This is a genomic window from Corynebacterium sp. (assembly GCF_030538285.1).
In the GTDB taxonomy this organism is placed as follows: Bacteria; Actinomycetota; Actinomycetes; order Mycobacteriales; family Mycobacteriaceae; genus Corynebacterium.
In genome coordinates this window covers 1-55277 of sequence record NZ_JAUNUG010000016.1, presented here as the reverse complement: position 1 = coordinate 55277, position 55277 = coordinate 1, and the positions used below count along the sequence as shown (strand labels likewise).

The 55277-nt window shown below is 65.9% G+C and carries 57 protein-coding genes and 1 pseudogene (1 of these 58 running past the window's edge); 27 read left to right on the top strand and 31 right to left on the bottom strand.

Annotated features, from left to right (window positions below):
* Positions 1-302: the 5' portion of a GntR family transcriptional regulator gene (locus Q4G50_RS07270; RefSeq protein ID WP_303376986.1), read on the bottom strand. Its footprint begins 73 nt before the window's first position; the window shows 302 of its 375 coding nt (coding positions 1-302); the start codon lies at positions 300-302; the stop codon falls past the left edge of the window.
* Positions 303-492: 190 nt separating this feature from the next.
* On the opposite strand from Q4G50_RS07270, the gene Q4G50_RS07265 reads away from it, so the two are divergent.
* Positions 493-1734 (top strand): NYN domain-containing protein, encoded by a 1242-nt coding sequence (locus Q4G50_RS07265; RefSeq protein ID WP_303376985.1) that lies wholly within the window; start codon positions 493-495, stop codon positions 1732-1734.
* A gap of 13 nt (positions 1735-1747) precedes the next feature.
* On the opposite strand, the gene Q4G50_RS07260 is transcribed toward Q4G50_RS07265, so the two are convergent.
* Positions 1748-2689, bottom strand: a complete 942-nt coding sequence (locus Q4G50_RS07260) for a PspA/IM30 family protein (protein WP_303376984.1) — start codon at positions 2687-2689, stop codon at positions 1748-1750.
* A gap of 130 nt (positions 2690-2819) precedes the next feature.
* On the bottom strand, positions 2820-3203 hold the full coding sequence (gene trxA, locus Q4G50_RS07255) for a thioredoxin (RefSeq protein WP_303376983.1): 384 nt from the start codon (positions 3201-3203) through the stop codon (positions 2820-2822).
* A 129-nt stretch (positions 3204-3332) separates the two neighbouring features.
* Here trxA and Q4G50_RS07250 point away from each other — a divergent pair, with 129 nt between their 5' ends.
* From Q4G50_RS07250 to Q4G50_RS07235, 4 genes are all read left to right on the top strand, one after another.
* The gene (locus Q4G50_RS07250) at positions 3333-3539 is read left to right on the top strand and encodes a heavy-metal-associated domain-containing protein (RefSeq protein WP_303376982.1); all 207 of its coding nucleotides are present in this window, start codon (positions 3333-3335) and stop codon (positions 3537-3539) included.
* Positions 3540-3604: 65 nt separating this feature from the next.
* Positions 3605-3805: a heavy-metal-associated domain-containing protein gene (locus Q4G50_RS07245; protein ID WP_303376981.1), complete on the top strand. Its 201-nt coding sequence runs from the start codon at positions 3605-3607 to the stop codon at positions 3803-3805.
* Positions 3806-3845: 40 nt separating this feature from the next.
* Complete coding sequence (locus tag Q4G50_RS07240; protein WP_303376980.1) at positions 3846-6071, top strand: cation-translocating P-type ATPase; 2226 nt, start codon at positions 3846-3848, stop codon at positions 6069-6071.
* Entirely contained in the window at positions 6068-7408 is a 1341-nt protein-coding gene (locus tag Q4G50_RS07235; protein ID WP_303376979.1) for an MFS transporter, read from the top strand. The genes Q4G50_RS07240 and Q4G50_RS07235 overlap by 4 nt, the downstream gene beginning before the upstream one ends.
* A gap of 58 nt (positions 7409-7466) precedes the next feature.
* Here Q4G50_RS07235 and Q4G50_RS07230 read toward each other — a convergent pair whose 3' ends face one another.
* Positions 7467-7637 carry a hypothetical protein gene (locus tag Q4G50_RS07230; protein ID WP_303376978.1) on the bottom strand — a complete coding sequence of 57 codons (171 nt, stop codon included), beginning with the start codon at positions 7635-7637 and terminating at the stop codon, positions 7467-7469.
* Positions 7638-8007: 370 nt separating this feature from the next.
* Between Q4G50_RS07230 and Q4G50_RS07225 the strand changes: the two genes are divergently transcribed.
* A complete protein-coding gene (locus Q4G50_RS07225; RefSeq protein ID WP_303376977.1) occupies positions 8008-9192 on the top strand; it encodes an MFS transporter in 1185 nt (394 codons plus the stop codon).
* Here Q4G50_RS07225 and Q4G50_RS07220 read toward each other — a convergent pair.
* From Q4G50_RS07220 to Q4G50_RS07180, 9 genes are all read right to left on the bottom strand, one after another.
* Positions 9158-9658 carry a PadR family transcriptional regulator gene (locus Q4G50_RS07220; protein ID WP_303376976.1) on the bottom strand — a complete coding sequence of 167 codons (501 nt, stop codon included), beginning with the start codon at positions 9656-9658 and terminating at the stop codon, positions 9158-9160. The genes Q4G50_RS07225 and Q4G50_RS07220 overlap by 35 nt on opposite strands.
* A gap of 155 nt (positions 9659-9813) precedes the next feature.
* Positions 9814-11271, bottom strand: a complete 1458-nt coding sequence (gene dnaB, locus Q4G50_RS07215) for a replicative DNA helicase (protein ID WP_303376975.1) — start codon at positions 11269-11271, stop codon at positions 9814-9816.
* Positions 11272-11786: 515 nt separating this feature from the next.
* Positions 11787-12239, bottom strand: coding sequence for a 50S ribosomal protein L9 (rplI, locus tag Q4G50_RS07210; protein WP_303376974.1), 453 nt, complete (start codon positions 12237-12239; stop codon positions 11787-11789).
* Between the two features lie 66 nt (positions 12240-12305).
* The gene (locus Q4G50_RS07205) at positions 12306-12905 is read right to left on the bottom strand and encodes a single-stranded DNA-binding protein (RefSeq protein ID WP_303376973.1); all 600 of its coding nucleotides are present in this window, start codon (positions 12903-12905) and stop codon (positions 12306-12308) included.
* Between the two features lie 66 nt (positions 12906-12971).
* A complete protein-coding gene (rpsF, locus tag Q4G50_RS07200) occupies positions 12972-13259 on the bottom strand; it encodes a 30S ribosomal protein S6 (protein WP_303376972.1) in 288 nt (95 codons plus the stop codon).
* A gap of 126 nt (positions 13260-13385) precedes the next feature.
* A complete protein-coding gene (locus Q4G50_RS07195; protein ID WP_303376971.1) occupies positions 13386-13586 on the bottom strand; it encodes a hypothetical protein in 201 nt (66 codons plus the stop codon).
* Positions 13583-14953, bottom strand: coding sequence for a glycosyltransferase family 87 protein (locus tag Q4G50_RS07190; RefSeq protein WP_303376970.1), 1371 nt, complete (start codon positions 14951-14953; stop codon positions 13583-13585). Before Q4G50_RS07190 ends, Q4G50_RS07195 begins: the two co-directional genes overlap by 4 nt.
* Positions 14954-17047, bottom strand: coding sequence for a transglycosylase domain-containing protein (locus tag Q4G50_RS07185; RefSeq protein WP_303376991.1), 2094 nt, complete (start codon positions 17045-17047; stop codon positions 14954-14956).
* Between the two features lie 176 nt (positions 17048-17223).
* The gene (locus Q4G50_RS07180) at positions 17224-17607 is read right to left on the bottom strand and encodes a DUF5318 family protein (protein ID WP_303376969.1); all 384 of its coding nucleotides are present in this window, start codon (positions 17605-17607) and stop codon (positions 17224-17226) included.
* Positions 17608-17723: 116 nt separating this feature from the next.
* Between Q4G50_RS07180 and Q4G50_RS07175 the strand changes: the two genes are divergently transcribed.
* Genes Q4G50_RS07175 through Q4G50_RS07160 form a run of 4 tightly spaced genes read left to right on the top strand, consistent with a single transcriptional unit; the run spans position 17724 to position 20864 of the window.
* Entirely contained in the window at positions 17724-18815 is a 1092-nt protein-coding gene (locus Q4G50_RS07175; RefSeq protein WP_303376968.1) for an inositol-3-phosphate synthase, read from the top strand.
* Between the two features lie 37 nt (positions 18816-18852).
* Positions 18853-19314: a MarR family winged helix-turn-helix transcriptional regulator gene (locus tag Q4G50_RS07170; protein WP_303376967.1), complete on the top strand. Its 462-nt coding sequence runs from the start codon at positions 18853-18855 to the stop codon at positions 19312-19314.
* Positions 19315-19360: 46 nt separating this feature from the next.
* On the top strand, positions 19361-20311 hold the full coding sequence (locus tag Q4G50_RS07165) for a universal stress protein (RefSeq protein ID WP_303376966.1): 951 nt from the start codon (positions 19361-19363) through the stop codon (positions 20309-20311).
* 22 nt (positions 20312-20333) lie between these two features.
* Positions 20334-20864 carry a hypothetical protein gene (locus Q4G50_RS07160; RefSeq protein WP_303376965.1) on the top strand — a complete coding sequence of 177 codons (531 nt, stop codon included), beginning with the start codon at positions 20334-20336 and terminating at the stop codon, positions 20862-20864.
* On the opposite strand, the gene Q4G50_RS07155 is transcribed toward Q4G50_RS07160, so the two are convergent.
* The 3 genes from Q4G50_RS07155 to Q4G50_RS07145 form a co-directional block, all read right to left on the bottom strand.
* Positions 20861-21766, bottom strand: coding sequence for a rhodanese-related sulfurtransferase (locus Q4G50_RS07155; RefSeq protein WP_303376964.1), 906 nt, complete (start codon positions 21764-21766; stop codon positions 20861-20863). The two genes, Q4G50_RS07160 and Q4G50_RS07155, sit on opposite strands and share 4 nt — an antisense overlap.
* 29 nt (positions 21767-21795) lie before the next feature.
* On the bottom strand, positions 21796-23289 hold the full coding sequence (locus Q4G50_RS07150; RefSeq protein WP_303376963.1) for a DUF1846 domain-containing protein: 1494 nt from the start codon (positions 23287-23289) through the stop codon (positions 21796-21798).
* 129 nt (positions 23290-23418) lie between these two features.
* Positions 23419-24858 (bottom strand): ATP-binding protein, encoded by a 1440-nt coding sequence (locus Q4G50_RS07145; protein WP_303376990.1) that lies wholly within the window; start codon positions 24856-24858, stop codon positions 23419-23421.
* A 108-nt stretch (positions 24859-24966) separates the two neighbouring features.
* On the opposite strand from Q4G50_RS07145, the gene Q4G50_RS07140 reads away from it, so the two are divergent.
* Positions 24967-25776 (top strand): Fpg/Nei family DNA glycosylase, encoded by an 810-nt coding sequence (locus Q4G50_RS07140; protein WP_303376962.1) that lies wholly within the window; start codon positions 24967-24969, stop codon positions 25774-25776.
* 9 nt (positions 25777-25785) lie between these two features.
* On the top strand, positions 25786-27300 hold the full coding sequence (locus tag Q4G50_RS07135) for an NAD(P)H-hydrate epimerase (protein ID WP_303376961.1): 1515 nt from the start codon (positions 25786-25788) through the stop codon (positions 27298-27300).
* Positions 27301-27330: 30 nt separating this feature from the next.
* Here the strand turns inward: Q4G50_RS07135 and Q4G50_RS07130 are convergent, their stop codons facing one another.
* The 3 genes from Q4G50_RS07130 to Q4G50_RS07120 all read right to left on the bottom strand — a co-directional run bounded on the left by Q4G50_RS07130 (position 27331) and on the right by Q4G50_RS07120 (position 30898).
* Entirely contained in the window at positions 27331-28674 is a 1344-nt protein-coding gene (locus Q4G50_RS07130; protein ID WP_303376960.1) for an MFS transporter, read from the bottom strand.
* A gap of 44 nt (positions 28675-28718) precedes the next feature.
* Positions 28719-30023, bottom strand: coding sequence for an AMP-binding protein (locus Q4G50_RS07125; RefSeq protein WP_303376959.1), 1305 nt, complete (start codon positions 30021-30023; stop codon positions 28719-28721).
* A 269-nt stretch (positions 30024-30292) separates the two neighbouring features.
* Positions 30293-30898: a TetR/AcrR family transcriptional regulator gene (locus Q4G50_RS07120; protein ID WP_303376958.1), complete on the bottom strand. Its 606-nt coding sequence runs from the start codon at positions 30896-30898 to the stop codon at positions 30293-30295.
* Between the two features lie 211 nt (positions 30899-31109).
* Here Q4G50_RS07120 and paaI point away from each other — a divergent pair, with 211 nt between their 5' ends.
* From paaI to Q4G50_RS07070, 10 genes are all read left to right on the top strand, one after another.
* Positions 31110-31541: a hydroxyphenylacetyl-CoA thioesterase PaaI gene (gene paaI, locus Q4G50_RS07115; RefSeq protein ID WP_303376957.1), complete on the top strand. Its 432-nt coding sequence runs from the start codon at positions 31110-31112 to the stop codon at positions 31539-31541.
* Between the two features lie 144 nt (positions 31542-31685).
* Entirely contained in the window at positions 31686-32660 is a 975-nt protein-coding gene (gene paaA / locus Q4G50_RS07110) for a 1,2-phenylacetyl-CoA epoxidase subunit PaaA (RefSeq protein ID WP_303376956.1), read from the top strand.
* 35 nt (positions 32661-32695) lie between these two features.
* Positions 32696-32986 (top strand): 1,2-phenylacetyl-CoA epoxidase subunit PaaB, encoded by a 291-nt coding sequence (gene paaB / locus Q4G50_RS07105; protein ID WP_303376955.1) that lies wholly within the window; start codon positions 32696-32698, stop codon positions 32984-32986.
* The gene (gene paaC, locus Q4G50_RS07100) at positions 32983-33819 is read left to right on the top strand and encodes a 1,2-phenylacetyl-CoA epoxidase subunit PaaC (RefSeq protein ID WP_303376954.1); all 837 of its coding nucleotides are present in this window, start codon (positions 32983-32985) and stop codon (positions 33817-33819) included. The genes paaB and paaC overlap by 4 nt, the downstream gene beginning before the upstream one ends.
* A 32-nt stretch (positions 33820-33851) precedes the next feature.
* Positions 33852-34382: a 1,2-phenylacetyl-CoA epoxidase subunit PaaD gene (gene paaD, locus Q4G50_RS07095; protein ID WP_303376989.1), complete on the top strand. Its 531-nt coding sequence runs from the start codon at positions 33852-33854 to the stop codon at positions 34380-34382.
* Positions 34382-35542 (top strand): 1,2-phenylacetyl-CoA epoxidase subunit PaaE, encoded by a 1161-nt coding sequence (gene paaE / locus Q4G50_RS07090; protein ID WP_303376953.1) that lies wholly within the window; start codon positions 34382-34384, stop codon positions 35540-35542. The genes paaD and paaE overlap by 1 nt, the downstream gene beginning before the upstream one ends.
* Before the next feature lie 15 nt (positions 35543-35557).
* Entirely contained in the window at positions 35558-36328 is a 771-nt protein-coding gene (locus Q4G50_RS07085) for an enoyl-CoA hydratase/isomerase family protein (RefSeq protein ID WP_303376952.1), read from the top strand.
* A gap of 28 nt (positions 36329-36356) precedes the next feature.
* On the top strand, positions 36357-37556 hold the full coding sequence (locus tag Q4G50_RS07080; protein WP_303376951.1) for an acetyl-CoA C-acyltransferase: 1200 nt from the start codon (positions 36357-36359) through the stop codon (positions 37554-37556).
* Between the two features lies 1 nt (position 37557).
* Entirely contained in the window at positions 37558-38316 is a 759-nt protein-coding gene (locus tag Q4G50_RS07075; RefSeq protein ID WP_303376950.1) for an enoyl-CoA hydratase/isomerase family protein, read from the top strand.
* 3 nt (positions 38317-38319) lie between these two features.
* A complete protein-coding gene (locus Q4G50_RS07070) occupies positions 38320-39156 on the top strand; it encodes a 3-hydroxyacyl-CoA dehydrogenase family protein (RefSeq protein WP_303376949.1) in 837 nt (278 codons plus the stop codon).
* Here the strand turns inward: Q4G50_RS07070 and Q4G50_RS07065 are convergent.
* Positions 39153-39503, bottom strand: coding sequence for a PaaI family thioesterase (locus Q4G50_RS07065; RefSeq protein WP_273045030.1), 351 nt, complete (start codon positions 39501-39503; stop codon positions 39153-39155). The genes Q4G50_RS07070 and Q4G50_RS07065 overlap by 4 nt on opposite strands.
* 149 nt (positions 39504-39652) lie before the next feature.
* Here Q4G50_RS07065 and paaZ point away from each other — a divergent pair, with 149 nt between their 5' ends.
* Positions 39653-41737, top strand: coding sequence for a phenylacetic acid degradation bifunctional protein PaaZ (paaZ, locus tag Q4G50_RS07060; RefSeq protein WP_303376948.1), 2085 nt, complete (start codon positions 39653-39655; stop codon positions 41735-41737).
* A 193-nt stretch (positions 41738-41930) separates the two neighbouring features.
* Here paaZ and Q4G50_RS07055 read toward each other — a convergent pair whose 3' ends face one another.
* From Q4G50_RS07055 to Q4G50_RS07035, 5 genes are read right to left on the bottom strand one after another with little or no spacing between them, the layout of a single operon-like run.
* Complete coding sequence (locus Q4G50_RS07055) at positions 41931-42605, bottom strand: TIGR02206 family membrane protein (protein WP_303376947.1); 675 nt, start codon at positions 42603-42605, stop codon at positions 41931-41933.
* On the bottom strand, positions 42569-43282 hold the full coding sequence (locus tag Q4G50_RS07050; protein WP_303376946.1) for a TIGR02206 family membrane protein: 714 nt from the start codon (positions 43280-43282) through the stop codon (positions 42569-42571). Before Q4G50_RS07050 ends, Q4G50_RS07055 begins: the two co-directional genes overlap by 37 nt.
* Positions 43279-44217, bottom strand: a complete 939-nt coding sequence (locus Q4G50_RS07045; RefSeq protein ID WP_303376945.1) for a winged helix DNA-binding domain-containing protein — start codon at positions 44215-44217, stop codon at positions 43279-43281. Before Q4G50_RS07045 ends, Q4G50_RS07050 begins: the two co-directional genes overlap by 4 nt.
* An 8-nt stretch (positions 44218-44225) precedes the next feature.
* Complete coding sequence (locus Q4G50_RS07040) at positions 44226-44852, bottom strand: ABC transporter ATP-binding protein (RefSeq protein WP_303376944.1); 627 nt, start codon at positions 44850-44852, stop codon at positions 44226-44228.
* Positions 44852-45844 carry an ABC transporter permease gene (locus Q4G50_RS07035; RefSeq protein ID WP_303376943.1) on the bottom strand — a complete coding sequence of 331 codons (993 nt, stop codon included), beginning with the start codon at positions 45842-45844 and terminating at the stop codon, positions 44852-44854. The genes Q4G50_RS07040 and Q4G50_RS07035 overlap by 1 nt, the downstream gene beginning before the upstream one ends.
* Positions 45845-45954: 110 nt before the next feature.
* Between Q4G50_RS07035 and Q4G50_RS07030 the strand changes: the two genes are divergently transcribed.
* On the top strand, positions 45955-47133 hold the full coding sequence (locus tag Q4G50_RS07030; protein WP_303376942.1) for a sensor histidine kinase: 1179 nt from the start codon (positions 45955-45957) through the stop codon (positions 47131-47133).
* Positions 47130-47738 carry a response regulator transcription factor gene (locus tag Q4G50_RS07025; protein WP_303376941.1) on the top strand — a complete coding sequence of 203 codons (609 nt, stop codon included), beginning with the start codon at positions 47130-47132 and terminating at the stop codon, positions 47736-47738. Before Q4G50_RS07030 ends, Q4G50_RS07025 begins: the two co-directional genes overlap by 4 nt.
* Here the strand turns inward: Q4G50_RS07025 and Q4G50_RS07020 are convergent.
* The 3 genes and pseudogenes from Q4G50_RS07020 to Q4G50_RS07010 all read right to left on the bottom strand — a co-directional run bounded on the left by Q4G50_RS07020 (position 47735) and on the right by Q4G50_RS07010 (position 49952).
* Positions 47735-48763: a triacylglycerol lipase gene (locus Q4G50_RS07020; protein ID WP_303376940.1), complete on the bottom strand. Its 1029-nt coding sequence runs from the start codon at positions 48761-48763 to the stop codon at positions 47735-47737. The genes Q4G50_RS07025 and Q4G50_RS07020 overlap by 4 nt on opposite strands.
* A gap of 318 nt (positions 48764-49081) precedes the next feature.
* On the bottom strand, positions 49082-49429 hold the full coding sequence (locus tag Q4G50_RS07015) for a cupin (protein WP_085549105.1): 348 nt from the start codon (positions 49427-49429) through the stop codon (positions 49082-49084).
* A gap of 39 nt (positions 49430-49468) precedes the next feature.
* Positions 49469-49952: pseudogene (locus Q4G50_RS07010) on the bottom strand (VanZ family protein).
* 27 nt (positions 49953-49979) lie between these two features.
* Between Q4G50_RS07010 and Q4G50_RS07005 the strand changes: the two are divergent.
* The gene (locus tag Q4G50_RS07005; RefSeq protein ID WP_303376939.1) at positions 49980-50912 is read left to right on the top strand and encodes an MDR family oxidoreductase; all 933 of its coding nucleotides are present in this window, start codon (positions 49980-49982) and stop codon (positions 50910-50912) included.
* Here Q4G50_RS07005 and Q4G50_RS07000 read toward each other — a convergent pair.
* Complete coding sequence (locus tag Q4G50_RS07000) at positions 50909-51973, bottom strand: hypothetical protein (protein WP_303376938.1); 1065 nt, start codon at positions 51971-51973, stop codon at positions 50909-50911. The genes Q4G50_RS07005 and Q4G50_RS07000 overlap by 4 nt on opposite strands.
* Between Q4G50_RS07000 and Q4G50_RS06995 the strand changes: the two genes are divergently transcribed.
* The gene (locus Q4G50_RS06995; protein ID WP_303376937.1) at positions 51972-53228 is read left to right on the top strand and encodes an HNH endonuclease signature motif containing protein; all 1257 of its coding nucleotides are present in this window, start codon (positions 51972-51974) and stop codon (positions 53226-53228) included. The two genes, Q4G50_RS07000 and Q4G50_RS06995, sit on opposite strands and share 2 nt — an antisense overlap.
* Positions 53229-53246: 18 nt before the next feature.
* Here Q4G50_RS06995 and Q4G50_RS06990 read toward each other — a convergent pair whose 3' ends face one another.
* Together Q4G50_RS06990 and Q4G50_RS06985 are read right to left on the bottom strand one after the other, a co-directional pair.
* The gene (locus Q4G50_RS06990; RefSeq protein WP_303376936.1) at positions 53247-54695 is read right to left on the bottom strand and encodes a thiamine pyrophosphate-binding protein; all 1449 of its coding nucleotides are present in this window, start codon (positions 54693-54695) and stop codon (positions 53247-53249) included.
* A gap of 4 nt (positions 54696-54699) precedes the next feature.
* A partial coding sequence (locus Q4G50_RS06985) for a class I tRNA ligase family protein (RefSeq protein WP_303376935.1) occupies positions 54700-55277 on the bottom strand: 578 nt, incomplete at its 5' end.

Below are 55277 nucleotides of genomic sequence, written 5' to 3'. Positions count from 1 at the left end.
TTGGCGGCTTCATCAATAAGCGGGGCCACGTAGTTGGCGGCGAAATCCTCCCGGCGCCGGGCAATGATGAGACCGCGGGCCCCGGGTGTGACGAACATGCCGATGCCGCGCCTCTTTGCCAGCACGCCAGAATCGACGAGGAGGGAGAGCCCGCGGCGGGCGGTGGCCGGGTTGATGTCATGGAAATCAGCCAATTCGTTGGTGGAGGGCGCGCGATCGCCGGTGGCGAGGGTGCCGTCCACGACGGAATCCTCGATCAGTTCGGCGATTTGCCTGAAAAGCGGCGCAGTGGCGTCCATCACTCACCCACTTAGTCGGTTGGTTACTGTACTAACTAACCTATCTCATGGATAACAACTTGGCTACCCCCTGCCCCACGACCTGCGGCTTTGTCGGGAATCCGGGGACCGGCATCGACGCCAGCCACGTAGTTAGGGCATGCTGGGGTGGAAGAAACGCAACTTAGTTACGAACAAAAAGAAATTAGGAGCCATGCTTGAACGCACCATTGTCTTTGTCGACACCTCATATCTCCTGGCGAGTTTCTATAACTCCTGGGAAACAGGTGCCCGCGCACAGTTAGAGATTGATCTGCCCGAGGTAGTCAACGTCCTCGGGAACATGATCCAGACCCAGCTCCACCAGCCCATCCACCGCCAACTCTGGTACGACGGCATCCCCGAGACCGGCCCGCACCGCTACCAACGCGCCCTGCGCACCTGCGATGGCGTGCAACTGCGCGCCGGACAACTCATCGAGTGGGGCGAACGGCGCACCCAGAAGGCAGTGGACACGCGCCTGGTCGCCGACATGGTGGTCACCGCCTGTCGCCAGCAGGTCTCCGACCTCGTGCTCGTCTCCGGCGACGCCGACATGATCCCCGGCGTCAACGAGGCCACCAACCACGGCCTCCGCGTCCACCTGTACGGCTTCGGCTGGGATTCCATGTCCTCTGCCCTGCGCCACGCCTGCGATTCCACCACCATCCTCGACCCGCGCGAGGACTTCGCCGAGGCCATGCAACTGCAGGTCCTCGAAGGGCCGCTGCCACCGGTGGTCCGCGACCGCCCGCTGTCAGATGCCGAACCCATCGAGGACCTCGGCATGACAGAGGTACCCAGCCCCGGCAACCTCGCTCCCTCCGAGGCCACCCCGGAGTCGACACCCGCCGACGCCCCGACCCAGCCGTGTGAGGAAAAGACCACCCCGGAGGGATCCTTCGCTCCGGCCAGCCCCGTCTCCCAGGCCCCGTCCCCCATGGATGCGGCCGTCCAGGCGGCGGCCAGTGCCGCCGCCCAGGAAGTCAGCGAGGAGGATAAAGCAGCCGCCGCGCAGACCCCGTCTCCGGAGGAAGAGGAGCCCGCCCAGGCCCCGAAGCCGACCCCGAAGCCCGGCGCGCCGAAGCCGTCCATGATGGCGCCGCGCCGGAAGCTGCGCTCGCGCTACGTGCCGCTGCCGGAGGAGGTGTGGTCTTCGGCCGGGTTCCAGACGCCTTTCGACGTCGGGCAGCAGTATGCCACCTGGTGGTATGACAATGCCGCCACCACGGAGCAGCGCGATTCCGCGCATCTGCTCTCGGGCGGCGGCCTGCCCCCGGAGATTGATCGTCCGCTGCTGCAGTTCGCCTGCGAGACTCTTCACGAGTACACGCTCAGCGAATCACAGCGCGTCAACCTCCGGGATGGCTTCCACTCGGGCATCCGCGGCGTACTGATCAACTTCCGCCGCGGCTGATCCCTGCGTTTAACTACTTGTCGGCGCCGCCGGGCTCATCGGGAATCATTCCCTCCCCGGCGGCGTCAGCTTCTGCCTGGGCATCGGAGGCATCCTGCGCTGCCTCTTCCCGCTGGTACTGGGTGTCTTGGACGCCGGGTGCGGTGCCCATGCCCTCATCGGCGGCCTTCTCGACCGGCTCGGCGTCGACCAGCTCGGGTTCGCCAGAACCCTCGGTGAGTTCACCGGCGGATTCGCCGGCCATGGAGGCCCGGATCTCGGCCAGACGCGCGGAAGCCTTCATATCGGTGCCAGCGCTGGCAATCTCAGTCATGCGGTCACCCACCGAGTGCTGGGTCAGCTCCTGTGCGCCGAGGGCATCCGCGTAACGACGCTCGATCTTCTCCCGCACGGCATCCAGGGTCGGCACGTTGCCGTCAGGGCGCAGTTCCTGCATGGAGTCCATCGCACGGGTGGCGGTCTCCTGCATGGCGGCCTGATCGGCCTGGGCGCGGAGCTGATCAATCTGGGAGAGCTGCTCCTTGAGGCGCGCCTCTGATTCGATCTGCTGGCGGGTAGCCTGCTCCGCGTTCTGCGTGGCCTGCGCGTGCATCTGCTTGGTCTCCTCGAGCTGCTGCTCGACGGCCACCAGCTGGGAGGCAAAAATCTCCGCGGTGTTGGTGAACTCCTGCGCCTTGGCGGTATCGCCTTCGGCACTGGCCTTATCGGCGGCGGCGAGAGCCGTGCGGGCCTGCTCCTGGTGCTCCTGCTGCGACTTGAGCAGGCGGTCGAGCTTCATTTCCAGCTGCTTCTGGTTGCCGATCACCGACGCGGCCTGCTCAGTGATCTCCTGGTGCTGACGCTTGGCGGCCTCGGTGGCCTGCTGGATCTGCACCTTTGGGTCGGCGTTCTCATCGATCTTGGAGTCGAAGGAGGCCATGAGGTACTTCCAGCCCTTGGACAAGGGGTTCGGCATGAGCGGGTCTCTCTTTCATCGATCGGGCTCTTTACACCGAAGTTTAGAGAGAAATCCTCGCTGCCGTCAGGATGCGCAAAGGCCCGGCCCCCAGGACGGGGAACCGGACCTTGTCTTCTCAGTGGTGGGACTACTGGCCTTCGGCGTCGCGGGCGGCGTTGGCCTCAGCGACCTGGCGGCGCACATCCTCCATGTCCAGGCCCTTGACCTGGCCGATGAGATCCTCCAGAGCGGCGGGCGGCAGGGCGCCGGCGTCGCGGTAGACCATGATGCCGTCGCGGAAGATCATCAGGGTCGGGATGGACTGGATCTGCAGGGCAGCGGCGAGGCCCTGGTTGGCCTCTGTGTCCAGCTTGGCGAAGGTAGCGTCCTCGTGGTTCTCGGACGCGGCCTCGAAGGTCGGGGCGAAGGCGCGGCACGGACCGCACCAGGATGCCCAGGCGTCAACGAGCACGATGCCCTCGCCGGTGACGGTGTCCTCGAACGTTGCCTCAGTGATATCGATGGTTGCCAACTGAATCTCCTAAAAAGTCGTTTTGTATGGTCTTACGTATGACCGCGTTTAGCGGCTGTGTTCTAGCTCAACCCTACCTGGCTGTTTATTTATTCCCATGGAGCTGTCCGGCCAGAGAAAAGGATCCCCATGATCAAGAACTATGTCGTCGAGGGCATGACCGGTGAGGCCTGCCGGATAGCAGTCGAGGAAGAGATCAACGAGATTCCCGGAACCCAGGGCGTCGACGTCGATCCCGCGACCGGCCATATGGCCGTGACCAGCGAGGGTATCTCTGACCACATGGTTGCCCGCGCCGTCGAGAACGCCGGTTTCCGCCTGCGCGAGCAGGACTAACCCATTGCCGAATACCCCCTGAGGGTATAGATTTATCTGAATAACCTCTAGAGATTGGAGAACCTATGGCAGTCAAGAACTACCAGGTCGAGGGCATGACCTGCGGCCACTGCGAGATGTCCGTTCGCGAGGAGGTCGGTGAGGTGGCCGGCGTGTCCACGGTCGATGCCTCCCACGAGACCGGCACCGTCACCGTCAGCGGCGAGGGCTTCACCGATGCCGCCGTCACTGCCGCCATCGAGGAAGCGGGCTACCAGCTGGCCTAAGCCCTTGCCGAATACCCCATGGGGGTATAGCGTGGGGTTCATGGACACTCTGGATCTCGGCGTCACCGGCATGACCTGCACGGCCTGCTCCGGCCGTGTGGAACGCAAACTCAACAAAGTCGACGGCGTCGAGGCCACGGTCAACTTCGCCACCGAATCCGCCGCCATCTCCTTCGACCCGGCGAAGGTGGATAAAAGCACCCTCATCGACGTGGTCCGCGGCGCCGGGTACGACGCCTTCGAGATCAACAAGGAAGCTCCGACGGGGAGCGAGGGGGCGTCGATAAGCGAGGACCCGCACGAAACCGCCCGCCGCCGGGACGCTGCGGACCTCAAGCAGCGTCTCATCATGTCGGCGCTGCTCACCGTACCGATCGTGGCGCTGAGCATGATCCCGGCGTGGCAGTTCAATCACTGGCAGTGGGCTGTGCTCACCATGACCACGCCCGTGTTCTTCACCGGCGGCGCCCCCTTCCACCGGGCGACGTGGGCGAACCTGCGGCAGGGGTCCTTCACCATGGACACCCTCATCACACTCGGCACTTCTGCGGCGTACCTGTGGAGCCTGTGGGCGCTGTTTATCGGCAATGCCGGGCATCCCGGCATGACCATGGAAATGCACCTGTTCCCCGCGGACACCACCATGGACGAGATCTACCTGGAGACCACCGCCGTGGTGATCACCTTCCTGCTGCTGGGACGATGGTTTGAGATCCGCGCCAAGGGGCGCTCCTCCGAGGCCTTGCGCGCCCTGCTCGACATGGGCGCCAAGGATGCGGCAGTGCTGCGCGATGCCCGCGAGGTCCGCGTTCCCCTAAGCGAGCTGGCGGCAGGCGATGTCATCGTCGTGCGCCCCGGCGAGAAGATCGCCGCCGACGGCCGCGTCGTCGAGGGTGCCTCCGCCGTTGACGAATCCATGCTCACCGGGGAATCCGTACCGGTAGAGGTCAACGTCGGCTCCCGGGTCACCGGCGCGACGATCAATGCCTCCGGGCGCCTGCTCATCGAGGTCACCCGCGTGGGCGCTGACTCGACGCTGGCGCAGATGGCCCGCCTAGTGTCCGAGGCACAGGCCAAAAAAGCCCCCGTACAGCGCCTGGTTGACCGGATCTCCCAGGTCTTCGTGCCGGTGGTCATCGTCGTGTCACTACTGACTCTTTCCGCCCACCTGGCCCTCGGTCACGGACTGGCACCCTCCTTCACCGCCGCGGTGGCCGTCCTCATCATCGCCTGCCCCTGCGCCCTGGGTCTGGCCACCCCGACCGCCCTGCTGGTGGGCACGAGCCGGGGCGCACAGCTGGGCCTGCTGATCAAGGGACCTGAGGTGCTCGAATCCACCCGCCGGGTGGACACCATCGTCATGGACAAAACTGGCACCGTCACCGAAGGAGCCATGTCCGTGGACTCGGTGGTGGCCGATGGATTCGCGGAAGACGAGATCCTGCGGCTGGCGGCAGCTGTCGAGGCCGGATCCGAACATCCCATCGCCCGGGCGATCGTGACCCGGGCCGGCGCGAACCTGCCTGGCGTGGAGAACTTCACCGCGGTGCCCGGGCAGGGGGTGCGCGGCCTCGTCGCCGGGCGCGACGTCAACATCGGGCGCCCTGCTACGCAGCTTCCGCAGGAACTCAGTGCCGCGGTGGCTCGGGCCCAGGAGCAGGGCGGCACCCCGGTCCTCGTGACGGTGGATGAGCAGGCGGCGGGCGTGATCACCGTCCGCGATACCGTCAAGGCCACCTCCGCGCAGGCCATCACCACGATGCGTGAGCTCGGCATGCGCCCCATGCTGCTCACCGGCGACAACTCCGGTGCCGCACGTGCGGTGGCCGCCGAGGTGGGCATCCACCCAGACGATGTCATCGCGGAAGTAATGCCGGATGAGAAGGTCGCGGTCGTCGAGAAGCTCCAGAATGAGGGCCGCACCGTGGCCATGGTCGGTGACGGCGTCAACGACGCGGCCGCGCTCGCCCGCGCCGACCTCGGCCTGGCGATGGGCGCCGGCACCGACGTAGCCATCGAAGCCTCCGACATCACCCTCATGAACGATGACCTGCGCTCCGCCGGGGATGCCATCCGCCTTTCCCGGCGCACACTGGGCACCATCAAGGGCAACCTGTTCTGGGCATTCGCCTACAACGTCGTCCTCATCCCCGTCGCGGCGGCAGGTTTCCTCAACCCCATGCTCGCCGGCGTGGCCATGGCCTTCTCCTCCGTGTTCGTGGTGAGCAACTCGCTGCGCCTGCGCGGGTTTAAGATCAACGCATGAACCACGCACTGACCAGGAACCAGCGGCTGGACCGACTGCCGGTCACCGGAAAGCACCGCAAACTGCTCTTCGGCTCGGGCATCGGTTGGGCACTTGACGCGATGGACGTCGGGCTCATCTCCTTCATCATGGCCGCACTCGTCGTGCACTGGGGACTCACCCCGACGCAGACATCCTGGCTGGGCTCTATCGGTTTCGTCGGCATGGCACTGGGCGCCACGCTCGGCGGACTGCTGGCCGACCGCATCGGTCGCCGCCAGGTCTTCGCCCTGACCCTGCTCATCTACGGACTGGCCACGGGAGCCTCCGCACTGGCTGGCAGCCTGGCGGTGCTCATCGCTCTGCGTTTCGTGGTCGGCCTGGGCCTGGGCGCGGAACTTCCCGTCGCTTCCACCCTGGTCTCCGAGTTCTCGCCCCGGAAATACCGCGGGCGCATGGTGGTTATCCTCGAGGCCTTCTGGGCGGTGGGCTGGATTGCGGCCGCCCTCATCGGCTACTTCGTAGTCACCGCTTCCGACGAAGGCTGGCGGTGGGCACTGGCGCTCGGAATGATCCCCACCTTCTATGCCATTTACGTGCGCAAAGGCCTGCCCGAGTCAGTGCGCTTCCTGGAGGATAAGGGCAGGCATGACAAGGCCGAGGAGATTGTCACCTCCTTCGAGGCCGAGGTCTCCCCGGCCAAACTAGAGCGTATCGACGCCGCCGAAACCCAACGCCTGCGCGAACTTCCCCGCGAGGATTTCGCGGATGCTTCCTCCATCTGGGCCCGCGGCCTGCGGGGGCGCACCGCCGCTTTATGGATCGTATGGTTCGGCGTCAACCTCTCCTATTACGGCGCCTTCATCTGGATTCCCTCACTGCTGGTGGCCGACGGCTTCACCCTGGTGAAATCCTTCCAGTTCACGCTCATCATCACCCTCGCCCAGCTGCCGGGGTACGCGGTGGCAGCCTGGTTGATTGAGACCTGGGGGCGGCGCCCCACCCTGGCGACCTTCCTGGTCGGCTCGGCCGCGTCGGCGATGTTCTTCGGCACCGCCTCCACGGAAACAACCATCATCATGGCCGGTTGCCTGCTGTCGTTTTTCAACCTGGGTGCCTGGGGCGCGCTCTACGCCATCGGGCCGGAGCTCTACCCCTCGCACATCCGCGGCGCGGGCACCGGCGCGGCGGCAGGTTTCGGACGCATCGCCTCCATCATCGCCCCGCTCATCGTGCCGCCCATCCTGCTGTGGGGAGACTCGGTAGCCCTGTTCGGTCTTTTCTCCGCAGCTTTCGTGGTGGCGGCGGTGGCCACGCTCACACTCCCTGAACAGCGGGGCAAGGTACTCGACGCCTAAGGCCCGAGAACGACGACACCCCCCGATTCATGCGAACCGGGGGGTGTAAGTGGTGGTACTAGCCGAAGCTAAACATGCCTGCCAGGCGGTCCATGAAGCTGGGCTTACGCTCGTGGGCAAAATCCTCGAGGCTGCGCGGCACGGCCAGGATGGTGGCGCGCTCGGTGCGCTCGACGCGGATGGTGTTGTTGAAGGTGGCGGTTCGGGGATTGAATTCTCGCGTGGTCATGGTGTCCCTCCTTAAGGTCCGGTGCTCGGGGTGGTGATGTTCTTACGATGTGACTGAGTTTAGGGCAGTTCATGCAGGTCAGGCACCATTGCTAAGCCATGCCTAAGTAACGCGGCCCTTATATAGGGTTACCTAAAATGCACCAAAAGCCCAGGATGGCAACCCTTTGAGGCGTGACCTTCCTCACTTATAGGGCGACCCCAGGACCTGCACCCTACCCACTTTCGGGGGTGACCCGCTGCCGGGGAGATTCCCGGGGTTACCCCAGGGGGGCTCCACAGGAGGCCGGTCGAATGATAGAGCGGGGTTAGCTGAGCGACAGTGGCGCGTAGACTGTGCGGGCAGTCACAGATCACACCTAGGAGGCAGAATGTCCGGGATCGACGCCAGCCGCAGCTGGCTCAGGGTCGGTCTCGGGATGTTCACCGTCGCCTTCGGCGCCAACGTCTTCGCGCCCCTCCTGCCCGCCTACCGGGATGTCGCCGGTCTCAGTCAACCCCAGGTCACGTTCCTCCTGGCGATCTACGTCCTGGGCCTCGTTCCGGCCCTGCTCATCGGCGGACCACTGTCCGACACCCAAGGGCGGCGCGCCCTGATCCGCCCCGCGCTCATCTTGGGTGGAGTGGGGTCGGTGGTCCTCGCGCTGGGCACCACGGGGTCGTTTGCGGCCCTGATACTCGGCCGTTTCATCGCCGGAGTGGCAATCGGGCTGGTAATGGCAGCGGGCGCCGCGTGGCTCCAGGAATTATCCGCTGGCCCCGCGCACGTGGGCGCCCGACGTGCCACCGTCGCGCTATCCCTCGGCTTCGGCGGTGGCCCCCTGCTCGGTGGCCTCATCGCGCAGTTTCTACCCCACCCGGACCTCCTCCCCTACCTGGTGCACCTGGGGCTGCTGACCCTCATCGCACCCGTGGTGTGGATGACTCCGGGCGGGGCACCCCACAAGACGCAGGCCCGTCGCGCACTGTTTTCCCGCAGCGTGTTGTCGCGGGACTTCTTATGGGCGGTCGCAGCGTGGGCGCCGTGGGGTTTCGGCGCGGTGTCAACGTCTTTTGCCACCCTCACCGCCCTGGTGAGTGAGCAGGTGTCCTGGACGGTGGCATTCACCGGCGTCATCGCCGCCGTGACCATGGCCACCGGTGTCCTGGTGCAGCCTTTGGCCACGCGCTTCGGTTCAGATCTGGTGCCGCCCGCGATCCTCGGACTCGGCTTCGTGGTCGCCGGCATGCTCGTGTCCACCGCCGTGGCGGTGACGCGGTGGCCCTGGCTGGTGATCGTGGCGGCGGTGCTCCTCGGCGCCGCCTACGGCATCATGATGGTCTCTGGCCTGCGGGAGGTAAAGCTCATCGCACCACCCGCGGAGCTGGGTGCTGCCACGGCTGTCTTCTACTCATTGACCTACGTGGGCTTCTTCGCCCCGTTGGCCCTGTCCTATCTCGGCCCGGCGCTGGGCTATCCACCCCTGTTCATCATGGGTGCCCTCATCGCGGTGGCGTCGATTCCGCCGGTGGTGCGGGTTGCTAAAGGCCGCGGATCTTCCGGGCGGCCGCACTGAGGATATCGGCGACGTCATCGTGTTTATCCGCACCGGCGTCCCGCACCGCCCCCTTCAGCTCCCGGAAAGCCCTGCCGTAGCGGCCACGGGGATCCTCATCGGAGCGTTCGCGGTAATCGTCGAGGATGCTCGCCCACTCGGGGTGAGCCTCCACCTGGGCGCGGCCCTGGGCATTGAGGGTGGCCAGCTTGCGGCCCTGTTCCACCGACATGGTGATCAGACCCTCGTCCTCCAGGAGGCTGAGGTTGGGGTAAATCCCGCCCGGAGAGGGGGTCCAGGCCCCGTCGGTGCGCTCGCCGATCTCGGCGATGAGCTGGTAGCCGTGCATCGGCTTCTCGGCCAGTAGCACGAGGATGACCTGGCGCAGATCTCCGCGCCCGGCCCGCCCACCGCGGCCGCGACCGCGGTGACCCCGTCGGCCGCAGCGATCGCCGTTGAATCCCTGATTGATGGTGATGTCGTACAAATCCGTGTTCCTTTCGATATATCGGAATGTCAACCCCACCATAACCGGCGATATATCGCTACGTCAATAGTGATGCATCGCTACTTTCTGAGGTTCGCGGCGTCATCCCAGGTCACACGCCAAAAAGAGTGCGCAGCTGCGCACTCTTCCTGTCGCTAGCCGCGGGCCATATCGACGAAACGAGAGAAGTGCAGCTGGTGCGCCACACTCACCGTGTCGATCGGTCCACCGCGGTGCTTCGCCAGGATGATGTCCGCCTCACCCGCGCGCGGATCCTCCCGATCCTGCGAGTCGGGACGGTAGAGCAACATGACCATGTCGGCGTCCTGCTCCAGCGAACCGGACTCACGCAAATCCGCAAGCTGGGGACGTTTATCCGTACGGGATTCCGGGCCACGGTTGAGCTGCGAGATCGCCACCAACGGCACATCGAGCTCCTTGGCCAACAGCTTGAGCTGACGGGAAAACTCCGAGACCTCCTGCTGACGGGATTCGACCTTCTTGCCCGAGCTCATCAGCTGCAGGTAGTCGATGACAATGAGCTGCAGGTCATGCTTCTGCTTGAGACGACGGGCCTTCGAGCGGATCTCCATCATGGTCAGGTTCGGGGAATCGTCGATAAATAGTGGTGCCTCGGAGATCTGCCCGACGCGGTTGGCCAGGGTCGTCCACGCCTCATCGGTCATGCGGCCGGCGCGCATGTCGGAAAGCTTGATGGACGTCTCCGCTGACATGAGGCGCATGACGATCTCCGACTTACTCATCTCCAGGGAGAAGATCGCCGAGGCCTTACCGTGCTTGATGGAACATGAGCGCATGAAGTCCAGCGCGATCGTCGACTTACCCACACCGGGGCGGGCGGCGACGATGATCATCTGGCCGCCGTGCAGACCGTTAGTGAGGTTGTCCAGATCGACGAAGCCCGTGGGCACACCCTGCGCCAGGCCACCGAGGTTGGCGATCTGGTCGAGTTCCTCCATCGTCGGTTCGATGATGTCGGCGAGCACCGCATAGTCCTCGGTCTCCGACTTCTGTGCAATGGAGAAGACCTCCTGCTGCGCCATGTCGAGGACGGCCTCTACTTCCGCGCCCTCATTGCCCTCGTAGCCGAGCTGGACCACCCGCGTCCCCGCATCCACCAGGCGCCGCAGAATCGCCTTCTCCGCCACGATCTCCGCGTAGTAGCGGGCGTTGGCCGCGGTGGGCACCGAGGAAATGAGGGTGTGCAGGTACGGCGCGCCGCCGACGCGCTCCAGATCGTTATGCCGGTCCAGGCGGCCAGCGACGATGACCGGGTCAATGTCCTTGCTCTCACCGAACAGGTCGATCATCGCGGTGAAGATTAACTGGTGCGCCGGGTGGAAGAAATCTTCCGGTGACAGCTCGCCGATGATCTCCACCACGGTGTTCGGGCTGAGCAGCATGGCCCCGAGCACGCCCTGCTCCGCCTCCCGGTCGTGCGGGGGCTGCCGGTACTCGCTGAAGGCAGGCCCGGAGTTGCCACGGTTGCGACGCCGCGCCGGGGAACGCTCCCCCTGATCCTCCGGCTGATCCGGCTCGGACGGAGGTACGTAGTCGTCATCGAAGCTGGCGTCACCGAAACCTGAAGTCATGCCTCGCAGTCTATCCGCCCACTGGGACACCGCGAATCGGCTGCTCAGCCCCCTGTGGACAACTCACACTGTCATTGCTTGACGCGGCTCATTCCACAGGGTCCCCCGCCCTAAAGAACTCGGGTTATCCACATGTCCTGTGGATAAGTCGAGGTTAACAGACGTCGTAGTCCCCCACTACCCCACCGGGCCTGTGGACAACTTGTGGATAACCTCCGACGGCGAGACTCACTCAACGCTCAAAACCCCAGCATAACGGCCATTATTGGACCTGTGAACAACCCGGCCCCGCCCGTGTATAACTGCGCTCAGCAGGGCGTTTGACAGGCGTCGATAAGCACGCTAATCACCAAAGAACGGCAACCGGGGGGTGACCGCCAGGTGAATCATCCCCATTTCTCCACAGTTATCCACAGAAACAAAGATGTCGACGCCCCGCGGTTCACGTTCCGCGGGGCGTCGACAAAGGCTGTTGTCGTTGGGCCGGGTCAACCCCGGCCGTCGTCAGGCGTAAATTACGCGGCGACGACCTCGAAGTTGATCTTGCCGGTCACGTCGTCGTGGAGGTTCACGATGACCTGGTAGTTACCGGTCTTCTTCACAAGACCCTTGGGCAGCTCAATGGTGCGCTTGTCCAGGGTCGGGCCGCCGGCCTTCTTCACTGCATCGGCGATGTCGTCGGTCTTCACGGAACCGAAGAGCTTGCCGGAGTCAGAGGTACGGACCGGGACGGTCACGCCGGACAGCTGCTCGAGCTGCTCACGGACCTCACGGGCGTGGTCGAGGTCGCGGATGGCGCGAGCCTCCTGGGCACGCTGAATGCCCTCGATCTGCTTCTCAGCACCACGGGTGGCCACAATGGCCAGGCCGCGGGGAAGCAGGTAGTTGCGTCCGTAGCCGTTCTTGACCTCGACGACGTCTCCTGCGTCACCGAGGTTCTCAACGGCAGCGGTGAGGATCAGCTTCATGATCCCTGCCTTTCGTTGTTCATCCCTGTCGGGAAAGTTCTGTTGAGTGGAAAAGATTCTGCTCGATCAGAACGGAGGCTCGTCATCGGCCGCACCGCCGAAACCACCGGCCGGCGGGGCGGAACCCCACGGGTCGTTGGCGGGCTGCTGCGGCTGCTGGGGTGCCTGCTGCTGGGACTGGCCGAAACCACCCTGGTACTGAGACTGCTGCGGCGGGGCCTGCTGGCCACGCTGCTGCTGAGACTGCTGGGGCTGGCCGCCACCGTAGTTACCTCCGCCGAAGTTGCCGCCACCTTCACGTGGGTTGCGGTTGACCTGGGCGGAAGCGAACTTCAGGGACGGGCCGACCTCGTCGACCTCAATCTCGAAGACCGTGCGGTTCTCGCCTTCCTTCGTCTGGTAACTGCGCTGCTTGAGGCGGCCGTTGACAATGACACGCATGCCCTTGGTGAGGGACTCGGCGACATTCTCGGCTGCCTGGCGCCAGACGTTGCAGGTGAGGAACAAAGCCTCGCCGTCCTCGTACTGCCCGGAGTCACGGTTAAAGACGCGGGGAGTGGAGGCGACGCGGAAATTGGCCACCGCGGCACCCGAGGGGGTGAAACGGAGTTCAGGGTCGGCGACGACGTTGCCGACGACGGTGATGGGGGTATCTCCAATAGCCATGTTCTTCTTACCTTTTCGTTGACGGGCCGGGGTGTCAGGCTGTTACCTGCCACCCAGTATCCGTTCTTAAGCGTCGGTGCGCAGAACCTTGGTGCGCAGGACGGTGTCGTTCAGGTTGAGAACGCGGTCCAGCTCGAGCACGGTCGCAGACTCGCACTCGAGGTTGACGACGGCGTACACGCCCTCTTCCTTCTTGTTGATCGGGTACGCAAGACGACGCTTGCCCCACACATCAACCTTCTCGACCTTGCCGTTGTCCTTGCGGACATTCTCAAGGTACTTATCCAGGGACGGGGCGACGGTGCGCTCATCCTGAGTCGGATCCAGAATGATCATGATTTCGTAGTGACGCATCGACCTCATCACCTCCTATGGTCTAGTAATTTGGTTCGGCCACGCCCCCATTGGGCGTGACAGGAGGGTCTGTTGCGTCAAGCAACCCCAGCAGCGTACCGCAAACGGGGGGAAATGAGTTAATCGTCAGCGGGTGACATCGCCGGGCATCGTCGCAAAGAACACGGCCAGGAACACGGGGATGACAGTGACGAAGAAGAAGGCGGTGATACCGAAACCGACGGACCACCCGACCGGCTTCTTCGTCATGAACGTGTGGAACGCGGCGGCGATACACAAGAAGCCGATGACGATGGAGCCGATGCCGAGGATGGTGACGGTGTTCATGCCTGCAACCTTACGTCCCCCTCACGCCGCCACATCTGGCGCACCACCAGCGCGCCCATGACGATGAGGAGGATGAGGCGGGTGATGAGCGCGGCGTCGAGAAGCTCCGGGGGAATGCCCATGTTGTCTGCGCCCAGCATGTACCACATGAGCAGCGGCCAGACGGCGGCGTCGATAAGCATCCACGACAGCAACAACCGCCAACGGGGCAGCGCGAGCACTGCCGGAACCACCAGCCACAAGGAGTACTGCGGCGACCACACCTTGTTGAACAGCAGAAACGCCAGCACGATGAGGAAAATCAGCTCGACTGCGCGGGGGCGAGCCGGGGCTCGCAGGCCGAGGACGAGGATGCCCAGGCAGGCCAGTGCGAACAGGCCGAAGGAGACGACGTTGAGCACCGGAACCGCCATGCCCGGGAAAGGTAGCTCGCGGCCGATGATCGCGTAGATGGTGGTCCACTCATAACCGCGCTCGCTGTTCAGGCGCAGGAACTCGCCCCAACCTTCCGGGTAGGCCAGCATGACCGGCACGTTGAGTACCAGCCACGAACCGGCCGCGGCACCCAGCATCCGCAGGAACGGCGCGTAGCGACACTCCCGGATCGCCAACACCAGATACGCCCCCAGCAGGTACAGCGGCCACAGCTTGAACGCCGTACCCAGCCCGATGCACAGGCCCGCCAGGCCAAACCTGCTTCTCGACGCCGCGTGCATCCCCGCCACCGCCAGCGCTATCGAGGGGATGTCCCAGTTCGTGAACGCGTGGACGATCACCAGCGGGGACGCCGCCACCAGCACCGTGTCCCAGATGCGGTGGCCCGCCATATCCGCGACCAGCCGGATGGTGAACACCCACATCGCCGACATCAACAAAGCGGTGAGCGCGAAGAACCAGGACGCCTCCGGCACCGCCCAGCCGGTGAGCTCCACCAACGGGTAGGTCAGGCGCGCGAGCGTTCCGGTCAGCCACTGGAACAGCCCCGCGAGCACCGGGTACTCCAGGTAGCGGGTGAGATCCCCCTCCACCCACGAATAGGCGTAGGGGAAACCCGACTCGTCGAGACCGCGGCCCCCGTAAAGCGGGGTGATGTCGTTGTAACAGGCGGCGATGTACTGCCGGTTTCCCGACCAGTCGAGGAACACCGACCCGTCCTCCGCCCGCGCCCCCTGCAGGCACTGCGCCTTCGACAGGAAGCCGAAGGAGCAGAACACCAGAGCCACGGAGATGAGCACCCGCACAGGCGTCCACCACCGCTGACGTCCCACCGCGGCGAAACGGCCCACCGGGCCACCCAGAAAGCCGACAACCCCCCGGGCGACCGGTTCGGTCAGCGCCGGGGAGCGTCGCTTAAGTTGCGTGACCACCTAGGGCAGGTCGAGGGTGAGACCCGGCAGGATCTCGATGCTGTCGGGGGCTGGCGGCAGGTCAATAGCCGGCGGTGCGGGGGCCGGCTCCGGGGCGGAGTCCTCCGGGGCCTCTTCCGTCGGCTGCTCCTCCGGCGCTTCCGGAGCCGGGGCAGGCGCGGCCGTCGGCGGCGGCGCCGGGACGTAGCTCAGGCCGTTGCCGCCCGAGGGAATGCCGGTGCCGAAGTTGATCGGGCCGGGAGTGTTGAAGTACTCGATCTCCTTGCCCTCGTGGGCACCGTCCATCGAGGCCTTCCAGATGCTGGCCGGGGAGCTCGCGCCGTACATGTTGCCACCCCACGTGTTGAAGATGGCGGAAGTGTTGTCGGCGGTGCCCACCCACACGGCGGTGGCCAACTGCGGGGTGGCACCGATCATCCAGGCATCCTTGTTCAGGCCGGTGTCGCCGAGCTGGGCGGTACCGGTCTTCGCGGCCGAGGGGCGTCCCCCGGCCAGGACGTTGCCGTTGGAGTACGCGGCCACCGGAGCCATGGCGGAGAGCAGGTTGTCTGCGACGACCTCGGACACGCGACGCTCACCCTCACCGGCCTCGTGCTGGTAGAGCAGTTCACCCTCGGAGGTCTCCACGCGCTCGACGAAGTGGGTCTCGTGCCACACGCCGCGGTTGGCCAGGGTGGCCAGGGCGGTGGCCATGTCGAGCGGGCGGGACTGGTACTGGCCCAGGATGATGCCCTCGTAGGGCTGGCCGCCGTTCTCGCGCAGGGTCGTCTCAATACCCGGCAGGGACGTCGCCATGCCCAAAGCGTGGGCCATGTCGGCGGTGTCCTGCGTGGTGTTGGTCAGATCCTCCTGCAGGCGGATGAAGCTGGTGTTGTAGGAGTGCTTGAGGGCATCGGCGATGGTAGTGTACCCACCGCCGCCCCCGCCCGCGTTGGTGACGGTGATACCACCGGGCAGACGCACCGGGGAGGAGTCGTACACGGCGCTGAGCGGAATGCCCTGCTGCAGGGCGGCGGCCAGGCCGAAGATCTTGAAGGTGGAGCCGGTCTGCAGGGCGGCGTTGGCGTAGTCCCAACCGGCGGCATCCTCACCGCCGTAGTAGGCGCGGACCGCACCGGTGCCCGGTTCGACCGCAGCGACACCGGCACGCGCATCCTCCTGCAGCGAAGCCAGGTTGGCGCGCACTGCCTCCACGGTGGCGTCCTGCGCCTTTATGTCGATGGTGGTGGTGATGCGCAGGCCACGGGTGGTCACATCCGTCTCGGTGATGCCGACCTTCTCCAGCTCCTCCATGACATGGTTCTTGATCATGCCGTTGGTGCCGGTGGCCTCGGTGTAGGCGGAGTAGTCGGCCGGGTCGCGGGTCTGCGGGTAGTCCATCCCGGCGCGCTCCTGCGCGGGCAGGACCTCCATGTCGACCATGCCGTCGAGGACGTAGTTCCAGCGGGTCTGCGCGCCCTCCGGGTTGGTCCACGGCTCCAGCTGGCTGGGCAGCTGGATGGTGGCGGCCAACACCGCCCCTTCCTCGGTGCTCAGCTCGGAGACGGGCTTGTCGAAGTAGGCGGTCGCCGCGGCCTCCACACCGTAGGCGTTACGGCCCAAGTAGACGGTGTTGAGGTAGGCGGCGAGGATCTCCTCCTTGGACCACTGGTTGGTCATCTTCACGGAGTAGACCAGCTCACGGGCCTTGCGCACATAGGAGTGCTCGTCGCCGACGAGCGCGTTCTTGACGTACTGCTGCGTGATCGTGGAGCCACCACCGGCGGAGGGGTTGCCGGTGAGCTGGCCGATGACGGCACGACCGAAACCGGTGAAAGAGAAGCCCTTGTTGGTCCAGAACTCACGGTCCTCGGCCGCCAGCACCGCGTTCTGCAGGGATTCGGGCACCTGCTCCAGCGACACCTGGCGGCGGTTACCCTCCGGCGGGACGACGCGGGCGAGTTCCGTGGAAGAATCGGAGGCGTAGATGGAGGAAACCTGCGCGGAGGTCAGTTCCTCCGGCTCGGGCACCTCGACCGTGGCGTATGCGACGAGGAAGACACCCAGGGGGAGGAGGATGAGCGCGAGCAGTGCACCGAGCACCGAGTACAGGATGGTCCGTCGCCTGCTGCGCGGTGCCTGATCCTTCTCCTTGTGCTTGGAGCTGGTGTTGTTCTTCTCTGACACGTGTTGTCCCCACTGTGATCACTGTTGGAGGGTTGTTACACCCGTGAACACTACTTCCCCTTTGCCCGGATGGGGAATCTTTCCGCAGGTTCGCCGCCGAAATGTCACGCCCGGGTGGCGGTGACGGCGGTGAGGAGATGGTTCCAGCGACAGCGCGGACACACCTCGACAGTGTGGACGGTCACATCTTTGCCGCTGGCGGCGATGCGGGCGATTTCATCGTCGTCACGCGCGGTGCCGGCCATGCGGCCGAGTTGCTCGCCGTGGATCCACTGCACGATCCGCAGGTCTTCAGAATCACACACCGGGCAGGGCTGTCCGGCCGGTCGACCGTGATATTGAGCGGCGGTGACCAGCAGGAAGTCGGCGTCGCACACCTCATCGCGGGTGACTTCATTGGCCCGCCAGCGACGCAGGAGGTCGGCGCGGGCGAAGCGGTGGGAGACCTCGTTGCGGTAGACGATGTCTGCGGGTTGCTTGGCACTCATTGCCGGTGAGTCTACGCATCTTCTTGATCGATCCTGCCGCGCCCCGATACCCACTTTGTGCACACGCCAACATACGATGGACCGTTGAATAACCTGACACAAGGAGTGAACGGAATATGAGCAAGGTTCGTGTGGCAATCGTCGGTGTGGGCAACTGCGCCGCATCGCTGGTCCAGGGTGTGGAGTTCTACAAGGACACCCCCGCCGAGGAGAAGGTGCCGGGCCTGATGCACGTGCAGTTCGGTGACTACCACGTCTCCGACGTGGAGTTCGTCGCCGCTTTCGACGTCGATGCAGCCAAGGTGGGCACCGACCTCGCCGACGCCATCGAGGCGTCCCAGAACTGCACCATCAAGATCGCCGACGTCCCGGCCACCGGCGTCACCGTCCAGCGCGGCCCGACCCTCGACGGTCTGGGCAAGCACTACATGGAGACCGTCGAGGAGTCCGGCGCGGACGCCGTTGATGTCGCGCAGGCGCTTATCGACGCCGAGGTGGACGTCGTCGTCTCCTACCTTCCGGTTGGTTCCGAGCAGGCCGATAAGTTCTACGCGCAGGCCGCCATCGACGCTGGATGTGCCTTCGTCAACGCCCTGCCGGTGTTCATCGCCTCCGATCCGGAGTGGGCCCAGAAGTTCATCGACGCTGGTCTGCCCATCGTCGGCGATGACATCAAGTCCCAGGTCGGTGCCACCATCACCCACCGCGTGATGGCGAAGCTCTTCGAGGACCGTGGTGTCCGCCTCGAGCGCACCATGCAGCTCAACGTGGGCGGCAACATGGACTTCAAGAACATGCTCGACCGCGACCGCCTCGAGTCGAAGAAGATCTCCAAGACCCAGGCCGTCACCTCCAACCTGGTGGAGTCCCCGCTGGCCGGCAAGGTCAACGACCGCAATGTCCACATCGGCCCTTCCGACTACGTCGAGTGGCTCGATGACCGCAAGTGGGCCTACGTCCGCCTGGAGGGCACCGCTTTCGGTGAGGTGCCGCTCAACCTGGAGTACAAGCTCGAGGTGTGGGATTCCCCGAACTCCGCCGGCATCATCATCGACGCCGTCCGCGCCGCCAAGATCGCCCTCGACCGCAAGGTCGCTGGCCCGGTCCTGCCCGCTTCGGCGTACCTGATGAAGTCCCCGCCGGTGCAGATGGGTGATGAGGATGCCCGCGCGAAGCTCGAGGCTTTCATCATCGGCGCTGAAGATTAGGTCGGTTTCCCGGGCAAAGGTGTCTAGTATGGGTCACATGAGTGAACCGACCCCCGAGGACATCGCCGCCCGGATTCGTCCGGCAATGACGAAGCTGTACGTCATGTACTTCCGCATTGCCGAACAATCCGATCTGACCGGCCCGCAGTTGTCCATCATGGCCCGCCTGCAGGACAACGGCCCCTCGCGGATCAGCCAGATCGCCCGCGAGGAGGGCATCCGTATGCCCACCGCCTCCAACGCGCTGCACCAGCTGGAGCAGCGTCAACTCGTCGAGCGTATCCGCGATGAGCAGGACCGCCGCGGAGTGCGGGTCCAGCTCACCCAGCTGGGCGCCAGCGAGCTGGAGCGGGTCGGTGAGGAGCGGACGAAGTACCTCGCGGAGATGCTCGGCACCCTTGATGAGGAGGACCTCGCCCGCGTCCACGAACTGACCGACATTATCAACAAGCTCGCGGACAGCTATGGCGCTGACCTCATTGACAGCCACAAAGGGTGAGCTGGGATAATAGGCACTGTTTCCGTCCCCCACACCCCTTCCCTACATGGCATCTCCCTTCCTCGCAGACGCTGACTCCCCCGCCCGCATCCTCGTGGCCTGGCGGCCCGATTCCCGCGGCACGGAGGCGATTGACTTCGCCGCCTGGCTCAGCCGCACCACCGACGTGCACATCCGTGTCGTGTCCACCCTGTCCCGACCGTGGCCTGCCACGTCGTTGAGCCGCCTCGGCGGCAAGTACCGGAAATGGATCCGAAAGCAGGCGGAAGCCTGCGAAACTGCGGTGAAGCGGGCGCTGAATGACGCGGGCGTCGATAAGCAATCGTGGGATGAGCAATTCTCCCTCTTCCTCGACGGGCCCTCCGAATCGCTGCTCATCAGCGAGGCGGCCGCCGAGTTCGGGGCCCACCTGATCATCCTCGGCTCAGGGGCAACCGCCCCGAAGGGCCGGTTCATCGCCGGTTCTACTGCCGACGCGCTTCTGCACTCCTCCCCCGTGCCGCTGGGCCTCGCACCGCGCGCGGTACGCCTGTCGAAACGCGGCGTCACCCGCGTCAACTACGCGTTCCTGGAAACCGAGATCGACGAGAACGATCCCTCCCTCCACTACGCCGCGGACCTCGCCGAAGAATGGGGCGTAGAGATGCGTGTGCTCGCCTTCTCCCCCTCCGGCATCGCGGACCAGCCTTTCCACGACAAGCTCGACTTCTCGCGCGAGCTTATCGACGAATGGCGCGAACACTCCCTCGCCGTCCTCGACCGCAGCCACGACGTCATCGCCGAGGCACACCCCAACCTGGAGGTCGAATCGGACCTCGGCTCCGGCACCGGTTGGGCCGGCGCGATCGACGCCCTGAAGTGGCGCAAGGGCGACCTGCTCATCCTCGGTTCCACCACGCCCGGCGCGCTGGAGCGGGTGTTCGTCGGCTCCACCGCCACCGAGTTCCTGCGCCACGTCCACATGCCGGTGCTCATCCACCCGACGTCGAGGAGTTGACGACGGGTCTAAGGTTGAAGCCATGAGTCACCCCGAGAACGATTCCCCCCGCCAGGATTCCGGGCGCCCCAACTGGCGCAACTTCCTGGACCACCCGGAAAACGATCTCACCCAGGACGCCGACTTCCACAACCGCCGCCCCCCGGAACCGCAGACCGCCGAGGAGCTCGCCTCCTCCACCGACCCCGTCATTCAGCAGGAACGTAACCGCCGCTCCACCCGGCAAGCCCTGACCTGGATGTTCGGCACGATGGCCCTGACCGCCGGCGGTGGTTTCGTCATGGCGCTTTTCACCCGCCTCATGGGCGGCCCGCTCTGCGACGCCGGGGAAGCCGCCTGGCTGTGCACCCGTTCCGCGCAGATCTGGTGGCCGATCATCACCAGCACCTTCGCCATGGGCGGCGTCATCGGCTGCGCCATCATCATGGTGCGCAAGCTCAACAGCTACACCCGCTGGCGCCCCTGGATGGGCATCTTCTGGGTGCTCATCCCCTTCGCCATGATGTGGATGCTGCAGACCTGGCAGATCCTCATCATGGCACTGAGCGACTAAGCTTCCGCCGCCACCTCGGCGCAGTCCGCACGACCACAATGCGCGGTCGCGGGCTGCGCCGCACATGTCTCACACACCAGCGCCTGGCGGCGGCACGTGTCCTCATTGAGGCAGTTGATGAAGTTGTTCGTGTGGCCGTCACAGTGGATGCAGTGGCCGAGCTCGGCGTAATCCTCCCCGAACTCCATGTGCATCCGCTTGTCGAAGACATACAGCGAGCCCTCCCACAGGCCCGCGTTGCCGTACTTCTCGCCGTAGCGGACGATGCCACCGTCGATCTGGTAAACCTCCTTGAACCCCCGGTTGAGCATGAGGGAGGAGAGGATCTCACAGCGCACACCACCCGTGCAGTAGGTGACCACCGGCTTATCCTTCATCCAGTCATACTTGCCGGATTCCAGCTCATCGATGAAATCATGCGTGGTGGTCACATCTGGGACGACTGCGTCACGGAACTTGCCGATCTGCGCCTCCATCGCATTACGACCATCAAAAAAGACCACATCCTCCCCGCGCTTTTCCACCAGGGAATTGACCTCCTCCGGCTTGAGATGCACGCCACCGCCGATGATGCCGTCCTCATCCACCTTGATCTCCCCCGCCGCATTGAACGCGACGATCTCATCGCGCACCTTGACGCTCAGCTTCGGGAAATCCTCCGCCCCGCCCTCCGACCACTTGAACTCCATGTCCTTGAAGCCCGGGTAGTCGCGCGTCTTGCGGATGTAGCGCTTACACGCATCAATGTCACCGCCGACGGTGCCGTTGATACCGTGCTCGGAAATGAGGATGCGGCCGCGCAACCCCAGCGACTCGCACAGGTCACGCTGCCACAGCATCACCGCCTTCGGATCGGCAATCGGGGTGAAGCGGTAGTACAGGAGGATTTTGCTGATGGCCACGGGGGTGATTCTATCCCGTGGCCATCGGGCTAACGCTTCCGGTACAGCGACTTGCGCCAGTACTCCGGCTCGGAGGTGACCAGTACGCCGAGGTTGCGGAAGATGCCCTCATCCACCGAACCGAGGATGGTGGTGGTGTGGGCCTCGCATCCGTGGAGGTTCTTCAGTTCGGCCAGGGCCCGGCGCGCCTCGTCGCTGCTCGCCGCAGAGACTGACAGGGCGATGAGCACCTCGTCGGTGTGCAGGCGCGGGTTGCGGGAGCCGAGGTGTTCGGTTTTCAGTGTCTGGATCGGCTCGATCGACTCCGGGGAGAGCAGGTGCTGCTCGCGGTCGATGCCGGCCAGGTGCTTGAGGGCGTTGAGCAGCATGCCGGCGGAGCAGCCCAGGAGGGGGGTGGTCTTGCCGGTGATGATGGTGCCGTCGGCCAGCTCCATGGCGGAGCCGGGTTCCCCGGTCTGCTCGGCGACCGCCAGCGCGGGGGCGACGACCCGGCGATCCTCCACCGTGGTGCGTGCCTTGGACATGACCATGCCGATGCGGGAGGAGACGACGTCGTCGAGGTCGTCGCGGCGTTCGTCGACAAGCGCCTTGTAGTAGCGGCGGACGATCTCCTGGCGGGAGGCTTCGCGGCAGACCTCGTCGTCGGAGATGCAGTAGCCGACCATGTTGACGCCCATGTCCGTCGGCGACTGGTAGGGGCTGTCACCGGCCAGGGTCTCCAGGAGGGTGCGCAGCAGAGGAAAAACTTCGACGTCGCGGTTGTAGCTGGTCACCTGACGGCCGTAGGCGGAGAGGTGGAAAGGGTCGATGACGTTGATGTCGTCGAGGTCCGCGGTGGCTGCCTCGTAGGCGAGGTTGACCGGGTGTTCCAGGGGCAGGTTCCAGATGGGGAAGGTCTCGAACTTGGCGTAACCGGCCTTCACCCCCCGCTGATACTCGTGGTACACCTGCGACAGGCAGGTGGCGAGCTTGCCGGAGCCGGGCCCCGGCGCGGTGACCACCACGACGTCGCGGCTGGTCTCCACATAATCGTTGACGCCGAAGCCCTCCTCGGAGACGATGCGGCGGGTATCCGTCGGGTAGCCGGGGATGACACGGTGGCGGTAGACCTTCATCCCGAGGCGCTGCAGACGATCCATGAACGCGTGGGCGAGGGGGTTGTCGTCGGTGAGCTGGGTCATCACCACGTGCTCGACGAGGAAGCCGCGCTCGCGGAACACGTCGATGAGGCGCAGGGCATCCTCCTCATAAGGAATACCCAGGTCGGCGCGGACTTTCTGCCGCTCCAGGTCCTTGGCGTTGAGACAGACGATGATCTCCAGGTCGTCCTTGATCCGCTCGAGCATGGCGATCTTGTTGTCCGGGGTGAAACCGGGCAGGACGCGGGAGGCGTGCATGTCGTCGAAAAGCTTGCCGCCCATCTCCAGATAGAGCTTGCCGCCGATCTCCGCGCGTCGGGCGTTGATGTGCTCCGACTGCATCTCGATGTAGCGTTCGCGATCGAATCCGATCTTGTGCGGCATGCGTTTTTCGTCCCCTGCGTGGTGATGGATCTGACTGCATTGACTCTACCGCCAACACCCCTCCCCGAGCTTCCCACCTAACATCCCACTCGGCATAACACTGTGGGATGTTAAGTGGGATGTTGAGTGTTATGTTCGGCGGTAACGCTGCTTGGGGCTGCGGGGCGGCTCCGTCGGCTCGACATCGCCGGCGTCGATAAGTTCATTAACCGCCTTCTGGATCGCGGTGCGGCTCAGCTTTGTCTGTTCCACCAACTCGGTTGTGCTCGCGCTCTCCCGGTTCCAGAGGATCTCCCGGACCTGCTCCCGCGCAGTCCCATAGCGTTCCGCAGGAGCAACCTTGCGACGCCGGAACACAATTGTGAAATGCGTGAGCGAGTTCTGTACTTCCGCGACGGGCATGAGAGCCTGCGCCAGCGAAGACTGGATGACCGCGATTCCCGTGCCACGATTCTCCGCGACCGCGCCCCCGCTGGGGAAAGCCGCGGTCTCCAGGAAAGTCGCCAGACGTTGGTTGCGGGTAGAACTTACTCCCGCTTCCCCGAGCGACTGCACTGTCACCGCGCCGAACAGTCCCCCGGGATTGGTTATCTCCAGCCGATCGACGAACATGTTCACCTGCACCTGCGTGCCGCGGGCGCTGGGCGAATAGTCTCTGTGCTTGAGCGCGTTGACGACAGCCTCGCGCACCGCCACCAGCGGATAGTCCGGCAGTTCGGTGCGGAACGTATCCCCGATGAGACCGCCCGTGCGCATGTTCTTGTTGACCATCTCCACCACCGAATCCACCAGTTCCGGGATCGGCCCGCCTAGGGTGGCGCTGTCCAGCAGCCTGATTCCCGTGGTCACATCACCTTTGGAGGTGCCGGGAAACACTGCGAATGTCACCGTCAACCGGGGAAAGAACTCCTGCGGATACTCACCCATCGCCAACAGGGCAGCCAACGTCACATGCCCGTCCTTGGTCACCCGCAGGTACTTGAGGGCCTGGGCCTCGCCATGTGCAAAAGATTTAGGCCGCAGCGCCCGCTGCCCGCTGAGATAGGGCTGCAGGATGTCCGGATCGAGATCATCGACCTGCGCCTCCTCGACAGGTTCCTCATCCCACCGGGGTTGTGCGTGTTCCTCGACGAGCCGATCCACCTCGTACTGCTCGAGCCGCAGGTCACCGTCCCCCGTGCGTCGGTAGCTGCCGCGATAACGGCCCTGTTCAGCGATATAGCAGGGCTTGTCGTAGGCGGGCATCTCCGGGACGGTGACCACGAGGACCGGAGCGCCATCAATATGGTCGATCTCCACTTCCGGGCGGACCACCGGGATGAGCTGCTCACATCGGGAAATCAGCTCGTCCTGCGCCTTCCGTACGTTGAAACCCTCCACCGGCACGAACCCATCAGCTTCGGAGAGGCCGATGATGATCAACCCACCACCGGAGTTGGAGAAGGCACTCAGAGTCTCGCGGATGTTCTTCCCTACGCCGCTTTTGACCTCCACCCGCTGCTTATCGGTACCGATCAACCGCAGCTGCGCGATGGTGCCCTCCAACTTCCCACTCAACATAACACCCAACATAACAATGTGGGATGTTGAGGGGGATGTTCAGTGGGATGTTAAGTGGGATGTGCGCAGCTGCGCACAGTTTATGCCCTGTCACCTGCGATGACTACAATGTTGTCCATGCCCGAAGGTCATGTGCTCCACCGTCTCGCCCGCGAACTGAACGCCCGCTTCACCGGCGACGAAGTGGAGGTGACGTCCCCGCAGGGGCGTTTCGCCGCCGAGGCATCGCTTATCGACGCCGCCCGCATCGCCCGCGCCGAGGCCGTCGGCAAGCATTTGTTCATCGATTTCGATACCCCGCACCCGGAGCACATCGTCTACATCCATCTTGGGTTGATCGGGCAGTTGAAGTTCGAGCCGGCGGCGGAGCAGACCGGGCAGATTCGCCTGCGCATCAGTGACGGTGAGCAGGCCGCCCACCTGCGCGGGCCGCAGGCCTGCCGGCTGATCACCGATGAGGAGTACGCGGCGATCCGCGCGAAATCCGGTGAGGATCCCATCCGCGATGACGCCGACCCGGAGGCTCTGTGGGCACGTGTCCACCGTTCGCGGCGCAGCATCGGCTCGCAGCTCATGGACCAGAAGCTCTTCGCCGGGGTGGGCAACATCTACCGCGCGGAAACCCTCTTCCGCCTGGGTATCTCCCCTTTCCGGCCCGGCACGCAGCTGGAACGCAACGAGTTCGACAGCATCTGGGCGGACCTCGTGGGGCTGATGGCGGAGGGTGTGGAAACCGGGCGCATCGATACCGTCCGCCCGGAACACACTCCGGAGGCGATGGCGCGTGAACCCCGGAAGGATGATCACGGCGGCGAGGTGTACGTCTACCGCCGCGCGGGCCTGCCCTGTTATGTCTGCGGCGCGCCGATCAGCCAGCGGGTCATGGAGGGCCGCAATCTCTTCTGGTGTCCCTCGTGCCAGGCGTAGCCTGGGGACATGATCCTGCCCAGTGCCGCGTACCCCGTCTCCGTCATCCGCGCCTGTGAGCAGGTGCTTCTCGACGCCCAGTCCGCCGACGACCAGCTCATGCGCCAGGCCGCTCACGCCGTGGCCCTCGCCGCGCGGACATTGCTGAAGGAGATGCGCGATCCGCAGGTCCTGTTGCTCGTCGGCGCGGGAGGCAACGGCGGTGACGCACTTTATGCCGGGGCTGAACTGGCGGCGGACCACCACGTCGACGCCGTCCTCCTCGGCCGCGAGGGCCGCGTGCACGAGCGCGCCCTGGCCGCCTTCGACCAGGCCGGGGGCACTATCCACGATAAGCTTCCTGATCCGGCTTCCTGGGATCTGATCATCGACGGCATCCTCGGCATCGGCGGTTCCGGTGGGCTCTCCCCTGCGCTGGGCGCCTGGTTGGAGGAGGTGGAGGCGCCGATCGTCGCTGTCGATGTGCCCTCCGGCGTGGATGCCGATACGGGCGCTTGCCCCGCGCATCACATCACCGCAGATGTCACCGTCACCTTCGGCGGCCTGCGCCATGCCCATGCGGTGAGCACCGTGTGCGGGGAGGTACTGGTCGCTGACATCGGCAACGAGGCCGGTGAGCTGGGGACATCCCTGCTACGCGCACACCGGCCGATCTTCACTTTCCGCGCCCTCCCACCGAGCCGCGAGTGGCCTTTCCCCCTCATCGACCTCGCCGCGGTCCATTCGGGCGTCCCGCTCGAACCCGGCGCGGACGACGATAAATACTCCGGCGGGGTCCTCGGCGTATGCGCCGGTTCGGAGACCTACCCCGGCGCCGGTTACCTCACGACCATTGCTGCGGTCCGCGCCACCAGCTCGATGGTCCGCTACGTCGGCCCCCTGGGCCGCGATATCGTCCGGGAGGTTCCGGAGGTGGTGATCTCCGGGGACGTTGCCAGTACCGGCCGCGTCCAGGCCTGGGTTGTCGGCCCCGGTCGCGGTACCGACGAGGCCGCCGCCGCGGAGCTCGCCGAGCTGCTCGCCCGCCCCGAACCCCTGCTTATCGACGCCGACGCCATCACCCTTCTCGCCCAATCCCCTAAGTTGCGCGCCGCCTTGCGTTCCCGCGACGGCGACGCTCTACTCACTCCCCATGCCGGTGAATTCACCCGACTAGCCGAGGCGATCGGCGACCTCCCGGAGGCAAGCACCGACCCGCTGCGCGCGGTGCGCGCTCTCGCCGCGGAGCTACGCTGCGCCGTCCTCCTCAAGGGCCGCCGCACCATCATCTGCCTCGACGACGCGCTCACCACCGTCGATGCCGGCTCCTCCTGGGCCGCGACCCCCGGCTCCGGTGACGTTCTCGCCGGCCTCGCCGGTGCGTGGATCGCCCGCGCCGGGCTGCCCGGAGTCTTGGAAGCCACCAGCATCCACGGCAACGCCGCGTGGCTCTCCGCTCAGACCGTCGACGGCCCCGCCCCCACCTCCGCCTCCCGCATCGCGGAAGCCATCCCGCAGGCGACAGCAAAAACCGCGTCACCGTGAAACGGTGACGCGGTCTTCGTGCCGGAACTCCTAGTGCAGGGACTTGCCCTGGATGCCACGCGGAACGTTGAGAACCGCGATGAGCGAGATGAGGGAGACCACGGCGATGTAGATGCCGATGGACAGGGAGGTACCGGTGGCGTCGAGAAGCAGGGCGGCGATCATCGGGGCGAAGGCACCACCGATGATGGAACCGATCGCGTAGCCGATGGAGACACCGGAGAGGCGGACGTCGGCCGGGAACATCTCGGCGTAGAGCGCGGACTGCGGACCGTAGGTCGAGCCGAGGAGGATGCCCAGGACAACCATGCCCATGATGAACAGCGCGACGTTGCCGGTATCGACAAGCAGCCAGGTCGGGATGGCCCACAGGATCGAGCCGATGTAACCGAGCGCGAAGACCTGCTTACGTCCGAGAGTGTCGGACAGCGCGCCGAAGACCAGGGTGGCGGCGATCCAGGAGATCGCGGTGGCGGCGGTGACGGCCAGGGTGGTGGTGCGGTCATAGCCGACGACGTTGGTGCCGTAGGAGACGATGTAGGCGATGGCCAGGTAACCCGCGGCGTTGACGCCGGCGAAGATGAGGGCGGCCAGGGCGACCTTGCCGGTGTGGTGCTTGAACAGCTGGGCCAGCGGTGCGGAGGACTTCTTCTTCAGCTCCTGCAGCTCGGAGAACACCGGGGACTCCTCCACCAGGCGGCGGATGAGGAAACCGACGATGATCAGAACCAGCGAGGAGACGAAGGGCACACGCCAACCCCAGGCCTCGAACTGCTCGGTAGTCAGGGTCGCGGACAGCACCAGCATGAACAGGGTGGCCAGCAGCATGCCGGCGGGGACGCCGACCTGCGGGAAGGAACCGAAGTAACCACGGCGGTGGACCGGGGCATGCTCGACGGCGAGCAGTGCGGCGCCGCCCCACTCACCACCGGCGGACAGGCCCTGCAGGATACGCAGGAAGACCAGGATGATCGGCGCTGCGATACCGATCTGCGCGTAGGTGGGCAGCAGACCCATTGCCACGGTCGCGCCACCCATACCCACCAGGGTGATCACCAGGACCGGCTTGCGCCCCAGTCGGTCACCGAGGTGGCCGGCAATGATGGCGCCGAGGGGGCGGAACAGGAAGGAGATGCCCAGAGACGCCCAGGAGATGATCTGGGCCATCGTCGCGGATTCGTTGGAGGCGGGGTTGAAGTACTGGGCGGCGAAGATAAGCGCCGCTGCCTGGGCGTAGATGAAGAAGTCGAACCACTCGATGGTGGTACCGACCATGGCGCCGGAGAGGACACGGCGGTGCTCGGCGGTGATCGGCTGGGGATCTTGAGTGGTCCCGGTGCCGGCTGTGCCGGAGGCGAGAGTGTCGTTGGTCATCGCGGTGGGCTTTCTGTGGGGTGGAAGAGGTGGGTGTCGCTTAGTTAGCGGTTATCGACGATGCGCTTGGCCTTGCCCTCGCCGCTGTCGACCTGATCGACAACATCGACGTCGACAGTGACACCCATGCGGTCCTTGATCAGCTTGCGCAGGTTGAACTGCGAGTAGACGATCTCGTCGGGGGTGCGGCCCGGGGCATGCTCGACGACCAGCGTCAGGTGGTCCATGCGGCCACGCTTGGTGAGGACGCACTGGTAGCGCGGGCGGAGGTTCTTGTCCATCGTGATGAGCTCCTCGAACTGGGTCGGGAAGCAGTTCACGCCACGGAGGATGATCATGTCGTCGTTACGGGCGCTGATGCGGTCCAGGCGACGCATGGAGCGGGCCGTACCCGGCAGGAGACGGGTGAGATCGTGGGTGCGGTAACGGATGACCGGGAAGGCCTCCTTGGTGATCGGGGTGATCACCAGCTCACCGAGCTCACCATCCGGCACCGGCTCGAGGGTGTCCGGGTTCAGGATCTCCGGGTAGAAGTGGTCCTCCCAGACGGTCAGTCCGTCCTTGGTCTCGATGCACTCCTGGGCGACGCCGGGGCCCATGACCTCGGAGAGGCCGTAGATGTCGGTGGCGTCGATGCCGAAGCCGGTCTCCAGGTCCTGGCGCATTCCCTCGGTCCACGGCTCGGAGCCGAAGATACCGACGCGGATGGAGGAGTCACGCGGGTCCATGCCGTTGGCGCGCATTCGGTCGAGCACGTTGAGCATGTAGGACGGGGTGCCGACGATGGCGTCCGGCTCGAAGTCACGCATGATCTCGAGCTGCTTGTCGGTCTGGCCGCCGGACATCGGAATGACGGTGGCACCGAGCTTCTCGACGCCGTAGTGCAGGCCCAGACCGCCGGTGAACAGGCCGTATCCGAAGGTCACCTGGACGCGGTCACCCGGGCGGACACCGCCGGCGCGCAGGGAGCGGGCGACGAGATCGGCCCAGTTCTCGATGTCGTTGCGGGTGTAGCCGACGACGGTGGGCTGGCCGGTGGTGCCGGAGGAGGCATGGATACGCGCTACCTGGTGCTTCTGAACCGCGAACATACCGAACGGATAGTTCTCGCGGAGAACTGCCTTGTCCGTGAACGGGTACAGGGCGATGTCCTTGAGCTCCTTGAAGTCGTCCGGGTGGACGCCCTTCTCGTCGAACGCCTTACGGTAGTGCGGGACGTTGTAGTAGGCGTGGCGCAGAGAGTTCTTCATGCGCTCGGTCTGCAGAGCGGTCAGCTCGTCTCGAGACGCGTACTCAATGCTGGTCTGGGGACCGTTGATCGTGGAGGTGATGTCCGTCGAGGAAGCCACGGAGATTGTCCTTTCCTACGGCTCCTACGGCCCAGGGGGCAGCGTGGGGGCCGGAGCCGTTGGTGAGCAGATGTGTGAATGCTATTAACTAACCGACCACTCGGTCAGTAGCATGTGACAGAGGTTACAGCTAGGGCACTGTAACTTGCAACACATTGAGGGATAAAAATCTGCCAGCCCACAACAAAAGCCCCGCCCCCTACCCCCGAAGAACAAAAAAGTGCAGGTCAGTGACCTGCACCCTCAAATACCCCCTTACCCCACCCCGGTTATGACCGCGGCCGCACAATGCCGGTGAACACCATCTCGGGAGTGATCGCGGCCAAGTCAGCTGGCAGGTAGCGCCCCTCCGGGGAATACCACTCCACGATCGAGTTGATCATGCCGAAGATGAGACGTGCGACGACCCCAGCCGCAAGGTCAGTGCGCAGTGAACCTTCCTCCTGGGCGCGCTCGACCACATCAACCAGCGCCCGGGTGATACCCCGGCGGCGTTCCATGATCGCCAGCTCCGCGTCAGTGTTCCCGCGCAACCGCAGGAGCAGTCGCACATAGGCGGGATACTCACACAGGACGCGGGTAGTTCCGCCGACGAGCAGGTGCAGCTGCTCCACCGGGTCATCCGAAGCTTCAAGGGCCCCCTCAACGACGGCCGTCAGCTCCTCGAGCGCCTTGTCCGTCGCCTCGACGAGGATCTCCTCCTTCGAGGTGACGTGGTGGTAGATCGCAGACTTGCTCAGCCCGAGCCGCTCCGCAAGGGCCCCCATCGACGTCGCCTCATACCCCCGAGCGTTGAACTCTTCGACGGCGATACGGATGACCTCATCCCGGGCATATCCCGGCCGCCCGCGGCCTGCGGCTTGAGTTGACGGCATGGTGATATCTCCTTCGGCTCCGTACTGCAGGGGAAAGTGTACGTGACACCACCAGGCGGAATTGTATTGAGTTCACCCCACAAAGTGACTCCGATCACGTACACTGGCCGCTTAATACCGACCGATCGGGCGGTATTTCTGCGCCAGCGGGCTCCAAACAGGCCCCTGAACTGCAATTATACACATTCCGCCACCACCCCAGGAGTTCCACATGAGCCAGCTACTCGCACCCGGCGTCGCCGAGGGAGACAAGTACGACCACGTCCGCACAATGTTCGAGGAGGACAACGCCTCCGCCGGACTCGGCATGGTGATCACCCACATCGGCGACGGCGAGGCGAAGGGCCACTTCACCATTCGTCCCGACATGTGCAACGGACATAAGACCGCCCAAGGCGGCTACCTGTTCACCTTCGCCGACTCGCTTTTCGCCGGCGCCTGCAACTCGACCGGCAACATCGCAGTGGCCGCCCAGGTCGGCATCCACTACATCGCCCCCGCACGCGAGGGAGATCTCGTCGAGGGCCACGCCATCGAGCGCCGCACCTGGGGCCGCAACGGGATCACTGATGTGACCCTGACCGTAAACGGCACCGTCATCGCGGAGTTCCGCGGGACATCCCGCGTGGTCAAGGCCGTCTAGCTTACCCCCGAGACCGGGCCCCCAGACAAGAAAGTGATCTACGCCATTGACATGGATCACACTGTCCCCATATACTGACCGAACGATCGGTTATTAAATGCCGACGAGACCGTTGTCGAACTTCACCCGAACGAAGGAACACCGATGACCACCGCCACCGCAAACCCCTCTCCCGCCGATGCGGCCGGGCAGGAGAACTTCGACCGCCTCATCGCGGAAGACTCCCGCATCGAGCCCACCGACTGGATGCCCGCCGCCTACCGCAAGACCCTGACCCGCCAGATCTCCCAGCACGCACACTCCGAGATCATCGGCATGCAGCCGGAGGCCAACTGGATCACCCGTGCCCCCTCCCTGAAGCGTAAGGCCATTCTCATCGCGAAGGTCCAGGATGAGGCCGGCCACGGCCTCTACCTGTACTCCGCCGCCGAGACCCTCCAGACCGGCCGCGACGAGCTCGTCGACCAGCTGCTCGAGGGCCGCGCAAAGTACTCCTCCATCTTCAACTACCCGGCCCGCACCTGGGCCGACATCGGAGCCATCGGCTGGCTGGTCGACGGCGCCGCCATCGCCAACCAGGTCCCGCTGTGCCGTGCGTCCTATGCACCCTACGGCCGTGCGATGGTCCGCATCTGCAAGGAAGAGTCCTTTCACCAGCGCCAGGGTTGGGAGATCCTCTACGAGCTCTCCAACGGCACGCCGGAGCAGAAGCAGATGGCGCAGGAAGCCATCAACCGCTTCTACGGCCCGGCCCTGCAGATGTTCGGCCCGCCGGACAACGACTCCCCGAACTCCCAGCAGTCCATGAACTGGAACATCAAGCGCTTCTCCAACGATGAGCTGCGCCAGCGCTTCGTCGACATGATCGTCCCCCAGGCTGAGGCACTGGGTCTGACCTTCGAGGACCCGGACCTCAAGTGGAACGAGGAGCGCGGTCACTACGACTTCGGCGAGCTCGACTGGAGCGAGTTCTACTCCGCCATCAAGGGTGCCGGCCCCTGCAACGTCCAGCGCATGCAGCGTCGCCGCCAGGCCTTCAACGACGGCGCCTGGGTCCGCGAGGCCGCAGCCGCGTACTCCGAGAAGTACCAGACCGCCGACTCCCAGCTCATCGCTTAACGGCACCACACCTATATATAAGGAGTAATCCACAGATGTCTGATCAGCAGCATTGGCCGATGTGGGAGGTCTTCGTCCGTTCCTCCCGTGGCCTCTCCCACGTTCACGCCGGTTCCCTCCACGCCCCGGACGCCACCATGGCCCTGCGCAACGCGCGCGACCTGTACACCCGCCGCAACGAGGGCACCTCTGTGTGGGTCGTCCCGACTGAGGCCGTGACCTCCTCCGACCCGGATTCCAAGGGCGGCTACTTCGAGTCCGCGTCCGGTAAGAACTACCGCCACGCCACTTACTACGACAAGTCCGAAGGGGTGCCGCACCTGTGAGCAGCTTCGCTTCCGCGGATTCCGCGACCCGTCAGACCCAGGGTGACTCCCTCACCGCCGAGGACATCCAGGTCTCCGGCGCCCAGGCCACCGAGGACGTCGCCACCTACGCCGCGATGCTCGGCGACGATGCCCTCATGCTCGGCCAGCGTCTGAGCTGGTGGATCTCCCGCGCACCGGAGATGGAGGAGGACATCGCGCTGGCCAACATCGCGCTGGACCTCATCGGCCACACCCGCTTCCTCTACTCCTACGCCGGCACCGCCTGGGGCAAGTCCGAGGACGATCTCGCCTACTTCCGCGAGGAGGAGGAGTACCGCTCCGCCCGCCTCATGGAGCAGGAGAACGGCGATTTCGGCCAGACCATCGCCCGCCAGCTGCTGGCCTCCTACTACATGTACGGCCTGTACACGGCACTGCTGGAGTCCACCGACGAGACCATCGCCGCGATCGCCGCGAAGGCGGTCAAGGAGGTCGAGTACCACGTCGACCACGCTAACCAGTGGATTCTGCGCCTGGGCCTGGGTACCGAGGAGTCCAAGCACCGCATCGAGGAGGGCCTGTTCTACATGTGGCCCTACGTCGATGAGCTCTTCGAGGACCTGGAGATCCACCAGCAGCTCGCAGAGCAGGGCATCGCGGTTTTGCCGTCCTCCCTGCGCGCCGACTTCGACGAGCGCATCAAGCACGTCCTCGACACCGCCCAGCTGGAGGTTCCGACCACCCCGCAGGCCATGTCCGGCCAGCGCACCGGTCGTTTCTCCGAGCAGCGCGGCTACATTCTCGCCGAGCTGCAGGTCTTCGCCCGCAAGCATCCCGGCGCCACCTGGTAGTCCCCCTGCCCGCTCATCCGAAGGAAGGTCAGATCGTGTCCACCCATCCCCTGCGCCCCACCGATCCCGAGGCTGCGAAGGTCTGGGACACCGCCGCCACGGTGCCTGATCCGGAGATCCCGGTCATCTCGATCGCCGACCTGGGAATTCTTCGCGACGCCGCCGTCCTCGACGGCACCGCGGTGGTGACGATCACCCCGACCTACTCCGGATGCCCGGCCATGGACCACATCACCCGTGAGGTCGGGGAGGCTCTCGTCGCCGCCGGTTACGAGGACTCCCGTGTCGACCTGGTGCTCCACCCCGCCTGGACCACCGACTGGATCACCGAGGAAGGCCGCGAGCAGCTGCGCGAGTACGGCATAGCCCCTCCGCAGCACTCAGCGAACCAGGCCCAGGCGGGCCCAGTGAAGCTCACCCTCGCTCCCCCACCCCCGGTTCCGTGCCCGCGCTGCGGCTCGACCCGGACCCGCAACATCGCCCAATTCGGCTCGACCTCGTGCAAGGCCCTGTACTCCTGCGAGGACTGCCTCGAGCCCTTCGACTACTTCAAGGTGCACTGATGACCGCTCCCACCAAGAAAAAGGCCAAGTTCAATCCGCTCGAGGTCTCTGAGGTCCGTCGTCTGACCGACAACGCTGTCGAGGTCAGCTTCGAGGTTCCGGAGGAGCTCCGCGACGACTACGACTACGTCCCCGGCCAGTACGTCGCGCTGCGCGCCGACATCGATGGCCAGGAAGTCCGCCGTTCCTACTCCATCTGCGATATTCCCCGCCCCGGCGTGATCCGCGTCGCCATCAAGCGCGACCTCGGCGGCATCTTCTCCACCTGGGCCAACGACGAGCTCACCCCGGGCACCGTCATCGAGGTCATGAACCCGCAGGGTGCTTTCACCTCGCGCGTCCATGTCACCTCCCTCAACGATGCGCAGGAGCTGCTCAAGGACGAGCTTGCCGACGTCGACGGCGCCCCGCACCTCGTCGCCATCGCCGCCGGTTCCGGTATCACCCCGATCATGTCCATCGCCCAGGCGCTGCTGTCCGGCTCCCCGTCGGCCACGTTCGAGATCGTCTACGCCAACAAGGGCGGCGGTGACGTCATGTTCGCCGAGGAGATCGGTGACCTCAAGGACAAGTACCCGACCCGTTTCGCAGTGCACCATGTCCTTTCCCGCGAGCAGCGCGTCAACCCGCTGTTCTCCGGGCGTATCGACGACGAGAAGCTCTCCCTTCTCCTGGACAAGGTCGTCCGCACCGACGACACCGACGAGTGGTTCCTCTGTGGCCCCTTCGAGCTGGTGCAGCTGGTCCGCGACGAGCTCGACGAGCGTGGCGTGAACAGCGAGAAGGTGCGCTTCGAGCTGTTCTCCACCGGTAAGCCGCAGGACGGTCCGCAGCAGGGCAACACCGGTCGCCCTGTCGTCGCCGACCCGCACGGCCGCAACATCACCGTCTCCTTCCAGCTGGATGGCCTGTCCGGATCCATCGAGTCCCCGGCCTCTGCGAACGAGACCATTCTCAACGCCGCCCTGCGCGCGCGCCCGGATGTACCCTTCGCCTGTGCTGGTGGCGTGTGCGGCACCTGCCGCGCCAAGGTGATCGAGGGCGAGTTCGAGATGGACGAGAACTACGCACTGGAGGCCGACGAGGTCGCCAAGGGTTACGTCCTGACCTGCCAGACCCGCGCCACCGGTGACAAGATCACCGTCGACTACGACGCCTAGAAGGGCACCGAATAGATGATTGATCTGTACTTCGAGGACGATCTCGCCGAGGTCGTCCTCAATAACCCCAAGGCCCTGAACTCGCTCACCGAGGCGGACCTGCAGGAGCTCTCGGACGTCTACACCGAGGCCGCCGAGCGTGGGGCCCGGGCCCTGCTGCTGCGCGGCGAGGGAAAGGGGTTCTCCGCCGGCCGCAACATCCGCGGTCTCGACCCGCGTGACGACGACGCCACCGACTACCTCGCCAACAAGGTCACCCCGGTGCTGCAGCAGATGAGCACCTTCCCGGCCCCGACTTTCGCCGCCGTCCACGGCCCGTGCCTGGGTGTCGGACTGGGCCTGGCCATCGCCACCGACATCGTCTATGTGGCAGACGACGCCACCATCGGCTCCCCCTTCGCCAACCTCGGCGCCACCCTGGATTCCGGTGGACACTCCCTGTTCGTGGAGCGTCTAGGCGCCCACCGCACGATGGACCTCATCGTCACCGGCGACATGATGACCGGTGCCGAGGCCGTCACCGCCGGCCTGTTCTCCCGCGCCCTCCCGGCCGCGGAGCTCGTCGAGTTCACCCGTGGCAAGGCCCGCCGGGCCGCCAGCGGTGCGACCCGCGCGTTCCTCGCCTCCCGTGAGCTCGTGCAGGACATCCGTGATAACCGCCGCGGCCTGTGGGAATCCGTCGCCGACGAGAACGTCGCCCAGGGGCAGCTGTGCTCCTCCGAGGACTACCTCGAGGGCTTCGCCGCCTTCAACGAGAAGCGCACGCCCGTCTTCACCGGCAAGTAACCGAAACAACCACAAGAAGGAGCAGCCAGTGACTACTGCGTACCTGGTTTCCGGCCGCCGCACCCCGGTCGGCCGTTACGGCGGCGCCCTGTCGTCCGTCCGCCCCGACGATCTCGCGGCACTGACCATCAAGGCCGTCATCGAGGATGCCGGTATCGATCCGGCCGCCGTCGACGAGGTCATCCTCGGCAACGCCAACGGCGCCGGCGAAGAAAACCGCAACGTGGCCCGCATGGCCTGGCTGCTGGCCGGTTACCCGGACACCGTCCCAGGCATCACCGTCAACCGCCTCTGCGCCTCCGGCATGTCGGCGATTGCCCTGGCCACCGCCATGGTGGAATCCGGCCAGGCCGATGTCGTCGTCGCCGGTGGTGTCGAGTCGATGTCCCGCGCACCGTGGGTCGTCGAGAAGCCCACCACCGCCTTCGCGAAGCCGGGCGAGGCCTTCGACACCTCCATCGGCTGGCGCTTCGTCAACCCGACGTTCGCCGCGCAGGAGAAGACCACCTTCTCCATGCCGGAGACCGCGGAGGAGGTCGCCCGCGTCTGCGACATCTCGCGCGCGGATGCCGATGCTTTCGCCGCCCAGTCACAGGCCCGGGCCGCTGCCGCGATCGAGGCCGGCCACTTCGCCTCCGAGATCGTCCCGGTCGAGGTCAAGGACCGCAAGGGCAACGTCACCCTCGTCGACACCGATGAGGGTCCGCGCCCCGGCACCACCACTGAGGTGCTGGCGAAGCTGCGCCCCGTCGTCAAGGGCGGCGAGGTCGTCACCGCCGGCAACTCCTCCAGCCTCAACGACGGTGCCTCCGCGATCCTCGTGGTGAGCGAGGCGGCCGTCGAGAAGTATGGTCTGAAGCCGCGTGCCAAGGTCATCGCCAACGCCAACGCGGGCCTGGCCCCGGAGATCATGGGCCTGGGCCCCATCCCGGCGACCCGCAAGGTCCTCGAGCGGGCTGGCTGGAACCTCGGTTCCGTTGATGCCGTTGAGCTCAACGAGGCTTTCGCCACCCAATCCCTGGCGGTCATCCGCGAGCTGGAGCTCGACCAGAACAAGGTCAACGCGTGGGGCGGTGCCATCGCCCTGGGTCACCCGCTGGGTTCCTCCGGTTCCCGCATCACGATCACCCTGCTCAACCGCCTCGAGCAGGAGGGCGGCCAGCGCGGCATCGCCACCCTGTGCATCGGTGTGGGTCAGGGTTCCGCCATCGCGATCGAGAGGGTCTGAGATGTTCGATGATTTCCAGGCACTGACCGTCACCGACCGCGGTGACCGGCTCGTCGTCGAGCTCACCCGCCCCGAGGTGCGCAACGCGATCGACGACGCCATGGTCGCCGAGCTGCACGCCGTCTGCGATCACCTCGAGCGCGAGCCGAAGATCCTCATCATCACCGGCTGTGAGCACAAGGGCCGCGGCATCTTCGCCTCCGGCGCCGATATCGGCCAGCTCAAGGAGCGCCGCCGCGAGGACGCGCTGCGTGGCATCAACAACACCATCTTCCACCGCATCGCCCAGCTGCCGATGCCGGTCATCGCGGCCGTCGACGGCTACGCACTGGGTGGCGGACTGGAGCTGGCCCTGGCCGCGGACTTCCGCATCGCCACCGAGGGCGCCAAGTTCGGTCAGCCGGAGGCGAACCTCGGCATCATCGCCGCGGCCGGTGGTTTGTGGCGCATCAAGGCGCTGGTGGGTGAGGCCATCGCGAAGGAGATCCTCCTCGCCGGCCGCATCCTCTCCGGCGCGGAGGCCTACGAGGCGCACCTGGTCACGGAGCTCGCCGCTCCGGAGGCGCTTCTCGACGCCGCCGAAGCCTACGCCGACCGCATCGCCGCCCTCGATCCCCTGGCGGTGCGTATCTCCAAGCAGGTGATGGCCATGCCCGCGGCGGCACACCCGGCCGTCGACAACATCGCCCAGGCCATCCTCTTCGAGTCGGACGCCAAGTTCGAACGTATGCAGGCCTTCCTCGACCGAAAGAAGAAGTAGAACATGACTGTCCCGAACAAGGTGGGTGTGCTCGGCGGTGGCCGTATGGGCGCCGGAATCGCCCACTCCTTCCTCGCCGCCGGCGCGGAGGTCACCGTCGTCGACATCAACGACGAGGCCGTGGCCGCCGCCTACGAGCGCATCAGCAACGACGTCGACGGCTCCCTCAAGCGCGGTGCCTCCGGTACCCGCGAGGAGTGGCTGGAACGCCTCACCGTCACCACGGATGCCGGCGCCTTCGCCGGTCTGCCGCTGGTCGTCGAGGCTGTCCCGGAGTCCATGGACCTCAAGGTCTCCTCGTTCCAGAAGATCGCCGACGCCTCCCCCGAGGCCGTCATCGCGACGAACACTTCCTCGCTGTCCGTCTCCGACCTGGCGCTGACCGTCGACAACGACGTCATCGGCCTGCACTTCTTCAACCCGGTGCCGGCCTCCAAGCTGGTCGAGATTGTCGTCGCGGACTCCACCCCGGCCCCGCTCGTCGACTCCGCCCGCGGCTGGGTCGAGGCGCTGGGTAAGACCCCCATCGTGGTCAAGGACGCCCCGGGCTTCGCCTCCTCCCGCCTCGGCGTGGTCATCGCCCTCGAGGCGATCCGCATGGTCGAGGAGGGTGTCGCGTCCGCGCAGGACATCGACAACGCCATGGTCCTGGGCTACAAGTTCCCGGTGGGCCCGCTGGCTCTGACCGACATCGTGGGCCTCGACGTGCGCCTCGGCATCGCCGAGTACCTCGCCTCCACCCTGGGTGAGCGTTTCGCCCCGCCGCAGCTCATGCGCGACATGGTTGAGCGCGGCGAGCTGGGTCGGAAGTCCGGTAAGGGCTTCTACGACTACAGCTAGCGCTTCTCGACGATCGCGTTAGTGATCCGCGCCGTACACAGCCGCTTCCCGGCTTCGTCGGTGAGGATCACCTCGTGGCTGGTCATCGTCCGCCCCAGCCGGATGGCGGTGGCGGTGGCGGTGACCAGGCCGGATCGTCCCGAGGAATGGTGGGTGGCGTTGATGTCCACCCCCACCGCCACCTTGCCCATGGTCGAGGCGTGGATGACGGCGGCCCAGGAGCCGACCGCCTCCGCGATGGCCACCATCGCACCGCCGTGCAGCAGCCCCAGGGACTGCCGGTTGCCGTCGACCGGCATGGTGGCGACGACCTTCTCGGGTGACTGCTCGAGGACCTCGACCCCCATCTTCCGGTCCAGCTCACCCAGTTCGATTGTCCACGGTTCCACGGTCTTCTCCTCGTAGGCCTTGTGTGAAATGTGATCTTGATTATACTGGCCAGAAATCCTGACCGTCCGTTCGGTCACTAATTAATCCCCAGGAAAGGACCTCCCCGATGTCCACTCTCACCGACACCCTCGTCCCCAGCTACCTCTCCGGCGCGTGGGTCACGCCCGAGAACCCCTCCCGCGTCACCGAGGTCCATGACGCCTCCACCGGCGAGGTCGTCGCCACCGTCTCCACCGACGGTCTCGACCTGGCCGGAGCCATCGAGTACGCCCGCGAGACCGGCCAGCGCAACCTGCGCGAGCTGACCATCCACGAGCGCGCCCTGAAGATCAAGGAGCTGGCGCTCTACCTGGGCGAGCACAAGGACGAGCTCTACGAGCTGGCCTACCAGACCGGCGCCAACAAGCGCGACAACGGTGTCGACATCGACGGTGGCATCCAGACGATGTTCGTCTACTCCTCCAAGGGCCGCCGCGAGCTGCCGAACGGCCGCGTCATCATCGACGGCCCGACCGAGATCCTCTCCCGCGACAACTCCTTTTTGGGCACCCACATCTACACCACCCTCCCGGGCGTGGCCGTGCAGATCAACGCCTTCAACTTCCCGGTGTGGGGCATGCTCGAGAAGTTCGCCCCCACCTTCATCGCCGGCATGCCGACCTTGGTCAAGCCGGCCACCCCGTCCGGCTACGTCACCGCCGCCTGCGTGCGCCTCATGATCGAGTCTGGCATCCTCCCGGAGGGCTCCCTGCAGCTCATCTCCGGTTCCGCCCGCGACCTGCTCGATCACCTGGATCACCGCGATCACGTCGCGTTCACCGGTTCCGCCGCCACCGCCGCCACCCTGCGCTCCCACGACAACGTCCTGAAGAACGGCGTCCGCTTCACCGCCGAGGCCGACTCCCTCAACGCGGCCATCCTGGGCGAGGACGTCACCGAGGACTCCCCCGAGTTCGACGCCTACGTCAAGGCCCTGTTCATCGAGATGACCGCCAAGGCCGGCCAGAAGTGCACCGCCATCCGCCGCGCCATCGTGCCGAACGCCCTCAAGGACGCCGTCGCCCAGGCGCTGGCCGCCCGCCTCAACGACAAGATCGTCCCCGGCGACCCGCGTGACCCCGCGTCCACCATGGGACCGCTGGTCTCCGTCGACCAACGCGACGATGTGGCCGCGGCCGTCGAGAAGCTCATCGCCGCTGGCGGCACCGTCGTCACCGGTGGTGCCGACAAGCTGGACGGCGCGTTCTTCGCCCCGACCATCCTCACCTTCGACGACGCCGACGCCGACGCAGTCCACAACGTCGAGGCCTTCGGCCCGGTCGTGTCCATCATCGGCTACACCGACACCGAGGACGCCATCCGCCTGGCCGCCCGCGGCGAGGGCTCCCTGGTCGCCTCCGTGATCACCCACTCCCCCGAACTGGCCGCCCGCTACGCCCACACCATCGGCGCGTACCACGGCCGCCTCCACTTCCTCGACCGCGATGACGCCAAGACCTCCACCGGTCACGGCTCCCCACTCCCCCACCTCGTCCACGGTGGCCCGGGTCGCGCCGGCGGTGGCGAGGAGCTCGGTGGCGTCCGCGGCATCAAGCACTACATGCAGCGCACCGCCATCCAGGGCACCCCGGACCACCTCACCGCTATCACCGGCGAGTGGGTGCGTGGCGCCAAGGTCAACAAGGTCACCCGCGCGGACGTCGAGGCCGGCACCGCCGAGCACCCCTTCCGCAAGGACCTGGCCACCCTGCAGATCGGTGATCAGTTCGCCTCCGATCTGCGCCACGTCTCCCTCGAGGAGATCCTGGAGTTCGCGGAGAAGACCGGCGACACCTTCTACGCGCACGTCGACGAGGAGGCAGCCACGGCCAACCCGTTCTTCCCGCGTCGGGTCGCCCACGGCTACCTGCTCGTCTCCTGGGCCGCCGGCCTGTTCGTCGAGCCCGCCCCGGGCCCGGTCCTGGCCAACTACGGCCTGGAGAACCTGCGCTTCATCACGCCGGTCACCTACGACGACTCCGTCCGCATCGAGCTGACCGCCAAGCGCATCACCCCGCGAGTCACCGACGATTACGGCGAGGTCTGCTGGGACGCGCAGCTGTTCAACCAGGACGACGAGCTGGTTGCCTCTTACGACGTGCTCACCCTCGTCGAGAAGGTGAACACCACCTACGCCAACTGGAACAAGTAGGACCCCACAATCCGGTGCAGCGCCGGGAGAAAAGGCAGTGTCGCGCTCCTCTCCCGGCGCTTCGCCACGTCTGCATCGGCCGATTGTTAGATTAGGCACCCCCTTAATCTCACACGTAACCGCCAATCGGCGATTTTCTGACGGATTAGGCGGAGCGCAGGTCGCCAACTGTGCGCAGCTGCGCACACTTTTCCTAACCTGACCTGCGCTTTCGCAGAACTTCCCAGGGCCAGGTCATGCCCGCCCAGGCCGCACCCAGCACACCTGCGGCGGTGAACAGGTACTGGGGCCAGGGGCCCATGGCGTCGAGAAGCGAGGGGCCGGCGGGGTGCGCGTTGAGGTAGCCGTAGTTGGCGCCGGTGAGCGCGTTGACGAGCATGGTGCCACCTGCCCAGGCGAGGAAGAAGATCCAGGTCACGCCGAGCCACGACCACCGCGGCCGCATGCCCCAGCCCCACACCAGGACGATCGGCGCGATGAACACCGCAGCGTGGAGGAACCAGTACATGAGGTACTCGAGGCGGGCGTCGACGAAGTAGTTGAGGTCCGGGGTGAGCAGGGACTGGACGTTGAGGGTGAGGCCAAAGTAGTAGGTCGGGGCAGCCCACCACCACTTCCGGGTGATCAGGGCGAGCGAGGCGGTCAGGCGCGCGAAGTCGGAGAGGTGGAGTGGAAGGGAGCGCTGGATGTCGAAGATGGCGGGTCGCATGTCCCAGAGCATCCACCACACAGACACCGTGAGCAGCACCCAGCCCGCGACGCTAACCCACGTGTCCACATCCCGCCCACGGACGGCCCGCACCAGCAGCGGGGTGGCCACCGCGATGACCATCAGCGCGGCCCAGTGCTCCGGACTGTAAGGGGCCATGTCATCACCGCCGTCCATACGATGGCGATGAGGATGACCTCGAGAATCCAGTAGTGTCGTTGCCATCCCATACGATGGAATATGTCAATGATGGACGCTGTCGGTGGTTTGTGGGCGAAGAATCCGTAGTTGCCGCCCGTCACCTTGTTCGCCAGGCCCGCCACCGCCATCCATCCGGGCGAGACTGCGGCCACGAAACGGAAATCGCGCCAGTCCGGTCGCCAGCCGAACCCGGCAACCATCACCACAGGCACGATGAGCGCGACCATGTGGAAGAACCAATAACCAGCGAACTGCACCCATGCCGGGTTGTGCACATAGGGCAGGTAGGGCGTGATAATAGCCTGTGGATTCAGCAGGATCCCCCAATAATAGGTGATCGCCAACGCCCTTTCGTCCCCGGTGATCAGGCCATATGCCACGATGTAGCGCAGCCAGTCGCACAGGTGGAAAGGCAGCGCCTCGGTGACGTGCAGGTTGCCGGGCCACAGCGTGAACACCAGCCACGCCCCGGCCAGCACCATGAGCACCCAGCCGGTCACCTGCCGGGCCACCGTCAGCCATCCTGCTCCACGCACCCGGCGCGCCGCGACGACGAGGATCCCGCCCGCCACCACCCCGGTCACCAGCACGGCGATGTGCTCGGGGCTGTACTGCCGCATCCAGGTGTAGCTCACGCTGCCCTCCCCGTGACCACTCCCCCGCACATGAGGAAAGGCCAGCTCAGGTCGTTCTTCGTGAGCACCTGCGGCCGCAGTTCATCAGCCAGGATGAGCGACTTGTCGCCGTACCCCAGCAGGATTTCGTCGAAGGCGGGAAGTTCATAGGTCGCCGCCAGCGCGGCTTCCAGTTCCTGCTTATCGACGCCCCGTTGCCACTCCCCCATCCAGTACCCCTCACCGAACTCCACGACATCCCGCGCCAGGGCAAAGGCCTTCTTCGCCTGCGCCACCGTGAGGCCCGCCCACCACACCAGGTCCTTGACGTTGGCCGGGCCGTGCGAATGCAGGTAGCGGGTGCCCAGCTCCGCGAGGGCCTCCTCCCCTGCCAGTTCCCGCTGCGCCACGGGCAGGTCATCCACGTGCAGGAAGGTCTCCACCGCACCCTGCCGGGGCCCCTGCACGACGTCCCCCTCGCCGCCGAAGGCGCGCACCAGGTGCGGGCCGCGCTGCTCAGCGGGATCGACTCCTGCCTGCGCGAACACTTCATAGACCTGCGGGCGGGTCAAGGCTCCACCCCGCAACGCGGAATGCAGGGCCTTTCTCGCGGTATCGACCTGCGCTTCCGTGATCCCGAGCCCCGGACGGCGTTGCATCTGCGCCCGTGCTACTCGCGGCCCGCACAGCCGCATCATCCAGCGGGCATCTTCCGCCGGTAGGAAATGCAGGGTGCCGCGCATGGGCCAGGCCCGCACGATCTGGTGCTTATCGACATCCGCGAGCACCGCGGCGTCGTCAAGCGGTCCCCGCAGGGACAATGCCCGGATACCGTCGGCGTACTTCTGCCCCTGCACGCCGAGCATCCACCGGGCAGCGTCGGCAGCACTGCGTCCGGGAGAATGCAGGCCCTGGGCGATGAGGCGCCGGGCGCGCAGTTCGGCGAGCTGGTCCATGCCCGCCATTATGACACCGGTTGCACCTCCCGGATGCGGCCATCGCGCATCTCGATGACGCGGTCGAAGGCGTCGAGCAGACTGCGGTCGTGGGTGACCATGAGGGTGGCGGCGTGCAACTCCCGGGTGATGTCCACGAGCAGGTCGACGACCTCGTGGGCGAGGCGGCTGTCCAGGGCGGAGGTCGGTTCGTCGGCGAGCAGCACGGCGGGGGAGGCCATGAGTGCCCGGGCGATGTTGACGCGCTGGCGCTGGCCCCCGGAAAGCTGGTTCATGCGGCGGTGGCCGAACCCGGCGAGTCCGACGCGCTCCAGCAGCTCATCGGCATGTTCCGGGCGCGGCCTGTGCCCCCGGATGTGGTCGGTGATGAGCAGCTGCTCCCGGGTGGTGAGTGCCCCCAGCAGGTTGGGTTGCTGGAAGATAAGGCCCCGGGGGCCGTCGACGCGCACCCGCCCGGAAGAGGGGACCTGCAGGCCAGCGGCCACCGCCAACAGGGAGGATTTGCCGGAGCCCGATTCACCGACCAGCGCGGTGAGCTCGCCGGGGCGTAGCGTCAGGGTGACGTCGTCGACGGCGGTGACCTCCGTCAGTCCGTCGGGGTAGGTGAGGGTGATGTTATCTAGGTGCAGTGCCATTATCCTTGTCCTCCGAGTGCGATGAGCGGGTCGACTTTTCCGACCCGCCGGGTGGCCAGCAACGCGCCGAGCAGGCCCAACAGCCAGATGCCCAGGGCCGGTCCGAGCACGCTCAGCAGGGTGAGCTGGAAGGGGACCGCCTGGCCGGCGACAATCCCCAGACCCCACCCGGCCAGGGCCCCGGCTGTGACGCCGACGGCCAGGATGAGCGCCGCCTGCCCGAGGGCGTCCCGCACGAGGTAGCCGGGTGCGGCCCCGAGGGCTCGCAGGATCGACAGATCGCGGGTGCGCTGGATCGTCCACACCGTGAGGAAGGAGACGATGACCAGCGCCGATATGGCGTACAGGAAGCCCTGCATGGTCTGCAGCGAACCCTGTTCCGACTGGTAGGCGGCTAAGCCCGCGAAGGAGCCGCGCAGGGTCGTCACGGTTATGTCGGGGACGTCGTGGGCGACGGTGCCGTCGATAAGCAAAACGGTGCCCAGTGCCTCCGTGCGGGCGATGTCCTGCCAGGTGGCGGTGTCGACCCACACGACAGGCGTGTGCGAGTAGTGCTGGTCCGGCGCGGTGCCCGCGACTGGCACGCGGACGCCGCCGAGGGTGATGTGGCGGGGCGGGGTATCGATAAGCGATTCCGAGAGCACCGCCCCCGGACCGATCCCGGGAAGGCTCAGGACGGCGACTGACTGCGTGGTGTCAGCTTCGAGGCGGGTCTGCATGGTGCCCAGCGGACGCACCTCCTCGACACCCTCCACTGCCTCCCAGGTGGCCACGTCGGTGGCCGTGACCTGCGAGTCCGTGAATGAGGGCTCCTCCGAGGAGAAAACGACGCGGTCGGGGTCAAGCGAGCTGAGAGCCGAGGTGTTTTGTGCGCCGAGACCACCGGTGAGACCGGTGAGCATGACGAGCAGCAACGTGATGAGCCCGACGACCGCTGTGATGAGCGTGAATCTGCCGCGGGCGTGGATGATGTCGCGAATGCCGAGGTACATGCCTTCATGCTCGCTGCCTGGCGCCGGGAAACCATCGGCTGCCCAGCCGAAAACCCGCTCAACCGGTCGGTTGATGCCCCGTCCATCACCTGGCCGCTACCGTCGGGAGTGTGACAACACTGCTTCGCACCCTGCGCATCGGCCTGCACCTGCTTTTCGCCTTCCTGCTGGTGCTGGGTGTGGTGTTGTTCCTGGTGGCGGAGCCGGCAGCCGCGACGGGCACACCCGTCCTGCCACTCAGCGTGGGCCTGGCCTTGGTGTATGTGCTGGGCACGGTGTGGGAGCACAGCGTGGGCACCCCACCGCGGGGTGTGGTGTGGTGGTGGCTGGCGGTGGTCACGTTGCTGTGGCACGCGTTGGTGGCCGTATCGATCACTTTCGTGTGGCTACTGTTTCCGCTGGTCCTGCTGTTTTTGCACCTGCTGCCGCGCACGTTGGGCCTGGTGGCGGCGACGGTGCTGTGGGCAATCGCAGCGTTCGTCCCGGCCCAGCTGCACCCGGGGGAGTGGACGCCCGCCTCTGCGGTGGGCCCGTTCATCGGCACCGTCCTGGCGGTGGCCATCTACTGGACGTATGTGGCGCTGCACCGGGAGGCCGCGCATCACCGCCGCGTGGCGGAGGATCTGCGCGCCACGCAGGAGGAACTCGCCGTCTCCGAGCACCAGGCGGGTCGCCTGGAGGAGCGCGAGCGGCTCTCCCGGGAGATCCACGACACCGTCGCCCAGGGTTTGAGTTCCATCGTGCTGGTTTCCCGGGCGGTGCGTGGCAGCCTGGAGCGCGGGGACGCCGCCGCGGCCCTGCACCAGGTCAGCACCATCGAGGATCAGGCCGCCGACAGCCTTGCCGAGGCCCGTCGTTTCGTCCGTGACCTCGCCCGGCCCGGCGAGCCCGTGCCGGTGTCCCTGCAGCATCTGGTCGACCGCACCCGCGCCCGGCAGATAGCGCTCGGCGATCCGCTGCGGGTGGAGCTCCAACTCGCCGGCGACACCCACCGTGAACTGCCGGAACCCGTGTCGCGCGTCATCGTCCGGGCGGCGGGGGAGTTGCTGGCGAATGTGGTCAAGCATGCTGCCGCCGAGCGCACCGTGGTCACTTACGGCGTCTGGGACAGTGAGGTCACCCTCGATGTGCTTGACGACGGCCGCGGCTTCCCCGGCACCCGCGGTTATGGCCTGCGCGGCCTGGAGTCGCGCGTCGCCTCCGTCGGCGGCGAGCTGCTCATCGAATCGGACGGCGGTACCGCCGCCACGGTGCATATCCCCTTGACCTCGGCGAAGGAGCCGCAATGATCCGTGTCATGCTTATCGACGATCACCCCGTCGTCCGCGCTGGCCTGCGCACCATCCTCGACGCTTTCCCCGACATCACGGTCGTCGCAGAGGGCTCCGACGGCGCCGACGCCCTGCGTGCCACCCGCGAAGAGGTGGACGTGGTGGTGTGCGATATCCAGATGCCCGGCATGGACGGCATCACCGCCACCCGACGTCTCCGCGCGGCTGGCGGCCCGCCGGTACTCATCCTCACCACCTACGACACGCAGGCCGACATCGTCGCCGCCGTCGAGGCCGGTGCCCTCGGTTATCTGCTCAAGGATGCCCCTGAACAGGTACTTCACGACGCCGTCGTGGCCACCGCCGTCGGCCGCCGCACCCTCGCCCCGGAGGTCACCGGGGCGCTGGCCGAAAGAATGAGCCGTCCCTCGCAGGCCCTGTCCGCCCGGGAGATCGAGATTCTGCAGGCGCTGGAGACTGGGGCCAGCAATCGGGAACTGGCGAAGATGCTCTTCATTTCCGAGGCCACCGTGAAGACACACCTGGTGCACATCTTTCAGAAGCTGGGTGTGGGAACCCGCACCGCCGCGATCACCGCCGCCCGCGAGCAGCGCGTGATCTAGTGCAGTGGCCCGCAGGTGCCCGGCGCGGGCGAGTGGTCGCCGGGCGCGCGGGTAAGTCCCCACAGGATGAGGTCCATGACGCCGTGATCCACAGGGAGGTCACTGTGGTGGATGGGTCGCTCGCAGGCAGCCTCCACCTCGATGTTGGCGGCATCGGCGCCCGGCGTGAGGATCATGGAGGTGTCGTTCGGCGTGGCGATGGTGTCGCCCGCGGTGTAGAGCGCGGTGTAGATGACGTTGGGGGCGGCGTCGGGAAGCGTGTTCAGCCAGCTGACAAAGTCAGAGTCGGTGAGCTGCTGGGCTGCGGCTTCTCCGGCCCAGAAGGAGGTGGAGCTGGGCAGTGCGGTGCCGACGGAACCGAGCCCGTTGACGTCGGTGCCCCGGAAAGTCGCCCCAAGGGTGACGGCGCGGCGCACATTGTCGGCGACGCCGCGGCCACTGATGTAGCCCTTGACGAGGGTGCCGCCCTGCGAGTGGCCCACCAGATCCACTTCTGCAGAGCCGGTGCGGGCTTTCACACGATCGATGAACTCCGCCACCTCGTCGAGGCTGGCGTACGGGTCCGCGTAGCCATAACGCCCCGCGGAAGCGCTGAGTGCACTGACCTGGTTCGCTCCGTAATTCAGACCCCAGATGCAGGCGCCCTCCTCGGCTAGCCGCGTCGCCAGCGCTCCCAAGTGATGAGCTCCACCGGCGGTGCCGTGGATGAGGATGACGGGGGAGGGGTAGGTGGGCGTCGGTATGCAATTAAGGTCGTTGAATGGCGCACCGAGAGGATAATCAGAGGACAGGCTCATGGTGGAACCGAGCTCCTGCGCGAGGCGGGATTCGGAGGACACCTCCACCACGGGCCCGGAGGAGAGTTCGAGGGCCGCCCCGGAGGACAGACCAATCTCGGAGCCGAAGGAGCGCGAGCTGACATCATGGCCGGAGGACAACACCGGGATGCGGGGGATGCTCGATGCCCCGGCCACGGGAGTGGCGACGCAGATACTTGTGACCAGGGCGACCAGGGCTTTCCTCATGCTCAGCAACAGTACCCGGCACCCACCACCTCGAGCGCGGTTATTGGCATGAACTGGGCGCGAAGTGTTCCCGGGTCACGATCGTCGGGGGTGAATCATTGCCGATGAGGACCTCGCCGTCCCGGAGTGCGGCGATGTGGTTCCAGGTCGTCAGCACTCTCCGCACCTGTTCATCCCCCTTGTGCTTCGCCCCGGCTGCCCTTGTCTCCGTCGATGCTCACGACGTCGATGTCCAGGCCGCAGGGCTGCACGATGATCCCGAGCTGGCCCCGGACGTCCGTGCGGCCAGGGGCACCACGGCCAGCGCGGAAAGCAGTCTCACGACTGTCCGCCGTGCGACTCCCGCCCCTCGACGCTGGTGACGGTGGTGAGCAGGAAGACGGAGTCCTCCAGGGCGGACACGGAGTGCCGCTGGTGGGTGAGTGTGACCAGCTGACCGGCGCCGATGGTGGTCTCCTCCTGGCCGGCGACCTTCACTTGGCCGGTGAACAGGAAGATGGAGGCGGCGGGCGGGGAGTTGTGCTCCTGCAGCTCGGTGCCCTGCTTGAGGGCGATGACGGTCTGGCGGAGCGGGCCGTCGTTGACCAGCATCTTGGCGGCGCGACCGTTGTCGGCGGCACACGCCTTCTCCAGGAGCTGGCGGGCCTTGTCGTCGACGATGGACATGGTGGTTCTCCTCACAATGGGCGGTGGCCCCGAGCCTACCTAGTAGACGTCGACGACCTTGTCCGAATCACCCAGCCTTTCCCCCAGGCCGACGAGCACCGCGAACACCACGCCCAACGCCAGCGCCAGGCTGATCCACACCTTGTGCCAGCGCGGTCCGAACGCCCTGGCCACCAGCGCACCGAGGAAGGCCCCGAGGGTGTTCATGAGCAGGTCGTCGATGTCCGAGTAACCGAGGGCGAAGACGTACTGGGCGATCTCGATGGCCAGGGAGGTCAGGAATCCGACGAGGACCGTCCCTCGCACACGGCCCACCAGCATGTACACGAGCACGCCGAAGGGAGACCGGGGCGAACCAGCTGACTGCTCCGACGAGGTCCTCGAAGGGGACAAGACGCAGCTCACGGTGGCGGTGCACGGCCGGTTCCCACAGGTAGCCGATCCGGTAGAACGCCTTGAGCATCGTCAGGGCGATCATGACCGCGGAGTACGCGGCGAGAGCCAACCAGGTAAGTCTGCGCATGGCCCCCAATCTAGCTAGCGTGGTCCCATGAACAAGTCTCTTGTTGTCACGCGTACCGACGACGGCGTCACCACCGAACTCCGGGAGGAGCTGTTCCTCGGCGACGGCGACATGTTTATCGACGTCACCCATTCCTCCCTCAATTACAAGGATGCGATGGCGCTGCGCGGTGACAAGGGCGTCATGCGGGTGGATCCGCTGGTGCCGGGCATCGATGTGGTGGGCACCTCTGAGGGGCAGTTGTACACCGTCAACGGCACGGGCCTGGGGGAGTTCCGCCACGGTGGTTACACGACGCAACAGCGCGTCCCCGCCGACGCCGCCATCCCCGTTCCGGAGCGTTTCGATGCCTGGCACGCCGCCGCGATCGGCACCGCCGGTTTCACCGCCGCGATGTCCGTCGTGGCGCTGCGGGAACAGGGCGTGGAGGACGGCGAGGTGCTGGTCACCGGCGCCACCGGCGGTGTCGGTTCCATCGCTGTGCACCTGCTGGCACGCCTGGGCTACGACGTCGTCGCTTCCACAGGTCGCCCCGAGCACTCCGACTGGCTGCGCGGTCTCGGTGCCGCCGAGCTCATTGGCCGTCTCGACGAGCCGGGCCGCCCCCTCCAGAAGGCCCGTTGGGCGGGCGTGGTCGACTGCGTCGGCTCCCACACCTTGGTCAACGCCTGCGCGCAAACGGTGTGGGGCGGCACCGTCACCGCCTGTGGTCTTACCCAGGGCCCGGATCTGCCGGCCACCGTGTTGCCGTTTATCCTGCGCGGCGTGAAGTTGGTGGGCATCAACTCCGTCGACGCCCCGCGCCCGGTGCGGGAACGTGCGTGGGAGCTTCTCGACGCCACCCTCGACCTCGACATCCTCACCTCCCTCACCACCACCATTTCGCTGGATGAGGTGGTTTCCGCAGGTGAGAAGCTTATGGACGGTCAGCTGCGCGGACGCACAGTCGTTGAGATCTAGGCGTTGACCAGGACCTTCTGCTCCTGGGCGAATTTACTGGCCGTAGACAGCTGGTTGCGGAACAGGGTGAAGGCCAGCCACATGGTCACGATTGCGACGGCGGTCGGGCCGAGCAGCAGAACGTAGTAGAGGCTGGAGAACTTCTCGACGAGGCCGTTCTGGATCAGGCCGACATTGATGTAGAACATCGACAGGGCGGCCAGGCCGACGCCCGGGCAGACCAGGGTGAAGGCAACGGGCGAGGTTTCCTCGCGGCTGGTGACGAAGCGCTGGAAGAAGCCGTTGGAGCGCATGACCACCCAGCCGAGGCCGAGGAAGGCGACCTGGGCGAGGATCATGAAGCTGAGGAACAGCAGAACGGCGACCGAGGACTGGGGGTGGTTCTGGGGGCCGGCCGGGCCAGCGTCGATAAGCGTCTGCACACCGTGCCGATCACGCAGGACCGTAATGGACCACAGGGTGAGGACGGGGACGGCGAGCCAGAGGGTGGCGGAGTTCGGTTGTGCGAGGCCGTACTGCATGATGCTCATGACGCCGACGACGAGGAAGACTCCGAAGAGCAGGACCGAGATGAAGCCGAAGAGCATGGAGCCCCACACGCCGATGAGCACGACCAGCGGGTTGGTGCCCATGGCGGCGGGCGCGCCGAAGCCGACGGCGACCATGGCCATGGAGAAGGCGGCGAGGAGCTGGTTGAGGCCAACGTTGGCCTCGAAGGAGAAGCCGCCGCCGATGATGCGGCGCAGGTAGTTGGTCATGATGACCAGGGCCAGGACGCCGACCGCACCGTAGGCGAGCAGGGCCAGCGGCATGAGGGACTGGATGATGCCCCACAGGCCCGGGACCAGAGCCATCGCGGCGACGAAGGCACCGTTGACGCTCATGCCCAGAGTGAGCGGAATGGCCATGAGGGTGACCTCGGCGTTGGTGGACTTCAGGTTCTGGTAGGCCGCGGTCTGCTTGAAGGCGTTGAACTCGCGGAAGTTCCAGGCCAGGAGGGTGAAGTGGATGGCCAGCATGGCGATCATGCCGACACAGCCGATGATAATGATGGTGCGCATGAAAGCGAGTCAACGGGGAATCATGCTCGCCACGATCAACACGCTCACCGACCGCCAACTGTCCACCGCCCTGACTACCGCCCACCGTTCCCTCACCCGCCACAAGGCCGCCTTCATCCTCCACCTCGCCGAATTCGATGCACGTGAACTCAGCGGCTCAGCCGGCACCGTTTCCTGGGTGATGCGCACCCAGGACCTATCCCGTCGAACCGCCTATGAGTACCTGCAGGTCGGCCGGAGCCTGCTCGCCTTCCCACTGCTCACCCACCATTTCGCTGAAGGAGATATCAGCTACTCCAAGGTGCGGCTGCTCCTGCCTTACCTCACCGTGGACAACGAGAGTGAGCTCGTCCGCCTTGCCCTCGACCACCCCCTCCAGGAGCTGGAGACCCTGCTCGCCGGCCGGCCCCGCCCCAACGGCGGAAAGCCCCGTCCGAAGAACCGTCTGTCTGTGGCCGTGGATAAGGAGACCGGCGGGGTGCGGTTCTGGGGTTCTTTCGACCCCGAGCATGGCGCCGAGTTCCTCGCCTCCCTCAAGGCCGCTGAGTTGGCCGAAGGGCCAGACAAGGACACCACGCGCTTCGGCGCGCCCCGCACGACCACCCTCCTCGGCTCTTTCATGGGCCTGCTCCGCCTCGCACGCACCAACCCGGAGGCCAAGACGAACGCCCCCGGAGCGCAGGTCACCATCATCATTGACCCTGATGACAACGTCCGCATCCCAGCCCAGCCCGCAGCAGAAGGCACGGAGCTGCTACGCAGCATCATCAACGGGGTCCTCGCCGTACAGATCCGCGGCGCCCGCGGGCGCATTCTCCACCTCGGGCGGGCCTCCCGTCTGGTCACCCGCGCCCAGGAGAAGGCCCTGCTCACGCGCTGGAACCACCAGTGCGCCACCCCGGGGTGCGACCACACCCACTGGCTACAGTTCCACCACATCAAGGACTGGGCATCCGGCGGCCTCACCGACTTAGACAACCTCATCCCCCTGTGCTCCCTCCATCACGCCATGATTGCCAACGGTGAGCTGGTCATCGTCCCGGACTCGATCGACCCGACCCTGCTGCGTTTCCGCTTCCCCGGGGGAGAGTCTTATACGTCCGTGGATAACCAGCCTCCGATGCTCGACCTCGCAATGGGGCAGCACGCCGACAGCTACACCCACGGACCCGTCCCCCGCGGCGACGATGACCTGCTCGACATATGGGAGCACGAAAACACCTTCGACGACATTGAACCAGGTCAAGGCACCTAAACTGTGCGCAGCTGCGCACTACTTACGTGCCAGGAAAGGAGCCACCACCGACCGCGACACCCGACAATCGAGCACCCACGTGCCTGATTCGCCCGAGGCCAACCAGTCCTCGATTACCGCGACATCATCCAACGTGCGCACCACCGCACCCTGTGCCCCGAAGGCTCCGAGGACGGCGGTGAAGTCCACCTCCGGGATGAGCATCGGTTCCTCCGGCACGCCCTGCCAGGCGTACTGGTGGACCTCGGCCCCGTAGGCGGCATCGTTGACCACGACTACCACGCAGCGGCCGCCGGTGGCGTGGACGCGGCGGATGACGGACTCGGCGTCGGCAAGCGCCATGAGCCCGCCGCCATCACCGGTGACCAGGACGGTCAGCCGCGAACCGGCGGCTTCGACAACGCCGACGGCGGAGCCGAAGCCGAGTCCGATGGACTCGAAACCGGTGCCCACCAGCACGAGGTGGTCAGGGCCGGGAACGTCAAGGTACATGCACGGCCAGGCGATGAAGTGGCCGCCGTCAGTGACCACGATGCGCTCGCTCGGCAGTACCTCGTTGAGGCGGACGAAGAGACTACGCGGGTCCAGACGCCCGTCAGCGCACACGCCATCCCCGACGTGGTGTGTGGTGCGCACCGCGGGCCGTGCTTCTCGGCACCCCCTCACCTCCGGCAGATCCTCAAGCACCGTGTCCACCCGCGGGGAGGTGGGTGCATGGGGATCCAGTTGCATGACATGCGCGTCCGCCCGGAAGGAGTGCATGAGGGTGAAGCGGTTGAGCGAGGCGCCGACGACCAGCACAACGTCAGCGGCGCGCATCTCCAGGCGGGCCTCCGGGGTGGAGAAACCACCGCAGATCCCCAGGTCCCGCACCCCGGCCACGCCCTGGAAGAAGCCCTTCGCCGGCGCGGTGGTGGCCACATCTGCGCCCAGGGCCTGCGCCAGCGCCACCACCTCTGTGCGCCTGCCGACAGCTCCGCGACCAGCGAGGATGAGGGGTTGCTCGGCGTCCGACAACAACCGTGAGACGTCACCGCGGTCCGCAGCGGGCACCGGCCTTCGGAAAGGGAGGAACACAACGACTGGTGCGCTTTCGCGCAGCGCGTACTCGACGGCCACCGCAACGTCCTGCTCTACGCGCACCCCGCACGCTGCTACCAGGGCCGCGTGGTCGGCACCGGAATCGCTGCCGGCGAGAAAGAGGAGTGGGGAGCGGGAGAGGGCGGCGTCGATAAGCGGGGTCAGGGCGTTGGTGAAACCCGGGCCATAGGTGGTCGTGGCGACAGCCAGGCGGCCGGTCGCGCGCTGGAAAGCGTCAGCGGCCGCGATGGCCGCCGCCTCATGCCGCACGGTAATGAGGGAAATGCCGAGGTCGGCGAGCTCGCGGATGAGGGCAGCGTTGCCGTTGCCCATGAGCCCGAAAACGGTGTCGGTGGCCTCCGCCACCGCCCGCGCGACCTGCTGCATGCTCCTACTTCACCACAAGGTTGACCATCCGGCCGGGCACGACGATCTGCTTAACCAGGTTCTTGCCCTCCACGGCCGCGGCGACGCGCGGCTCCTCCAGGACACGCGCGATGACGTCCTCCTGCGGCGCATCGGCCGGGACCATGACGCGGGCGCGGACCTTGCCGTTGATCTGGACGGGCAGCTCGATCTCGTCGTCGACAAGCCACTTCTCGTCGAAAGTAGGGAAGTCCTGGAAGGCGACCGTGCCCTCATGCCCGAGGCGCTTCCACAGCTCCTCCGCGATGTGCGGGGCGACGGGTGCGACCATGATGACCAGCGGTTCGACGGCCGCGGTCGGCACGGCATCCGGGTAGGTCTTGGTGAGGTAGTTGACGTACTCGATGAGCTTGGCCACCACGGTGTTGACGCGCAGGTTGTCGTAGTCGTCGCGCACACCCTCGATGGTGCGGTGGAGCTGCTTGTTGTCCTCGTCGGTCAGCTCCAGCGGCTCGGTGAGGGCGTCGCCGGTTTCCTCGCTGACCACCAGGCGCCACAGGCGCTGCAGGAAGCGCTGCGCACCGACGACGTCCTTCGTCGCCC

What these genes read in the sequence shown, in the direction of transcription:
- Q4G50_RS07230 (WP_303376978.1), bottom strand. Translation starts at nt 7,637, where the DNA reads ATGACCACGCGAGAATTCAATCCCCGAACCGCCACCTTCAACAACACC.
- Q4G50_RS07055 (WP_303376947.1), bottom strand. Translation starts at nt 42,605, where the DNA reads ATGGCCCCTTACAGTCCGGAGCACTGGGCCGCGCTGATGGTCATCGCG.
- Q4G50_RS07240 (WP_303376980.1), top strand. Translation starts at nt 3,846, where the DNA reads ATGGACACTCTGGATCTCGGCGTCACCGGCATGACCTGCACGGCCTGC.
- paaI (WP_303376957.1), top strand. Translation starts at nt 31,110, where the DNA reads ATGAGCCAGCTACTCGCACCCGGCGTCGCCGAGGGAGACAAGTACGAC.
- Q4G50_RS07225 (WP_303376977.1), top strand. Translation starts at nt 8,008, where the DNA reads ATGTCCGGGATCGACGCCAGCCGCAGCTGGCTCAGGGTCGGTCTCGGG.
- Q4G50_RS07165 (WP_303376966.1), top strand. Translation starts at nt 19,361, where the DNA reads ATGGCATCTCCCTTCCTCGCAGACGCTGACTCCCCCGCCCGCATCCTC.
- Q4G50_RS06995 (WP_303376937.1), top strand. Translation starts at nt 51,972, where the DNA reads ATGAAAGCGAGTCAACGGGGAATCATGCTCGCCACGATCAACACGCTC.
- Q4G50_RS07135 (WP_303376961.1), top strand. Translation starts at nt 25,786, where the DNA reads ATGATCCTGCCCAGTGCCGCGTACCCCGTCTCCGTCATCCGCGCCTGT.
- Q4G50_RS07260 (WP_303376984.1), bottom strand. Translation starts at nt 2,689, where the DNA reads ATGCCGAACCCCTTGTCCAAGGGCTGGAAGTACCTCATGGCCTCCTTC.
- Q4G50_RS07120 (WP_303376958.1), bottom strand. Translation starts at nt 30,898, where the DNA reads ATGCCGTCAACTCAAGCCGCAGGCCGCGGGCGGCCGGGATATGCCCGG.
- Q4G50_RS07160 (WP_303376965.1), top strand. Translation starts at nt 20,334, where the DNA reads ATGAGTCACCCCGAGAACGATTCCCCCCGCCAGGATTCCGGGCGCCCC.
- Q4G50_RS07175 (WP_303376968.1), top strand. Translation starts at nt 17,724, where the DNA reads ATGAGCAAGGTTCGTGTGGCAATCGTCGGTGTGGGCAACTGCGCCGCA.
- Q4G50_RS07045 (WP_303376945.1), bottom strand. Translation starts at nt 44,217, where the DNA reads ATGGACCAGCTCGCCGAACTGCGCGCCCGGCGCCTCATCGCCCAGGGC.
- dnaB (WP_303376975.1), bottom strand. Translation starts at nt 11,271, where the DNA reads ATGACTTCAGGTTTCGGTGACGCCAGCTTCGATGACGACTACGTACCT.
- Q4G50_RS07065 (WP_273045030.1), bottom strand. Translation starts at nt 39,503, where the DNA reads ATGGGGGTCGAGGTCCTCGAGCAGTCACCCGAGAAGGTCGTCGCCACC.
- Q4G50_RS07000 (WP_303376938.1), bottom strand. Translation starts at nt 51,973, where the DNA reads ATGCGCACCATCATTATCATCGGCTGTGTCGGCATGATCGCCATGCTG.
- Q4G50_RS07150 (WP_303376963.1), bottom strand. Translation starts at nt 23,289, where the DNA reads ATGCCGCACAAGATCGGATTCGATCGCGAACGCTACATCGAGATGCAG.
- paaB (WP_303376955.1), top strand. Translation starts at nt 32,696, where the DNA reads ATGTCTGATCAGCAGCATTGGCCGATGTGGGAGGTCTTCGTCCGTTCC.
- Q4G50_RS07170 (WP_303376967.1), top strand. Translation starts at nt 18,853, where the DNA reads ATGAGTGAACCGACCCCCGAGGACATCGCCGCCCGGATTCGTCCGGCA.
- Q4G50_RS07025 (WP_303376941.1), top strand. Translation starts at nt 47,130, where the DNA reads ATGATCCGTGTCATGCTTATCGACGATCACCCCGTCGTCCGCGCTGGC.
- rpsF (WP_303376972.1), bottom strand. Translation starts at nt 13,259, where the DNA reads ATGCGTCACTACGAAATCATGATCATTCTGGATCCGACTCAGGATGAG.
- Q4G50_RS07245 (WP_303376981.1), top strand. Translation starts at nt 3,605, where the DNA reads ATGGCAGTCAAGAACTACCAGGTCGAGGGCATGACCTGCGGCCACTGC.
- Q4G50_RS07235 (WP_303376979.1), top strand. Translation starts at nt 6,068, where the DNA reads ATGAACCACGCACTGACCAGGAACCAGCGGCTGGACCGACTGCCGGTC.
- Q4G50_RS07075 (WP_303376950.1), top strand. Translation starts at nt 37,558, where the DNA reads ATGTTCGATGATTTCCAGGCACTGACCGTCACCGACCGCGGTGACCGG.
- Q4G50_RS06990 (WP_303376936.1), bottom strand. Translation starts at nt 54,695, where the DNA reads ATGCAGCAGGTCGCGCGGGCGGTGGCGGAGGCCACCGACACCGTTTTC.
- Q4G50_RS07195 (WP_303376971.1), bottom strand. Translation starts at nt 13,586, where the DNA reads ATGAACACCGTCACCATCCTCGGCATCGGCTCCATCGTCATCGGCTTC.
- Q4G50_RS07130 (WP_303376960.1), bottom strand. Translation starts at nt 28,674, where the DNA reads ATGACCAACGACACTCTCGCCTCCGGCACAGCCGGCACCGGGACCACT.
- Q4G50_RS07085 (WP_303376952.1), top strand. Translation starts at nt 35,558, where the DNA reads ATGATTGATCTGTACTTCGAGGACGATCTCGCCGAGGTCGTCCTCAAT.
- Q4G50_RS07020 (WP_303376940.1), bottom strand. Translation starts at nt 48,763, where the DNA reads ATGAGGAAAGCCCTGGTCGCCCTGGTCACAAGTATCTGCGTCGCCACT.
- rplI (WP_303376974.1), bottom strand. Translation starts at nt 12,239, where the DNA reads ATGAAGCTGATCCTCACCGCTGCCGTTGAGAACCTCGGTGACGCAGGA.
- paaZ (WP_303376948.1), top strand. Translation starts at nt 39,653, where the DNA reads ATGTCCACTCTCACCGACACCCTCGTCCCCAGCTACCTCTCCGGCGCG.
- Q4G50_RS07205 (WP_303376973.1), bottom strand. Translation starts at nt 12,905, where the DNA reads ATGGCTATTGGAGATACCCCCATCACCGTCGTCGGCAACGTCGTCGCC.
- Q4G50_RS07035 (WP_303376943.1), bottom strand. Translation starts at nt 45,844, where the DNA reads ATGTACCTCGGCATTCGCGACATCATCCACGCCCGCGGCAGATTCACG.
- paaA (WP_303376956.1), top strand. Translation starts at nt 31,686, where the DNA reads ATGACCACCGCCACCGCAAACCCCTCTCCCGCCGATGCGGCCGGGCAG.
- Q4G50_RS07265 (WP_303376985.1), top strand. Translation starts at nt 493, where the DNA reads ATGCTTGAACGCACCATTGTCTTTGTCGACACCTCATATCTCCTGGCG.
- Q4G50_RS07250 (WP_303376982.1), top strand. Translation starts at nt 3,333, where the DNA reads ATGATCAAGAACTATGTCGTCGAGGGCATGACCGGTGAGGCCTGCCGG.
- Q4G50_RS07040 (WP_303376944.1), bottom strand. Translation starts at nt 44,852, where the DNA reads ATGGCACTGCACCTAGATAACATCACCCTCACCTACCCCGACGGACTG.
- Q4G50_RS07140 (WP_303376962.1), top strand. Translation starts at nt 24,967, where the DNA reads ATGCCCGAAGGTCATGTGCTCCACCGTCTCGCCCGCGAACTGAACGCC.
- Q4G50_RS07005 (WP_303376939.1), top strand. Translation starts at nt 49,980, where the DNA reads ATGAACAAGTCTCTTGTTGTCACGCGTACCGACGACGGCGTCACCACC.
- Q4G50_RS07015 (WP_085549105.1), bottom strand. Translation starts at nt 49,429, where the DNA reads ATGTCCATCGTCGACGACAAGGCCCGCCAGCTCCTGGAGAAGGCGTGT.
- Q4G50_RS07070 (WP_303376949.1), top strand. Translation starts at nt 38,320, where the DNA reads ATGACTGTCCCGAACAAGGTGGGTGTGCTCGGCGGTGGCCGTATGGGC.
- Q4G50_RS07180 (WP_303376969.1), bottom strand. Translation starts at nt 17,607, where the DNA reads ATGAGTGCCAAGCAACCCGCAGACATCGTCTACCGCAACGAGGTCTCC.
- paaE (WP_303376953.1), top strand. Translation starts at nt 34,382, where the DNA reads ATGACCGCTCCCACCAAGAAAAAGGCCAAGTTCAATCCGCTCGAGGTC.